Genomic DNA, 54,527 nt, shown 5'->3' on the forward strand with positions numbered 1-54,527 from the left:
ATGCTAGTGCGCGATACGCCATCCATCACAAAAAGGGAGAACAACTTGGGGCACGCAACCGCCGCCTCGCGGCTCGACAACGACTATCAGACCCTGTTCCAGCTGGCGCCCGTGTCGCTCTGGCTGGAAGACTTCAGCGCGGTGCGCCGGGCGTTTGAACAACTGCGAGCCGATGGCGTCACCGACCTGCGCCGCCACCTGCGCGACAACCCCGACGAGGTGGCGCGCTGCTCGGCCCTGATCCGCGTGCTCGATGTGAACCAGCGCACGCTGGACCTGTTCCGCGCCAGCGATCTGGCCGACCTGGTGGCCAACCTCGACAGCGTGTTCCGCGACGACATGTTCGACCAGCATGTGGAGGAACTGGGCCAGCTCTGGGACGGCGGGCAGCATTTTTCCAGCCAGACCGTCAACTACACGCTTGACGGCGAGCGTCTCGACATCCGCCTGGAAGCCACGGTGATGCCCGGCCACGAGGCCGACTGGTCGCGTGTGCTGCTGTCCATCGAGGACATCACGGCGCGGGTGCGCACCGAACGCGACCTGCGCCGCGCCCAGCAATATGCAGTCGGGCTGTTCGAACATTCGCCGGTGTCGCTGTGGGTGGAAGACTTCAGCGCCGTGAAGATGCTGCTGGACGAAGTGCGCGCGGCGGGCATCACGGATTTCCGCACCTTCCTGAACGTGCACCCAGATTTTGTCTCGCGCTGCATGCAGGAAATCCGCGTGCTCGACGTGAACCAGCAGACGCTGACGATGTTCGGCGCGTCAAGCAAGGAAATCCTGCTGTCCCGCCTGGGCGACGTATTCCGCGACGACATGCGCATCCACTTTGCCGAGCAGCTGATCGACCTGTGGCACGAAAAGCTCTGGCAGCAGCGCGAGGTCATCAATTACGCGCTGGACGGCCGCTCTGTGGACGTCTTCATGCAGTGGTCGGTATTCCCGGGCCGCGAGGCCGACTGGGACCAGGTGCTGGTGTCGCTGACCGACATCACCGCGCGCAAGAAGGCCGAGGCCTATGTGGAATTCCTGGGCAAGCACGACGTGCTGACCAAGCTCTACAACCGCGCCTATTACGAGGACGAACTGGCCCGGCTGGGTCGCAAGGGCCCGTGGCCGGTCAGCGTGGTGGCGGTGGACCTGAACGGCCTGAAGGCCATCAACGACCAGTTTGGCCACGGCGACGGCGATGCGCTGCTGCGCCGTACCGGCGAGGTGCTGAAGAAGGCCGTGGGCGAACAGGCGTGCGTGGCGCGCATCGGCGGCGATGAGTTCATGGTGCTGCTGCCGGGTCGCGACGAACGCGGCGCGGCCACAGTGGTCGAACAGATCCAGGAAGTGGTGGGCCTGAACAACCAGTTCTACCCGGGCGCGCGGCTGTCGTTCTCGATAGGCGCGGCCACCTGCACCCAGGGCGACCGGCTCACCGACACGGTCAAGCTGGCCGACCATCGCATGTACGAGGCCAAGCGGGCCCACTACGAGGAACTGGGCAACGAGCGGCGACAGCGTGATTCCGATCCACGCTGACGGCTGAAACCCGAGGACGAAAACCCGAGGACGAAAAAAAACCGGCAGTCACCTGCCGGTTTTTTGCTTGCAGCCCTGCCGCCGGATCAGCGATCCAGCCGGGCCCCGCGCATCAGAGGAACACGATCAGCGCCACGCCGCCGATGATCAGGCCAAACTTGGTCACGTAATACAGGTTCTTGTTCCAGGACTTGAAGCGGCGGCGATACTGGCCGCCCAGCCACACAAAGCGGAACAGCTTGTTGATCGCGCCGGTCTGGTCGTTTTCGTCGTTCGGCGAGCTGGCGGCCGTCATCACCTTGCGGCCCAGCCAGTGGTTGACCGTGGCCGCCCAGCGATAGCGCATCGGGCGCTCGATGTCGCAGAACAGGATCAGGCGATCCGTGTCGCTCTTGTTCTCTGCCCAGTGCAGGTAGGTCTCGTCGAACACCACGCCCTGGCCGTCGCGCCAGCTGTGGCGCTCGCCGTCCACCTCGATGAAGCAGCGGTCGTCGTTGGGCGTGGACAGGCCCAGGTGGTAGCGCAGCGAACCGGCAAACGGGTCGCGGTGCGGGTTGAGCTTGCCGCCCGGCGGCAGTTCGGCAAACATCGCCGCCTTGACCGAAGGCATCTCGCGCAGCAGCGCCACGGTGTTCGGGCACAGCGTTTCGGCCGACGGGTGCTGGGCTTCGTACCACTTGAGGTAGAAGCGCTTCCAGCCGTACTTGAAGAACGAGTTGAAGCCAGCGTCGTCGTTCTTGTCGGCGGCCTTGATCTTGCGCATCGCGATCAGGGCCAGGCCCTCGTCGCGGATCTGCGGCCAGGCGGATCGCAGTTTCTCCAATTCAGGAAAGCGGTCGACACCGATGTACGGCGTGCGCGGCACGCCCGAGAACATGTACATGAAGCAGTTGACCGGTGCCACCAATGCCGAATGGTCGAGCACCTGGCGCATGAACGGCAGCCGTACCTTGCCGCGGAAATGCACATACAGGATGGCACCCACGTAGACGGCGACGATTATCCATTTGATCACCCGAAATCCCCCTCCAGGACAAACCCCGCCCCCGGAGTGACCGAACGGCCGTCGGGAATGGCCTGGGAGCGGAAAACGCGCTATTTTAGCCAAACGGCGACGCTCACGCATCGTGTGATGCATGAGCCTCACCACAGGCCAGCGCGTTCAGGGCTTGCCGCGCGATTGCCGGGCGATACGGTCGATCAGCACGCGCGCATCCTCGGCCTTGCCCTGCAGGGTCAGCAACCGCGCATTGAGCACGATGTTTTCCAGCACCAGCTTGGCCGTGGACGCCCACAGGGTGGCCAGCAGTGCCTCTTGCGACAGACCCGAGGTTTCCAGTTCGGTGGAACGCTCGGCAATGATCTTGCACGCCAGTGCACGCAGCTTCTCGTCATCGAATGGCAGGTTCGCGTAGTCGATGGGATCGGCCTTTTCCACCTCCACCATCAGTTGCAGCAGCAGATCTTCGGTCATCGGCACACTCCTGGGGACTAACGGGTCATACGCGGAAATCGGCGGCCATATCGGCATCGGTACGCGCCTCGAGCCGGCCCGAGCGGCACGCCTTCACAAAAACGTCGTAGTCGCGCTCCACCTGGTCGGCATAGGCATTCGAGTAGGCGATCATCGATTCGGCCATGCGGTCGTTGCTGCCCAGGTAGCCGCTGACCTCGGCCGCCAGCCCGCCGGCCTTGGCATGGGCACGCGCCAGCACCCAGCCGCACACGCGGGCATAGGCGGACAGCACGTTGATGTCCATCAGCTCGATATCGGCCGAGAACTTCATGTCGCGCAACTGCCGGATATAGAAATGGCGGCCAAACGGCCCCTTCGACCAGCCCAGGAAAAGGTCGCTGGCGGCCTGCATCAGACGCTGCCCCTCCACCACGCGGCGTCCCTCGTGCGAGACCGCCGCCGACTTGAAGTAGCGCGCCACCACCGACCGGCTGGCCTCCTTGACCTGCAGGAACAGCGGCTTGCCATGGCTGTCGATCATCAGCTGGATCAGGCAGCGCGTGCCGACGCTGCCCACGCCCACCACCTTGAAGGCCATGTCGTGCAGCTTGAAGTGCGACAGCAGTTCACGCCGGTCACGCGCGAGCGTGGAGACATAGTCGCCAAAACACTTTTCAACGATTTCGCGCGGATTGTCGACAGCCAGCCAATCGTCCTTGGCATTGAACAACGTCTGCGCGCCGCGCACATGGAACACGGCGGGCGGCGCGTCGAGAATGCGCCAGCGGTCACCATCGTGCTCGGACAGCTTGGGCAGCAGCGTCTCGTGCGTGCGCTCGGCGGCGCGCTCCATGGCACGCCGGACGCGTTTCTGGATGTCGGGATCGTCCGTGCTTTCCAGCAGCCGCTCGAACGTGATGCGGTCGTACCAGGTTTCCAGGATGCCCATCTCCGCGTACTCGGCCATGCGCTCGCGGTAGCTGGTCACCACTGTGTGAACCAGGTCGTCGGCAGCCTGCGTGCCGTGGCGCAGATGGCGTGCCGCCACCACGAAGCTCGCGGTCAGACGTTTCAGGTCCCATTCCCACGGGCCCGGGCTGGTTTCATCGAAATCGTTGACATCGAACAGCAGCGCGCGCTCGGGCGTAGCAAATCCGCCAAAGTTCGACAGATGGCAATCGCCGCAGATCTGGTGGATCAATCCCGTATTCGACGTGCCGGCGAGGTCGTGCGCCTGGATGATGGCGCTACCTCGATAGAACGTGAATGGCGACGCGATCATGCGCCCGTAGCGCAAGGGGATCAGACGCTCCACCCGCCCGGCACTGCTTTCCTCCAGCAGGCGAACCGGGTCGCGATCGACGTTGCCGATCAATTCGTGCGTGCGTCGGGGCACCTTCTGACGAAGGGCCTTGCCACGCTCAAGCCGTTCTGCAAGCTCTGCCACGTTTTCCACTCTTGCCTCCACGCCCAGCGGGCCCAGGACAACGTTAGATTTTGTGCAGCATATGCAACCACGCTAAGACAAGTGCAACGGCTTGTCAATTTGACACCGTACATTGTCCAAAATGACGGGCGCGCCACTATGCAGCGCCTTGATCACATGCCACCGTGCTCTCAAAGAAAATCAGACACCGGCCTACAAAACCGTCACAACTATCCGTGTAAGCTGTGGTCTCAATTTCGCATCGCCAACGAGAAGAGCAGCATTCATGACCAAGCGATTTCTTGCTGCCATGCGTCAATACGTGTGGTTCAAGGGGGTAAAGCACCATGTGGTCCAGGGCGTCGAAGCACTGGCCGATCTGCTGAAGTCCCCCTCTGTCGCGGCCCGTGCAGTGGCCGCCATCGTGTCCGAAACCGAACACGGCGTTCAGGTATGGGTATCCTATTTCGGCAAGCCGATGGATCCGCATACCAATTATGTGCTGTGGCCGACCCGCGTGCTCAAGCCCGCCCGACGACGTATCGTCGCGACGCCGCAGTTGCCGCCACGAGGCTAGCCGCGCGCGGCTTCGCCGAACCGTTCGCCCCGGTATTCCGGCAGTATTCCCACCTCAGTGTTTTCGTTGTTCGCCAAGGAGCCGCCATGCCCGAACCGCAACATGATGAAGCACTGGTCAACAGCTTTCTGGAGCGCGTGTCGGCCCTGTCCGTCAGCGCTTTCGATGGCGCCGACGTGAACCAGGAACTGACGCAGGTAATGAACGAAGCGGCGCGCGCCTGCGGCGCCGGCGGCAACCTTGCCGTGCTGACATCCCGGCTCAAGGCCCGCGCTGAAGCCGCGGATCGTGAAGGCCAGCCACAGGTACGCGACACGTTCAATCGCGCCGCGTCGCTGATCAAGGCCTGATTCCTTTCCCCAGACAACGTGCTCCCCGCCGGTCGCATGACCCGCGGGGACGCTACGCGTTTGCAGACGATGCATCGCGGATCGCGCAAAAAGACGAGCGAATGCCGCGCCGCGCCAAATGCGCTGCGAGAAAGCAGAAAGGAAAATGGGAAGAGAAAGCAGGAGGGGAAAAAACAAAAGGGCTACACATCATGTGTAGCCCTTTCGAGTATCTGGTTGCGGGGGCAGGATTTGAACCTGCGACCTTCGGGTTATGAGCCCGACGAGCTGCCAGACTGCTCCACCCCGCGTCTGAAGAAAGAGATTATGCAGCAATCTGGGGCACGTGGCAAGCGTTTTATGCACCAGCAATAAGAAAAGGCCTCTGTGGGTGCTTCGAGGCCTTTGTGCATGATGGGATGGGCCGCGCGTTATTGCAGCGCGAGCCCGCCAGTGAACGCTACGCGATACGTCGCAACGGCTTCACCGTGACACCTTCCAGGCCTTTCACGGCTTGCGACACATAGCGGTTCACGTGATCGAGCGCCTCGAGCTTGGTATCGAACGGCTGACGCGGAAACGGATTGTGACGCGCTATCAGAACTTCACCATCCTCGCGACGAATCACCTCGATCATGATGGCCCACTTATCCTTGGGCAGGACGATCACTTCGTAGACGATCTTTAATCCTTCGTATTCGGGCATGGCGCGCTCCTTGTTTTCTACTGCTGGCGCGCACCGCGGCGCGCCTCAGTTCCAGACTAGGAGCCATCCCCCGATCCACGAATGATCTGGATCAAGTCAAAACCAATGAGGCCTGAATCGGCCTGTGATGCGCCATTGCACGCATCGCAAGGAACTTTGCAGCGATGCTGCCGTGCCTATCGCACCGGACCAATCAGCTTGTCGATCAGCGCGTAGGCTGCGGCAAACGCCGCCACTTCGGCTGCGTGGCGTGTGGCGAAGACGTGTGCGCCGCTGGCAAGCCGCTCGGTGTCGCCTGCGTCGGCGGGGTCCATGCCCTCCTGGGACACGCGCACCTCGTAACCCCAGGTCTGCGTATCGCCCACGCTGCCGGCCACGGCATCGTGTTGCGAGGTCACGAGTACGTATGCGTCCATGCCGCGATAGCCTTCCACGCGCCAGTCGTCCTGTTGCATGTGTTGCCTCCGTGAGTGGCGATCAGGATTGAAGTTGGAGCCAGCCAGCGCGCAGGTGTTCCGGCCGCCCGTGCATACAGCATAGACAGCGAACGAAGCAGCAAGGAAAAGAAGGGAAAAACGAGGGGGTAGGACGGGGGAATGAAAAAAGGGCTTCCGTTTCCGGAAGCCCTTTTCTCGTATAGGTTGGCGCGGCTGGCAGGATTCGAACCCACGACCCCTTGGTTCGTAGCCAAGTACTCTATCCAACTGAGCTACAGCCGCAACCGAGAAATGAGATTATATAGAAGTTTTCAGTTTTGTGAACCCCCTTCACGCATTTTTTTCATCGACGAGGGTCGAGGGGCGCAACTTCCTATAATTGAAGCCTCATGAAGTGATCCGGAACATGAACAAGGCTTTTGTCAAAGAGTCGTCCAACGATGACGACGACGATCTTCCCGAAGGCGCGACACCGCTGCCTGCCGGCACCAAGAACTACATCACTGAGGCCGGCTACACGCGGCTGCGCGACGAGCTGATGCATCTGATCGATGTGGACCGTCCGGACATCGTGCAGATCGTGTCGTGGGCGGCGTCCAATGGCGACCGTTCGGAAAACGGCGACTACCTCTACGGCAAGAAGCGCCTGCGCGAGATCGACCGGCGCATCCGCTTCCTGACACGCCGGCTCGACAAGGCCGAGGTGGTAGACCCATCGCTGCAGGGCGACAACGACCAGATTTTCTTTGGCGCGACGGTCACGTATGCCAACCAGTCAGGCGAAGAGACCACGATCACGATCGTCGGCATGGACGAAGTGGACCTGGACAGCAACCACGTAAGCTGGATTTCACCGATCGCCAAGGCGCTGATCAAGGCGCGCGAAGGCGACACCGTGCCGTTGCGTACGCCGGCCGGCATCGAGCAGATCGATATTCTGGAAGTGAAATACCCGGCGAAGCCCCCGCAGTAACAACGGGACGCAGTATCGTTTTGCTGGCGCCGCTTAACCGTCGTTCCGGTCGCGGAAGATCCGGATCACATCCGGATTGCGGCGTAGCGCGCGCATGACGTTGGCCAGGTGCAGACGGTTTTGCACCTGGATCACGAACTGCATGTACGTGGCTTCCTGGTGGCCGGCCACCTGCTGCTGCTCCATCGCCACGTGGGCCACGTTGGCGTCGGCTGCAGTCAGGTCGGCTGCCACGCGCGCGACGATGCCCTTCACGTTGCGCACCATGACCTTGATCGAGACATCGAAGGCGCGCGTCGTCTTCTTGGCCCACATGACCTCGATCCAGTGCTCGGGGTCCTTGCTGTGCAGGCGCTTGGCGACCTTGCAGTCCTGTACGTGGATCTGCAGGCCTTCGCCCTTGCCCAGATAGCCAACGATCGAGTCGCCCGGGATCGGACGGCAGCACGCCGAGAAGATCATCGACATGCCTTCGTCGCCGGTGATCGGCACCGCCGGGGCTTCCTCGCCCGCGAACGTCTGCACCGCAGCCAGCAGCGCGCTGTCCACGTCGCCGGACAGTTCCTGAAGCAGGATCTCCATGCGCCGCGCCACCACGGCTGGCACGCGCCGGCCCAGCGCCAGGTCGGCGAAGATGTCCTCGCGCACCTTGTTGCCGGTCCACTGGATCATGCGCTCCCACACCGACTGCGGCACCGCCTTCAGTTCGATGCCAAGCTGGCGGGCTGACTGATCCAGCAGGCGTTCGCCCAGCTGGATGGCCTCGTCGAGCTTGGTGGTCTTAAGGTAGTGCCGGATCGCCGCGCGCGCCTTGCCGGTGCGCACGAACGCCAGCCAGGCCGGATTCGGCTTGGAGTACGGCGCCGTCACCACCTCGACGATATCGCCGCTCTTGAGCTCCGTACGCAGGGGCAGCAGCTCGTTGTTGATCTTGACGGCCACGCACTGGTTGCCCAGGTCGCTATGCACGGCGTACGCGAAGTCCAGCGCCGTGGCGCCACGCGGCAGCGCACGGATATGGCCCTTGGGCGTGAACACGTACACGGCATCCGGGAACAGGTCGATCTTGACGTGTTCGAGGAATTCCTGCGAATCGCCAGTCTGGCTCTGGATATCGAGCAGCGACTGCAGCCACTGGTGGGCCTGCTGCTGGATATCGTTGGCATGGTCGGCCTGGTGCTTGTACATCCAGTGCGCAGCCACGCCGGCCTCGGCAATCTGGTGCATGCCACGCGTGCGGATCTGGAACTCCACCGGCGTGCCGAAGGGGCCCACCAGCGTCGTGTGCAGCGACTGGTAGCCGTTGATCTTCGGAATCGCGATGTAGTCCTTGAACTTGCCCGGCATCGGCTTGTACAGGCCGTGCAGCGCGCCCATCGCCATGTAGCAGTGCATCTGCGTTTCCACGACCACACGGAACCCGTAGACATCCAGCACCTGCGAGAACGACAGCTGCTTGTCGTGCATCTTGCGATAGATGCTGTACAACGTCTTCTCGCGGCCCGACAGTTCGGCCACGATGCCCGCGTCGCCCAGAGCGGCCTGCGCCGCCTCCAGGATGCGCCGGACCACCTCGCGGCGGTTGCCGCGCGCGGCCTTGACGGCCTTTTCCAGCGTGGCGTAGCGGAACGGCGAGCCAACCTTGAACGACAGGTCCTGCAGCTCGCGGTAAATCGTGTTGAGACCCAGCCGGTGTGCAATCGGCGCGTAGATCTCCATCGTTTCCAGCGCGATCCGGCGCCGCTTCTCGGGCGGCACGAAATCGAGCGTGCGCATGTTGTGCGTGCGATCGGCCAGCTTGACCAGGATCACCCGCACATCGCGCGCCATCGCCAGCAGCATCTTGCGGAAGCTTTCCGCCTGCGCCTGCTCCCGGCTCTGGAATTCGAGCTTGTCCAGCTTGGTCAGGCCATCGACCAGTTCCGCCACCTTCGGGCCGAACTTCTCGGCCAGCTCGCTCTTGGTAATGCCCTGGTCTTCCATCACGTCGTGCAGCAACGCCGCCATGATGGACTGCACATCGAGCTTCCAGTCTGCGCACAGCTCGGCCACGGCCACGGGGTGCGTGATGTATGGCTCGCCGCTCTGGCGGTACTGCCCCAGGTGCGCCTCGTCCGAGAACTGGAAGGCTTCCCGCACCGCGGCCTGGTCCGCCGGCTTCAGGTAGGCCAGCTTCTCCATCAGCCGCGCGATCGAGATGACCTGCTGCCTTGGCGGTACCGCCGGCTGCGACGTCGGGCCGAAGAAGTGCCGGTATGACTGCGCCAGCACGGCGTCGATGAACAGGTCGCCGCCAGGCGTGGCGGGCACGGTGCCAGCCACCGGTTCGGCTACCAGTTCATTGGCCAGCGCCGCACGCGCCTTGCCCTGCTGGATCGGGGGCACGACGGCACGCTCGCCGACGACGTTGTCGCCGAGCGGATCGGGCAGATTGGGAGCACCGGTACGGGCTGTCACGGGAGGAGGTCCGGGACGCTTACGGCCGGCAGGCGCGGAAGGCGCCGGAGGCAGGGCTGTGGAGACCGGCACGGCACCGGGCAGCGGTGCACCGGGCGCCACAGGCGTGGCGACCGCACCGGCCGGTGCCGGCACGGCGCCAGGACGCCTCGCCGCCGGCAATGCACGCGAAAGCCCGGCCCCGGCGTTGGCCGGGGGAGCAATGGCGGGATCGGTCGGCGACGAAGGCATGGCAGCCCCTGGAATTCAACCGGATGCGCGGCTGGATGCGTACGCACGCGAAGCATGAATGAACCACGGGCCGCCCTGGCAATCAGGTCGGTACCTTCTTCAGCATCTCGATACCCACCTGCCCGGACGCGATTTCACGCAGCGCCACCACGGTGGGCTTGTCCTTGGCCTCGACCTTGGGCGTGTGACCTTGCACGAGCTGACGTGCACGGTAAGTCGCGGCGAGCGCGAGCTCGAAGCGATTCGGGATGTGTTTCAGACAATCTTCGACGGTAATACGCGCCATATCAAATCCACCTTGGGATAGAACCTGTTCGACAGGCCGGTATTTTACAGCACGCCGCCGGAACCTTCCGGCGGCGGGCCTGCAATCAATGAATGCCGAGCTCGATAAACAGCTCGGCGTGACGGGCCTTCTGCGACGAAAAGCGCAAACGGGTCGCGTGAACGACGTTTTGCAGCTGCTTCAGCGCGTCCTCGAACACCTCGTTGATGATCACGTAATCGGACTCCGAAGCATGGGCCATTTCGCTACCGGCGGCGAGCAGGCGGCGCACGATCACATTCGGCTCGTCCTGGCCGCGCTTCTTGAGCCGGTCCTCCAGCGCCGTCAGCGACGGCGGCAGGATAAAGATCTCCATGGCGTTCGAAAAGCGCTGGTGCACCTGCTGGGCGCCCTGCCAGTCGATTTCCAGCAGCACGTCGTTGCCCTGGGCCATCTGCTGCTCGATCCAGACGCGCGAGGTGGCGTAGTAGTTGCCGTGCACCTCGGCCCATTCCAGGAATTCGCCGCGGTCGCGCGCGGCACGGAATTCCTCGATTGTGGTGAAGTGGTACTCGCGGCCGTTCTGCTCGCCCGGACGCGGCTTGCGCGTGGTGTGCGAAATCGACAGGCGGATGGACTTGTCCTGCGCCAGCAGCGCATTGACCAGCGTGGATTTGCCGGCCCCGGACGGTGCCACCACCATGAACAGGTTGCCGGGATAGGCGGTATCGATGGCGGTGTGGGTGGTGTCGCTCATGATCTTATTCGAGGTTTTGAATCTGTTCGCGCATCTGCTCGATCAGGAGCTTGAGCTCCATCGATGCATCGGCGAGTTCCTTGGCCGCGGCCTTCGAGCCCAGTGTATTGGCCTCGCGGTTCAGCTCCTGCATCATGAAATCCAGGCGCTTGCCGACCTGGCCGCCCTTCTTCAGGATATGCCGGGTTTCGTTGAGGTGGGCCTGCAGGCGCGACAGCTCTTCGGCGATATCGATGCGGATGCCGTAGACCGTGGCTTCCTGGCGGATACGCTCGGCCACTTCTTCGCGGCTCATCGACGGCATGCCGTTCGGCGCGGCCAGGTTGAAGGCTTCCTGCAGGCGCTCGGTCAGCTTTTCCTGATGGTGGGCGATCAGCTGGGGGATCATCGGCGTGAGGCGCTCGACGATGGCCAGCATGGCGTCGATACGCTCTTCCAGCGTGGCCTTGAGCGCCGCACCCTCGCGGCTGCGCGCCTCCAGCAGTTGCTTCAGCGCCTCGCGCGCGGCGCCGGTCACGGCCTCGCGCAGGGCTTCCTGGGACAGTTCGGGCTCCACCAGCACGCCGGGCCAGCGCAGGATCTCGCCCATGCGCATGGTGCCGGCGCCGGCGAACGTGCCCGCCACGGTGGTTTCCAGTGCGCGGATCTGGTCCAGCAGCCCCTGGTTCAGTGCCAGCGTGGCGCCGCCGGTGTCGGTGCGCTGCAGGTTGATGCGGCATTCGAGCTTGCCGCGCGACAGCTCGCCCATCAGCATTTCACGCAGTGCCGGCTCGAAGGCGCGGCACTCTTCCGGCGCGCGGAACAACAGGTCGAGAAAACGCGAATTGACAGTGCGGAATTCCACGGAAACCGAAGCCGTGCGGCCGCTGGGTTCGCCCTGGGCGTTGGTCAGCGGAGCCTGGCGGGTAGCCAGGCCATAGCCTGTCATGCTGTGGATCATCGTCGTTAATCTCGCGAAAGAGTCGAAAAATCAGGATTCGGTACGAAAGCCGGGGCCGGCGGCCCGGCCAGCGCGGCCGTACAGGCGGTAAATCGCCCGAAAAATCAATGGGAAAGCGGTGGTCGGAAAGCGCGGAGTTTTGGCAACAGTCCCCGCTAATGATTTCTTTACAAGTGACCGATTAGCCCGGAGAATCCGGGAGCAAATGAGGTCCCGAATCCTATGACAGAGTCCAAGGGCGCCAACCAACCCAAGAGCGCGCCGCTCCCTATCGGCACGCTGCTTGCCAACTACCGTATTGTAAAGAAGTTGGCCAGCGGGGGGTTCAGTTTCGTCTACCTTGCCACCGACGAGACCGGCGCACCGGTTGCCATCAAGGAATACCTGCCGTCCTCGCTGGCCCGCCGCAGCCCCGGCGAGCTGATTCCTGTCGTCCCCGACGAAAACGCCGCCTCCTTCCGCCTGGGCCTGAAGTATTTCTTCGAGGAAGGCCGTTCGCTGGCCCGTATTTCGCACCCGAGCGTGGTTCGCGTGGTGAACTTCTTCCGCGAGAACGCCACGGTCTACATGGTGATGAACTACGAGCTGGGCAAGACACTGCAGGAGCATATCCTGCAGGCCCGGCAGCAAGGCAAGCCGAAGGTGCTGCGCGAGCGTTTCATCCGCAAGGTCTTCCACGACCTGATGAGCGGTCTGCGCGAAGTGCATATTCACAAACTGCTGCACCTGGACATCAAGCCCGGCAACATCTACCTGCGCGAGGACGAATCGCCGATCCTGCTTGATTTCGGGGCCGCCAGGCAGATCCTGACCATGGAAAACGCGCGCTTCCAGCCGATGTACACTCCCGGCTTCGCGGCGCCCGAACTCTATGGCAAGCATTCCGAACTGGGCCCGTGGACCGACATCTACAGCCTGGGGGCCACGTTGTACGCGTGCATGGCCGGCATGCCGCCGCAGGAGGCCAACCAGCGCGAGAAGGAAGACCGCATGGCCGAATCCTTCACGCGGCTGCGCGCCACCTACACCAACGGCCTGGTCGACCTGGTCGAGTGGTGCCTGCGCCTGACGCCGTCCGAACGGCCGCAGAGCGTCTTCCGGCTCCAGAAGGAGTTGCGCGACCAGAGCAATGCGCTGGGCGAACAATCGGCCGCCGCGGCCGCCAGCGCCCCGGTGGCGCCGGCTACCGAGCGTCTCAATGCCACCAGCCGCTTCATGACGCTGCTGCGCCGCCGCGAAGACAGGAACATCGACAAGCCGACCGCCGCAAAGCCCGTTCACGCCGGGGAAACCGGCCGAAGCGGCGACTAACGCACGAACCCGACACGAATTACCGCAATGCGATTCTCCGTCTACCAGGAAAGCCGGAAAGGCGGCCGCCGGATCAACCAGGACCGCATGGGCTACTGCTTCACGCGCGATGCCCTGCTCATGGTGCTGGCCGATGGCCTGGGCGGCCACGCCTTTGGCGAAGTCGCCGCGCAACAGGCGCTGCAGACGCTGGCCCGCCAGTTCCAGTCGCAGGCCCGCCCGTCAATCCGCAACCCTGCCGACTTTCTGCAGGACACGGTCATGCTGGCGCATCGCGAGATCCACCGTTATGCCGAAGCCAACAAGCTGGCCGACGTGCCCCGCACCACGGTGGTCTGCTGCCTGATCCAGAACGGCCAGATCCACTGGGCCCACGCCGGTGACTCGCGCTTCTACCTGATGCGCAAGGCCGCGCTGCTGACGCGCACACGCGATCACTCGAAGATCGAGAACCTGCTTCAGCAGGAACGCGTGCTGCCCTTCGAGGTGGCCAACCATCCGGAGCGCAACAAGCTCTACAACTGCCTGGGTTCGCCCAACCTGCCGCTGATCGACATTGGCGGCCCGGTGCGGCTGGAGCCGGGCGATGTGGCGCTGCTGTGCTCGGACGGCCTGTGGGGCGTGCTGGACGAAAAGGTCATTGTCGACAAGGTGACGCACCTGTCGGTGGTGCATGCCATCCCCGACCTGATCGAACAGGCGCTGGCAAATGCCGGCGAAGGTGCCGACAACACCACAGCCATCGCCATGATGTGGGAAGCCGACGCCACCGTGCCCAACGAGGAAGCGGTGCTGACCGACACGCTGCCGCTGAACGCCTTCACGACGTCGATCCTTGAGCGCACCGGCACCGAGACCGACCTGCTGTCCGAGGAAGAAATCGAACGCTCGATCGCCGAGATCCGGGCGGCGATCGACAAGACGTCGAATCTGATGCGCTGAAGGCACTCGGGGGACACCGTCGGGCGCACGATGCGCCCGGCGGCGTTAGAATCGCGGTCTTATCCGATTCCAACGAAAGATTCCCCATGCGACCCAGCGGACGCGCGGCCGACGTGCTGCGACCCATCAGCCTGACCCGTCACTACACCCGCCATGCCGAAGGCTCGGTATTGAGTGCCTTTGGCGATACCAAGGTGCTGTGCACGGCCAGCGTGCTGCCCAAGGTGCCGCCGCACAAGAAGGGCAGCGGCGAAGGCTGGGTCACCGCCGAATACGGCATGCTGCCGCGCGCCACGCACACGCGTTCGGATCGCGAGGCCGCACGCGGCAAGCAGACCGGCCGCACCCAGGAAATCCAGCGCCTGATCGGCCGCGCCATGCGCTCGGTGTTCGATCTGGCCGCCCTTGGCGAATATACGATCCATCTCGATTGCGACGTGCTGCAGGCTGACGGCGGCACGCGCACGGCCGCCATCACGGGCGCCTTTGTGGCCGCCCACGACGCCATCGGCAAGATGCTGCGCGATGGCCTGATCCAGGCCAGCCCGATCCGCGACTTCGTGGCCGCGGTATCGGTCGGCATGGTCGACGGCGTGCCGGTGCTCGACCTCGACTACGCCGAGGACAGCACCTGCGACACCGACATGAACGTGGTGATGACCGGCAGCGGTGGCTTCGTCGAAGTCCAGGGCACGGCCGAGGGCGCGCCCTTCAGCCGCGCCGACCTCGACGCCATGACGCGCCTGGCCGAAGCCGGCATCGCCGAACTGGTGCGCCACCAGAAGCAGGCGCTTGGCCTCTGATTGCGGAAGGGATTTGACGATGCAACGCCTGGTCCTGGCCTCCAACAATGCCGGCAAGGTGCGCGAATTCAGCGCGCTGCTGTCGCCGCTCGGGTTCAATGTCGTGCCGCAGGGCGAACTTGGCATTCCGGAAGCCGAGGAGCCGTTCGTCACGTTCGTCGAAAACGCGCTGGCCAAGGCACGCCATGCCAGCCGCCTGGCCGGCATGCCGGCGCTGGCCGATGACTCGGGCATCTGCGTCGACGCCCTCGATGGCGCGCCGGGCGTCTATTCGGCGCGCTACGCGCAGATGGTGGGCAAGCCGAAATCCGATGCCGCCAACAACGCGCACCTGATCTCGCAACTGGCCGGCAAACTGAACCGCCACGCCCACTATTACTGCGTGCTGGTGCTGGTGCGCCATGCCGACGATCCGCGCCCGATCATCGCCGAAGGCACGTGGGCGGGCGAAGTCGTCGACGCACCGCGCGGCGCGGGCGGCTTTGGCTACGACCCGCACTTTCTGCTGCCACGGATCGGCAAGACCGCCGCCGAACTGACCGCGGACGAGAAGAACAACATCAGCCATCGCGCGCTGGCCCTGCAAGGGCTGGTGGCACGGCTGCAGGCGGCGAGTCTCAAGGTAGGCGCATGATCCCGATCATCCCCGCCGGCAGCAGCAAGCCGGCCGAAGTGTCGCCGGCCGGCAACCAGCAGCTCTGGCTCAAGCCGGGCCAGATCGCCCTGCCCGGCTCGCCGCCGCTGTCGCTGTATGTCCATATTCCCTGGTGCGTACGCAAGTGCCCGTACTGCGATTTCAATTCGCATGCGGCGCCGGGCAAGAACGACAGCCACGACATCCCCGAAGACATCTACCTCGATGCGCTGCGCGCCGACCTGGAACAGTCGCTGCCGCTGGTATGGGGCCGTCCGGTGCATACGGTGTTCATCGGCGGCGGCACGCCGAGCCTGCTGTCGGCGGCCGGCATGGACCGCCTGCTGTCCGATATCCGCGCCCTGCTGCCGCTGGACGCCGATGCCGAGATCACGATGGAAGCCAATCCCGGCACGTTCGAGGCCGAGCGCTTCGCAAGCTATCGCGCCAGCGGCATCAACCGGCTGTCGATCGGCATCCAGAGCTTCGATGACCGGCACCTGCAGGCGCTGGGCCGCATTCACGGCGAGCGCGAAGCACGGGCGGCGATCGACATCGCGCTGAAGCACTTCGACAACGTCAACCTGGACCTGATGTACGCGCTGCCGGGCCAGACCATCGACGAATGCGTGCGCGACCTGGAGGCGGCGCTGTCCTATGGCACCACGCACCTGTCGCTCTATCACCTGACGCTGGAACCGAACACGCTGTTCGCGAAGTACCCGCCGGCCCTGCCGGACGAGGACATTGCCTACGAGATGCAGGACATCATCGAAGCCCGCACGGCGCAGGCCGGCTTCCGCCACTACGAAACGTCGGCCTATGCCAGGCCCCATCGCGAGGCGAAGCACAATCTCAATTACTGGCGTTTCGGCGATTACCTGGGTATCGGTGCAGGCGCGCACGGCAAGCTGTCGTTCCCGAACCGGATCCTGCGCCAGATGCGCCACAAGCATCCGGCCACGTATATGGAACAGGCCATGGCCGGCAATGCCGTGCAGGAAGCGCGCGAAGTGGGCGCCGATGAACTGCCGTTCGAGTTCATGCTCAACGCGCTGCGGCTGACCGACGGCGTACCGGCGTCAAGCTTTCACGACTACACCGGCCTGCCCTTGCACACCATCAGCAAGCAACTGGCGGCGGCGGAAATGAAAGGCCTGCTCGAAGCAGACCCCACGACGATCAAACCCACTGAACTGGGTCGCCGATTCCTCAATGACCTGCAGGAGATGTTCCTGAACGATTGAGTGCGAAATAGTATTTCGACGAGGCATTTCGACGCAGCCAGCAAAAAAGCGCCACACCCTTAACAGGTGTGGCGCTTTTACTATGTGCTGCGATGACTGGCCGACGCTCAGTATGGGGTCGCCATGTCGTTGGCAACACGAGCGCGGTCACCCACGCGCAGGTTGCCGAGATTGCTCTGCGTGACGGTGGCCACACGGCCATCGTCCAGGCGGACGTTCACGCGATACGCGGTCGAGGTATTGCTGCCGGCGCGCTTCTCGATCTGGTTGCCCGCCACGGCGCCGCCCACGGCACCCACGATCGTGGCGGCGGTCTGTCCGCGCCCGCCGCCGATCTGGTGGCCGAGCAGGCCGCCTGCCGCACCGCCGATCACGGTGCCCAGCAGCCCCGAGCTACCCTGCGTCGACTGGATCGGCTCGATCGATTCCACGCGTCCGGTAAATACCGAACCGGCCGGCGCCTGGTAGCTGTTGGTGCCCGGCTGCTGATAAGCCTGCGGCGGCGGCGCCGTGTTGTAGTTGCCATAGCCGCCGTAGCCCGGCTGCGCGCAACCGGCCAGGCCCGCGGCCAGCGCCAGTGCGCCCAGGCTGCCAAGCGCCAGCCACGCCCTGGATGTGTCCTTGTTGTCCTTGGTGTCCTTTTGTTGTTCCATTGGCAATTCTCCTCTGATGGCTGTTTGAGGCTGTTTGAAAAGGTGAAGCGGCGGGGCGCACGCGCCAGGCATATGCCCGCAAATCGACCTTTCTAGGAACCTTACAGCGCCAACATGGTTCCGCGCTGTCCGACAAACACCGACAATTTCGCCAGTCCATGGCGCATTCCGGCCAACGCAACAATGGACGGCTCAACCATGCCATCCGGCATGCGCAGGATGCGCGGCACACTGTCGGCACACTGTCCGGCTCCGCGACCTTGTATAATGCGCGGCCGGGCATGGCGGATGACACGCCGCAGCGCCCGGTATCCAATCCGAAAGGAAGCGTGGCCGAGTGGTTTAAGGCAGCAGTCTTGAAAACTGCCGATGGGGTGACCCATCCGTGAGTTCGAATCTCACCGCTTCCGCCAAGACAAATGAAAAATGCCGCAGCACCGCTCCGAACTGGAGCCCGTGCTGCGGCATTTTTTGTTGGCAGGCCGCCCAGCAGGCGGCCAGGCCAGTCCAGCGATCAGTCCGACTGATACTTCGGCGAGCGCGGGCCGTACAGGATGCCGTTGGGCTGGCCGGCCGACAGCAGGCGCAGGCTGGCCATTTCGGCCACCTTGTAGGTGGCGTCGAACGCGTGGTTCATGGCTTGCGCGATGGCGGCGCCGATCAGCGCGCCGATCAGGCCACCGCCTGCGTTGCCCGAACTCTCGTTCGTTGCCGTGGCCGAGCCGCTCCACAGTTCGTTGCCCGTCTTCAGGTCCACCAGCTTCGCGCCGGCCGTGACCTTCGTTACGCTGCTCAACACCTGATACTGCGAGCCGTAGCTGCTTACCGTCACGTACAGGGCCGCGTCGGCCCCGAAGATCTCGCGCAGCTTGGGTGTCGGAACCGTGTGGATGTCGCCCGGCGTAGTCAGGCCGTTCTGACGGAACGTCTCGTCGACCAGTGCCACGGGCAGCACGTAGTAGCCAGCCTCGGCCAGCGGCACGGTGGCTTGCGACAGCATGCCGTACGTCGCCTTGACATCGGGCGACTCATTGAGCGGCGGCAGCACCACAATCGAGCGCGGGCGGGCCTGCTTGTAGGCGGAATAGTCGATCTGCTTCTGCGTGGCACAGCCGGCGAACAGCATGACGGCGCCGAGGGTGGCGATATAGGTCAGAATGCGACGCATTATTTCGTGCTCCCTGCGGTAACGTCAGATTTGGTGGCGGCCGTGGTTTCCGGCCTGGCCTGCGGTGCGGCAGCGCCCACTTCCTTGCGCTCGTCGGTCTTCACGTTGCGCAGCAGGAAGTCCATGTACGGCGACGCCTCGGGGAACAGCGTCTTCTCGGTCTGGAATTCCTTGATCATCTGGTCGCCCTTGCCCACGTTCAGGTAGAGCATGCCGAGCTGGGCGTGATAGCCCGGAGGCACTACGCCGCCCTTGGCCTTGATCTTCTCCAGGCCACCTTCGAGCGCGGTGATCTGCGCTTCCTTCGACTCACCCTTGAAGTACTCGTAGACCTGGACCTGATAGCCCTCCCACTGGTACATCGGTTGAGGACCCGCACATCCGGCCAGCAAGCCGGCCGCCGACAAAAACGCCACATTGCGCAGCGTGACCCATTGCTTCATGGTTTTTCTCGCTTCTGTTGGTAAGGATTTACTGCTGACCCGGCTTCCAGGCGCCGCTCTCGATCGCGTTGACCATGTTGTTCACGGCCTCGCGCATGGCCAGGTCCATAACCTTGCCGTTGAGCGTGGAGTCGTAGCTAGCCGTTCCGCCAAAACCGATCACTTCACGGTTCGACAGCTTGTATTCACCAGCGCCCTGCGTGGAGTACACGACTTCCGAGGTGGTGATATTGACGATGTTCAGGTTCACCTTGGCATAGGCCACTTGCTCGCGGCCGCGGCCCAGGATGCCGAACAGCTGCACGTCGCCCACTTCCTTGCGACCAAACTCGGTGATATCGCCGGTCACCACGAAATCGGCACCCTTGAGCTTCTGGGCCTGATTCTTGATGGTGGCTTCGCGCTTGATCTCGTCGAGGTTTTCACGCTCCAGCACGTTGAAGCGGTTGGTCTGCTGCAGGTGGGTCACCAGGCTGGTCTTGGCCTGGCCGCTCAGACGGTCGATGCCGTCCGAGAACACGCCGCGCATGTAGTTGGAGCGGTTGTCAAACTTGCCCACGGCGATGGGCGTGCGCACGCCATTGAACGGGCGGCTCGCGCTTTCCACCTTCTGCACCGGCAGTGCGGTCGACGTTTCGGTCGCGCAACCGGCCAGGCCCATGGCGGCCACGATACCGGCCAGGCAGCAGCTCTTCAGATTCCTCACTTCTATTTCTCCAGGTAGCGTCACAAGTCGGCGAACTTGCCGACTCGGAAAAATGGACCAGCGGCCCAGATACATCAATAGCAAAAGGGCGAAATTTTACTGACGCAAATCAAATCTGTCAGATTTCCGCCAGCAACCATTGAACTGTTGCTACCCAGATCGTTATCGGAAATGTCCTGCGATTGTTTAGGCCGCATGCATCACGCCCCCACTTCAGTTGGGAGCCGGACACCGATCGCCCAGCCGTGACGCCCCAAAAGAAAAACCCCGCCATGCTCAGGCGGGGCCAATATCCAACGACTTCCTTGGAGGGATTCGGTATGGCAAGGCCGCCCGCGGCGGCCAGCGCCATTATTCGGCTGTGATCTTGCCCTGCTCGATCACGGTCTTCCAGCGCTTGAGTTCCTGGTTCTCGAACTCCGCAAACTGTTCCGGCGTATTCGCGACCACTTCGAAGCCCTGCTCGCTGAGCTTCTTCTGCATGCCCGGGTCCTTGAGCGCGCCGACGATGGCGCCGTGCAGGCGGGTCTTCACGTCAGCCGGCAGCCCCTTGGGCGCGGCCACGCCCTGCCACGAATACACGTCCACATCCTTGACGCCGCCCTCAGCCATGGTCGGCACGTTCGGCAGTACCGACGACCGCTTGTCGGACGTCACGGCCAGCGCCTTGAGCTTGCCCGTGCGGATATGCTGCAGCACTGCGTTGATGTTCTGGAACGACACGTCCACCTGGCCTGCCAGCAGGTCGGAGATGGCAGGCGCACCGCCCTTGTAAGGCACATGCAGGCCCTCGGTACCGCTCTTCTGCCAGAACAGCGCGGCCGTCAGATGGTCGGACGAACCGGCACCCGAACTGGCAAACGACACCTTGCCCGGATTCTTCTTCATGTAGGCCACCAGATCCTGCAGCGACTTGGCCGGAAAATTCGGATTCGCCACCAGCACGTTCGGCGCGCGCACGGCCACCGTCAGCAGGTCGAAATCCTTGGCCGGGTCGTACTGGAGGTTCTTCTGCAGGAACGGATTCACCGCAAAAACGCCAATCGAGGCCACCAGCATCGTGTAGCCATCGGCCGGGGCACGCTTGACGAACGTGGCACCGATGGCGCCGGTGGCGCCCGGACGGTTGTCCACCACGAACGGCTGGCCGAGCTTTTCATTGAGCGGCTGAGCCAGCAGGCGCGCAATGGTATCGGTGGACCCACCGGCCGGGAACGGCACCACGACCGAGACCGCGCGTTGCGGCCAGGCCGTGCCCGACGCCACTGCGGCGCCGCTGACCGTGATGCCGGCTGCCAGGGCAACGGCCACGCCGGCCAGGCGGCGCAGCCATGTGGAAGCAAAAGCCGCGCGCGGGGCGGCCGTGAAGGTGTTGACCATGTTGTTGTCTCCTGCTTTGAACGAAAGCTGTGCTGCTTCTCTGAATGTGCGGCGGCCCTGTGCGGTGCCGCCGCGTGCATGCGGCCGATACGTCGATCAGCGCACCATGCAAGGCATCTTGTTGTTGAACTTCCAGTTGGGAATCAGGAACTGCATGGCGATGGCGTCGTCGCGCGCGCCCAGGCCCTTTTCCTGATAGAGGCGGTGGGCGCGCGCCAGCGCGTCCATGTCCAGTTCCACGCCCAGGCCCGGCGTCTTGGGCACCTGCACCAGGCCGCCTTCGATCTTCAGCGGGTTGCGCGTCAGGTGCTCGCCGTCCTGCCAGATCCAGTGCGTGTCGATGGCAGTGACGCGACCCGGCGCGGCAGCAGCCACGTGGGTGAACATCGCCAGCGAGATGTCGAAATGGTTGTTCGAATGCGAGCCCCAGGTCAGGCCCCATTCCGAGCACATCTGCGCCACGCGCACCGAACCCTGCATGGTCCAGAAGTGCGGGTCGGCCAGCGGAATATCCACCGACTGCAGGCGCACCGCATGGCCCATCTGGCGCCAGTCGGTGGCGACCATGTTGGTGGCGGTGGGCAGGCCGGTGGCGGCGCGGAATTCGGCCATGATCTCGCGGCCCGAATAACCGTCCTCGGCACCGCAAGGGTCTTCGGCATAGGCCAGGATGCCGTGCTTGTCGCGGCACAGGCGGATCGCGTCCTTCAGCAGCCAGCCGCCGTTCGGATCCAGCGTGACGCGCGCCTTCGGGAAGCGCTCGTGCAGGGCGATGATCGCTTCCATTTCCTCGTCGCCGCTCAGCACGCCGCCCTTGAGCTTGAAGTCGTTGAAGCCGTAGCGCTCGTAGGCGGCTTCGGCCAGGCGCACCACGCCCTGGGCATCCATCGCCACTTCATTGCGGACGCGGAACCATGCGTTGTCGGCCCCCGGCTCGGTGCGGTAATCGAGCGTGGTCTTCTTGCGGTCGCCCACATAGAACAGGTAGCCCAGCATTTCCACGGCGTCGCGTTGCTGGCCTTCGCCCAGCAGCGCCGCCACGGGCACCTGCAGGTGCTTGCCCAGCAGATCCAGCAGCGCGGCTTCCAGCGCGGTGACGGCGTGAATGGTGATGCGCAGGTCGAACGTCTGCAGGCCGCGGCCACCGGCGTCGCGGCTGGCAAACTGTTCGCGCACCTTGTTGAGGATGGCCAGGTACTGGCCGATGCCCTGACCCACCACCAGCGGGCGGGCATCTTCCAGGGTCTTGCGGATGCTCTCGCCGCCGGGCACCTCGCCCACGCCGGTATTGCCCGCGCTGTCCTTCAGGATCACGATGTTGCGGGTGAAGTAAGGGCCATGTGCGCCGGACAGGTTCATCAGCATGCTGTCGTGGCCCGCCACGGGCACCACGGTCAGTTCGGTCACGACGGGCGCGGCATGCGATTGGCCCACGGCTTGGGAAGTTGCGTTCATGTGGATGGTCTCCGAGTCCTGGTCTCTAGGGCGCCGGGATCGCGCTCCCCTTCATGTGTGCGGAAATGCGCCCTGCTGCCTTCTGCTCATACGCTAATATATTAGCTGACCGATCCGATGGCGCTGTCGTGCTGCCACAACGATTGCACGCCTGCAAGTTCCTGTGCGTTATCGGTCGTCGTATGACTTATGACGCAGTATAATGAGCGCGTACCTGCGCGGTCAACAATGCCGCCGTCAGGGTCATCCCCACAATGGTTCCAACACCTGCCCGCCATGTCCAACGCTTCGATGACTTCGCCCGCTCCCCTGCGCCGCCGCGGCCGCACGCTTGCTGAAGAAGTGGTCGGCAACCTGACCGAGAGCATCCAGCAAGGCCAGCTCAAGCCGGGCGACAAGCTGCCGACCGAATCCGAAATCATGGCCACGCTCGGCGTGAGCCGCACCGTGGTGCGCGAAGCGCTGTCGCGCCTGCAGGCCAGCGGCCTGGTGGAAACGCGCCACGGCATCGGTACCTTCGTGCTGAATCGCCCCATTGAGACCCATTCGCCGTTCCGCATCGATCCGTCGGCAATGGTCACGGCCATGGATGTGCTGGCGATGCTCGAATTCCGCGTGAGCCTGGAAGCCGAGGCCGCCAGCCTGGCCGCCACGCGCCGCAGCGACGAACAGCTGCGTGCCATTCGCCGCGCGCTGGACGACATGAAGCGCAACGCCGGCGAAGGCAGCGACGCGGTAGGTTCTGATTTCGAATTCCACCTGTCGATCGCCCGTGCCACCGGCAACCGCTACTTCACCGACATCATGGGGCACCTGGGCACCATGGTGATCCCGCGCAGCCGGCTGCAGGTGAGCCAGCCCGAGCGCGAGCAATACCTGGAGCGCGTGAACTTCGAGCACGAGAGCATCTTCGATGCGATCGAGCGGCGTGATCCCGAAGCCGCCAAGGCGGCCATGCGCATGCACCTGACCAACAGCCGCGAACGCCTGCGCAAGGCGTCGGCGGCGGCCGGATCCCCGGCCTGAGACCGATGCATCGCCTGACCATTTCCGGCCGGGCGATGCGGTTGCGAGGCGCCCCGCGATGTCATATGATGTCTTACGACGAGTTGCTTGACGACCATTCCGGGGCGAGACGCACTGCTGCAGCAATTTCATGACAGCCACCCTTGGCTGCCTTTGCCTTGCGTGACGGTGTTCTGGCCGTCCTTTCCAAATTTCCCGCAGGACCCAAGATCATGACGATGACTGGCGAAATGCTGATCGGCGCCACCGCCGTTCGCGGCACCGAAACCACCTTTTACGGCATCAATCCGGCCACGGGCGAAAGCCTGGAGCCCGCATACCAGGGCAGCACCGCAGCCGATGTGGATCGTGCCTGCGCACTGGCCGAAGCCGCGTTCGACACCTATCGCGCCACCTCCCCCGAGCAACGCGCCGCGTTCCTGGAATCGATCGCCGCCGGCCTGGAGGCCCTGGGTGACGAACTGATCCAGCGCGCCCATCTGGAAACCGCCCTGCCGATCGCCCGCCTGCAAGGCGAGCGCGGCCGCACGGCTGGTCAGCTGCGCCTGTTCGCACGCGTGCTGCGTGACGGCCGCTGGCAAGACGCCACGCTCGACAGCGCCCTGCCCGAGCGCACCCCGCCGCGCCCCGACCTGCGCATGCAGCGTATCGCCGTGGGTCCGGTGGCCGTGTTCGGCGCCAGCAACTTCCCGCTGGCCTTCTCGGTGGCCGGTGGCGATACCGCCTCGGCACTGGCCGCTGGCTGCCCGGTCGTTGCCAAGGCACACCCGGCGCATCCGGGTACGTCGGAACTGGTGGGTCGTGTGATTCAGAGGGCCGTGGCCGATGCCGGCCTGCCCGAAGGTGTGTTCTCGCTGGTGCAAGGCGTGGGCAACGCCATCGGCACGTCGCTGGTGGCGCATCCGGTGATCCAGGCCGTGGGCTTCACGGGCTCGCGCGCCGGTGGCCTGGCGCTGATGAACGTGGCCAACAGCCGCCCGGTGCCGATCCCCGTCTATGCGGAAATGAGCAGCATCAACCCGGTGTACCTGCTGCCGGAGGCACTGGCTGCACGCGGCGAGCAGATCGCCCGTGACCTGGTTGATTCGCTGGTGATGGGCGTGGGCCAGTTTTGCACGAACCCCGGCCTGCTGCTGGCCATCGAAGGCCCGGCCCTGGAAAAATTCCGCGCCACCGCGCACGCCGCCCTGACTGGCAAGCCGGCCGCTACCATGCTCACGCCGGGCATCCACACCGCCTTCGAGCGCGGCGTGGCGCAACTGTCGGAAATCTCGGGCCTGACCCGCGCCGCCTGCGGCATCGACGCCACGGGCCCGAACCAGGCCCGCCCGGTGTTCTTCGAAACGTCGGCCGACAAGTTCGTGGCCGACCACCGCATGCATGCCGAAGTGTTCGGCCCGTCCACCGTCTTGGTGGTCTGCAAGGATGCCGACGCCCTGGTGGCCGTCACCCGCGTCCTCGAAGGCCAGCTGACCGCGACGGTGCAGGCCGATGCAGGCGACCAGGCCGTGGCCGCGAAGCTGCTGCCCGCCCTGGAACGCAAGGTGGGCCGCATCCTGTTCAACGGCTTCCCGACCGGCGTGGAAGTCTGCTTCGCGATGGTTCACGGCGGCCCGTTCCCGGCCACCTCGGACACGCGCACGACGTCGGTGGGCACCACGGCGCTGGACCGCTTCCTGCGTCCGGTCTGCTATCAGAACTTCCCGGCCGCACTGCTGCCAGAAGCGCTGAAGGACGCCAACCCGCTGAAGCTGTGGCGCCTGAAGGACGGCGAACTCGGCCACGCCTGATCCGCGACTGCCGCCCCAATGAGAAACGGCCACTACGTGGCCGTTTTTTTATGCTTGCGCGGATCAGGTGCTGGCCGCTCAGGCCGCCACGCGATCCTTCTGCGGTGCCGCGACGGGCGCCGGCCCGATGGTTGCCACCGGCGAGCTGACCGGCGGCTGGATCACCGGCGCCGTGCCGCGCGAGCGGCCCGAGCTCAGGTAGTCGGCAATCGATTCCTGCGTGACTTCGCCCAGGTAGACGCCTTCTGCGTCGATCACCGGCAGCCAGCTCGTGTTGTGCTGGTACATGCGCGACAGCACGATCCGCAGGTGCTCGTCGAATGCGGCCGTGGTCGTGAACTGGCGCATCACGTCGGCGCAGTTGCCGCCCCTGGACAGCGCATTGCGCACGTCGCGGCGCGTCACGTAGCCCAGCGCGCGCTGCGAGTCGTCCACCACCGGCAGGTGGCTCACGTCGGCATCGTCCATCACGCCGAAGGCTTCGGCCAGCGTCATGTCGGGGCGGCTGCTCGGCGGCATCGTGGCCGCGTCGCCAGCGCGCACCAGCAGCAGGCGCTTGAGCGTGTTGTCGTGGCCCACGAAGGCCTGCACGAAATCATCGGCCGGATGGGCCAGCAGCGCATCCGGATGATCGAACTGCACCAGCCGGCCGGCACGGAACACGGCCACCTTGTCGCCCAGCTTGATGGCCTCGTCGATATCGTGCGACACCATGATCACGGTCTTGCCCAGCTGGCGCTGCATCTGGAAGAACTCGTTCTGGATGCTTTCGCGGTTGATCGGGTCCACGGCGCCAAACGGCTCGTCCATCAGCAGCACGGGCGCGTCCGCGGCCAGGGCACGGATCACGCCGATACGCTGCTGCTGCCCGCCCGACAGCTCGCGCGGATAGCGCTTGAGCATCTTGTCCGGGTCCAGCTGCACCATGCGGATCAGTTCGCGCGCACGCTCGCGGCACTGCTTCTTGTTCCAGCCCAGCAGGCGCGGCACGACCATGATGTTCTCTTCGATGGTCATGTTCGGGAACAGGCCGATCTGCTGGATCACGTAGCCGATCTTGCGGCGCAGCGTCACGCCGTCGATGCCGGTGGTGTCCTCGCCGTCGATGCGCACGGTGCCCGACGTCGGCTGGATCAGCCGGTTGATCATCTTGAGCGTGGTGGTCTTGCCGCACCCGGACGGCCCCAGGAACACGCAGATCTCGCCGCGCGGCACGGTCATGCTGACCTCGTTCACGGCACGCACTTCGGTGCCGTCTTTCTGCGGGAAGGCCTTGGTGAGTTTGTCGAGTTCAATCATTGTCGGATTCCTTTCGGTGTCAGGGCGCGCTGCAGGCTCTGCAGCGCTACGTCGGCCACGATGGCGAGCAGGCTCACGAGAACGGCACCCACGGCAAGCTTGCTCATGTTGCTCTGGCTGATCGCCTGCAGGATCAGCACGCCCAGGCCACCGGCGCCGATAATGGCGGCAATGGTGGCCACGCCGATGTTCATGACCACTGCCGTGCGCACGCCGCCCAGGATCACGGGCACGGCCAGCGGCAGGTCCACCAGGCGCATGCGCTGCCAGGTGGTCATGCCAATGCCTCGGCCCGCTTCCTGGATGCCGTCATCGACATTGGTCAGCGCGGTGTACGTGTTGCGCATGATCGGCAGCAGCGAGTACAGGAACACGGCCGTCACGGCCGGCACGTAGCCCAGCGCGTGGCCGAAACGCGCGAAGATCGGGATCATCAGCCCGAACAGCGCGATCGACGGCAGGGTCAGCACCACCGTGGCAAGCGCCAGCAACGGCGTAGCCAGGAAACGGTGGCGCGTGATCAGGATGCCCATCGGCACCCCGATGACGATGGCCATGCCCACCGCCGAGCCCACCAGCGCGAGATGCTCGGCGGTCAGCCGCAGCAGCGTCGGCCAGCTATGGTGAAGGTAAGTCAGCAGATCCATGCGGCACTCCTCAGATCAGGCCGTGGCTGCGCAGGAAATCGCCTGCGACCTTGTCCACGGGTTGCTGGTCGATGTCGACCTTGTAGTTCATGTCGGTCATCGCCGCATTGTCGAGCTTGCCCGCCAGCGCATTGAGCAGGCCGGCCAGTTCCGGATGCGCGTCGAGCACCGCCTTGCGGACCACGGGCGCCGCGTTGTACGGCGGGAAGTAGTGCAGGTCGTCCTCCAGCAGCACGAGGTCGAAGCCCTTCACCCGGCCATCGGTGGTGTAGACCAGGCCCAGGTCCACCTGGTTGTTCTTGAGCGCGGTGTAGACCAGGCCCGGATCGAGCTGGATCACATCCTTGCGCGTGAACGGCAGCTTGTACACGCCCTTGAGCGGCCCCAGGCCGTCGGGGCGCGCGGCGAATTCCATATCCACGGCCAGCGGATGCTTCTTGTCCTCGCCCTCGGCGCGCATCTTCTCGGCATAGGCCGACAGCGTGCGGATATTGCCGGCGCGCTCCTTCGGCATGGCGAACGCGTAGGTGTTGTTGACCTGCGAGGCGTCGAGCCAGACCAGCCCCTTGGCCGCGTCCAGTTCCTTCACGCGCCTGTAGCTCTCGGGCCCGTCGAGCTTTTCCTCGACCTTGTTGAACACGATCAGCGCGGTGCCGGTGTAGTCCCACACCACGTCGAGCTGGCCCGATTCCATCGCCCCGCGCATCAGCGTGCTGCCCAGGCCCGACGTCAGCGTCGTGTCGATGCCCTTGGCCTTCAGGTACTGCGTCGTCATCGACGACAGGATCAGCTGTTCGGTGAAGTTCTTGCCACCCACCCGCACCGGGCCCGCGCCTTCCTGCGCGCGCGCCGGTGCCGTGCACAACAGCAGCGCAGCCAGCCCGATGCCGATGACGGTGGCCAGCCAGAACACGCGGCCTTCCGCCAGACGATTCACGGATTTGAATTTCATACGATTCCTCACTGCGCCAGTCCGCGACGACGCAGGTAGACGTGGCCGGCGGCGGCGAACAGCGCGTCCAGCGCCAGGGCCAGCAGCGCGGTGGCGGCGGCACCCAGCAACAGCAACGGCTGGTTGTTCAGGTAGATGCCCGGGAAGATCAGTTCGCCCAGGCTGTTCGCGCCGATCAGGAACGACAGCGGCACGGTGCCCACGTTGATCACCAGGCTGATGCGCACGCCGGCCAGAATCACGGGCAGCGCGTTGGGCAGTTCCACGCGCACCAGGCGCTGGCACGGCGTCATGCCGATGCCGCGCGCGGCTTCCTTGAGCGCCGGCGACACGGTGCGCAGCCCTTCGTAGGTGTTGCGCACGATGGGCAGCAGCGAGGCCAGCCACAGCGCCAGGATCGCCGGACGCTCGCCGATCCCCAGCACGGCCAGCGCCAGCGCCAGCACGGCCAGCGACGGCACGGTATTGCCGATGTTGAACACCTGCATGAGGCGGTCGGCCCAGCGGCGCATGCAGGGGCGGCTCAGCGCAATGCCGGCCGGCACGCCGGTCAGCAGCGCCAGTGCCATCGAGATCGCCACCAGGCGCAGATGGTCGGCCACGTCGTAGAACAGGCGGTCCTGGTACTGGTGGATGACGTCAATGCCGATCCACGCGACCAGTCCGGCCAGCGCAACGGTAACGACGCCCCCCCAGGCCAACGCCCGGATGGTTCGTTTTGACATATTTCCCCTCTCCAACCCCGGCGCGGAAAACCATGCGAAATGCATGAATCACCACATCCCGGATGCGGAAAACAAATGGGCCGGCGGAAATGTCGATGGGGGTGCCCGCCGGGGCCCTGGTTCAGATTGCCTTGCCGCCATGACCGGCACGATTGCCAGCGGACGGACTTTTGGGTGTGGCACCGGCCTGGAGGCCAGCGAAACACCCGATTGATGGGGTCCAGGCATGAAGCCCAAACCCGCAGGAGCGGCGCAACCCTGAGGGGTTGGCCAGTGGCGGCGACTGATGTCGTGTCAAAACGCGCTTTCGGTATGGCGCCGCCGGTCAATCGGCCGTTGCCAGACAACGGATTGCGGGGATTCGGGGCACAGGCCGATCCACAGCAATTATTGGCAACGGATGACAAAGAGACCGCTATTCTACACAACTTCTGCGATCCTGTCATCTTCACCGTTTCCGTCTCCGAAATAACAGGGTTTCGCGGGAAAATTCCGAGCCAGGATTCGTTGCATCCGTGACGCCGATTCCGGCCGACTCGTTCCACCCACGAAACAATCTGTTGCCCGCCGGCCCTCTACCGCTTTATCGCCAAACCCTTAAATTGAGGGGGTAGACACGACGGCCCGACGACATCGCTCCCGGCCGTCCCAACAAGAGATTCGACATGACCACCCGTATCGCCACCGTTCCGGCCACCGCCACGGAAACCGTGCAGCGCTCGCGCACCGTGGATCGCGTGGTTCGCGGCATCGCCACGTCCGACGGGGCCGGCGTCAAGCTGACCCGCGTGCTGACGCAGAACCTGCAACGCCGGCTGGACCCGTTCCTGATGCTCGACGCCTTTGGCACCGACAACAAGGACGACTACATCGGCGGCTTCCCCGATCATCCGCACCGCGGCTTCGAGACCATCACCTACATGCTGGCCGGCCGCATGCGCCACCGCGACAGCGCCGGCCATGAAGGCCTGCTGGAAAACGGCGGCGCGCAGTGGATGGTGGCGGGCTCCGGCGTGGTGCATTCGGAATTGCCCGAGCAGGAAGACGGCCGCATGGAAGGCTTCCAGCTCTGGCTGAACCTGCCGGCGGCGGACAAGATGACCACGCCCTGGTATCGCGACATGCCGGCAGCGGCGATTCCCACCGTGGAACTGCCGTCGGGCGGCACCGTGCGCGTGCTGGCCGGCGCCTCGCATGGCGTGGCCGGCGCCGTGACGCGCCCGGTCACCCAGCCGCTGTACCTGGACGTGCATCTGCCGGCCGGCCAGTCGTTCGCGCAGGCCCTGCCGGCCGGGCATAACGCCTTTGTGTATGTGTATCGCGGCGCCGTGACGATTGGCGACGCCGTGGTGGAAGCTCAGCGCATGGGCGTGCTGGACAATGCCGGCGGGTCCGACGGGGTGGTTGTCACCGCCGGCGAGGACACCCGTTTCCTGCTGATCGCGGGCCAGCCGCTGAACGAGCCCATCGCGCAGTACGGCCCGTTCGTGATGAACACGCAGGACCAGATCTACCAGACCCTGGCCGATTTCCGCGATGGCCGGTTTGCGACGATCCCTGCCAGCGCCGCCTGACACACGCACTGATCCGGGTCAACCCTGACCGCCGCCCTGCCCTGACCGGCAGCGCGGCGGTTTTTCTTTGCGGGTGTGGCCGGCACGCGACTTGCAACCTCCCCGTATCCGTTGTGGGGCACGGCTGGAGGCCCAAAGTGGTCCGCCCGACCCCCACGCACTTATATAATCCACCCAAAATTACGGGCATCACGCATCCATGATGATGACGACCTGCCGCGCGGCGATGCTGCGCCACGCACAGCCGTTGTCACGTGCCTGAACAGAACGTTGCTGCCACAACAATTCGAGCCGCCTTAGTGACATCACAACTACCCCCCAGGCTGGCGCTTGCGCATATCACCAAGCGCTATCCCGGCGTGACCGCCAACGACGACGTCAGCCTGACCGTCGCCCCCGGCGAGATCCACGCCGTCCTTGGCGAAAACGGCGCCGGCAAGTCCACCCTGATGAAGATCATCTTCGGCGCGGTACGTCCCGACGCCGGCGAGATGCACTTCAACGGGGCACCGGTTTCCATCGCCAGCCCGCACGATGCCCGCAACCTGGGCATCGCCATGGTCTTCCAGCATTTCTCGCTGTTCGACACGCTGACCGTGGCCGAGAACATCGCGCTGGGCCTGTCGCCCGCCGATGCCGGCAACATGAAGCAGTTGTCCGAACGCATCCGCGCCACGGCCGAGCGCTACGGCCTGCCGCTGGAGCCGCAGCGGCACGTGCACACGCTGTCCGTGGGCGAGCGCCAGCGCGTGGAAATCGTGCGTGCGCTGCTTGCCAATCCCCAGTTGCTGATCCTCGACGAGCCTACGTCGGTGCTGACGCCGCAGGCCGTGGAAACGCTGTTCGTCACGCTGCGCCAGCTGGCCGCCGAGGGCACCAGCATCCTCTATATCAGCCACAAGCTCGATGAAATCCGTGCGCTGTGCCACCACGCCACCGTGATGCGCATGGGCCGGGTGACCGGCAATTGTGACCCGCGCCAGCAAAGCGCGGCCGAGCTGTCGCGGCTGATGATCGGCGGCGAACCGCCGCGCGAGGCCCGCGTGGCCACCGAACGCGGCGCGGTAAAGCTGTCGGTGCGCAACCTGTCGATGCCGCGCGCGCATCAGTTTGCGACAGAACTGCAACAGATTGCGCTGGACGTGCATGCCGGCGAGATCGTCGGCATTGCTGGCGTGTCGGGCAACGGCCAGCAGGAACTGCTGGCGGCGCTGTCTGGCGAGGATGCGCGCACGGCCGGTGCCGCCATCGACCTGGCCGGCAAGCCCGTGGGCCGGCTCGACGCACGCGGCCGCCGCCGCGCGGGCCTGGCCTTCGTGCCCGAGGAACGGCTCGGCCGTGGCGCGGTGCCGGGCATGAGCCTGGCGTCGAACATCTGGCTGTCGCACCAGACGCCGCCCTATGTGCAGGGCGGCCTGGTGTCGCCCAAGGCGGCCGAAGGCCTGGCGGCCGGCATCATCAACCGCTTCCGCGTCAAGGCGAGCGGTCCCGCCGCGCTGGCGCGCAGCCTGTCCGGCGGCAATCTGCAGAAATTCATCGTCGGCCGCGAGATCGAGGCCGGTCCGAAGGTGCTGATCGTGGCGCAACCCACCTGGGGCGTCGATGTCGGCGCCGCCGCACAGATCCACAACGAGATCCTGTCTCTCAAGGCCGCCGGCTGCGCGGTGCTGGTGGTATCCGAAGAACTCGATGAACTGTTCGCGATCTGCGACCGCCTGCACGTGATCGCCAAGGGCCATCTGTCGCCGTCGATTCCCGTGGAAACCGCCACGCGCGAGCAGGTGGGCCTGTGGATGAGCGGCCTCTGGGAAGGCGGGCCGGCCAGCCGGCAAGGCAACGCCGCCGAGGAGGTGCCGAGCCATGGCTAAAGTGCTATCTCCCATTGTGCTGGCCCCGCGCGGCGTGCCGTCGCGCCCAATGGCCTATGCCTCGCCCGTATTCGCCCTGGTGCTGACGCTGCTGTTTGGCGCGCTGCTGTTCCTGGCGCTGGGCAAGGACCCCGTGGCGGGTCTCAAGGTGTTTCTGGTCGATCCGCTCAAGGACAAGCGCGCGATTGGCGAGGTGCTGCTCAAGACCGTGCCGCTGGTGCTGTGCGCACTTGGGCTGTCGGTCTGCTATCGCGCCAACGTCTGGAATATCGGCGCCGATGGGCAGCTGATTGCCGGCGGCATCCTGGCCGGCGCCACGGTGCTGTGGTTCGACACCCCGGGCTCCACCTGGAGCGGCCCGGCGGTGCTGGTGCTGGCCTCGCTGGCCGGCTGCGTCGGCGGCATGCTCTGGGCATCGCTCACGGCACTGCTGAAGGATCGCTTCAACGCCAACGAGATCCTGGTGTCGCTGATGCTGACCTATATCGCCCAGCAGTTGCTGCTATGGGTGGTCAACGGCCCGCTGAAGGACCCCAACGGCATGAACTTCCCGCAGTCGAAGGTGTTCTCGTCGATGTTCCTGCTGCCCAACCTGCTGCCAGGGTCGCGCCTGCACATGGGCTTTGCCGTGATGCTGGTACTGGTGGTCATCATGACCGTCTTCGTGTTCCGCAGCTTTGCCGGCTACCGCCTGCAGGTGGGTGGCACCGCGCCGCTGGCCGCGCGCTATGCCGGCTTCTCGTCGCGCAGCGCGCTCTGGACGGCGCTGATGATCTCGGGCGCCTTTGCCGGCCTGGCCGGCGCGTTCGAGGTGACCGGCCCGATCGGCCAGCTGCTGCCGTCGATCTCGCCCGGCTATGGCTTTACCGCGATCATCGTGGCCTTCGTGGGCCGGCTGCATCCGGTGGGCGCCGTGTTCGGCGGCATCGTGATGTCGCTGTTCTATATCGGCGGCGAAATGGCGCAATCGCGCCTGGGCCTGCCGTCGGCACTGGGCTGGGTGTTCCAGGGCATGCTGCTGTTCTTCCTGCTGGCCTGCGACACACTGATCGACAACCACCTGCGCTGGCGCGCACGTGCCGCCTGATCCGGAGCTGAGAACAATATGGAACAACTTGCTCCCCTCATCGCCACCGCGATCAACGCCGGCACCCCGCTGCTGCTGGCTGCACTGGGCCTGCTCGTCAACGAGCGCGCCGGCGTGCTGAACCTGGGCGCCGAAGGCATGATGCTGGTGGCTGCCGCGTTCGGCTTCATGGTCGGCTACCAGACGCAATCGCCGCTGCTCGGCTTTGTCGCCGGGGCCGGTGCCGGCATGCTGATGGCGACGCTGTTCTCGTGGCTGGCACTGGTGCTGGCCACCAACCAGGTGGCCACGGGACTGGCGCTGTCGATCTTCGGCACGGGCCTGTCCGCGTTCATGGCGCAGCGCTTTGTCGGCTATGCGATGCCGGCCAGGGCCAGCGCCATTCCGGGGCTGGCCGATATCCCGTTTATCGGCCCGGCGTTCTTCCAGCATCACTGGATGGTCTATTTCAGCCTGCTGCTGTGCTTTGCCATCATGTGGTTCCTGTTCCGCACGCGCGCCGGCCTGACGCTGCGCGCCATCGGAGAATCGCCAGAATCGGCGCACGCGCTGGGCTATCCGGTGCGCTGGATCCGCTTTGGCGCGCTGCTGTTCGGCGGCGCCTGCTGCGGACTGGCGGGGGCCTACCTGTCGCTGGTGTACACGCCGATGTGGGTGGAGAACCTGGTGGCTGGCCGCGGCTGGATCGCGCTGGCGCTGACCACCTTCGCCACCTGGCGGCCGGGACGCGTGCTGGTGGGCGCGTGGCTGTTCGGCGGCGTGACGATCCTGCAGTTCTATCTGCAGGGCATTGGCGTGTCGGTGCCGTCGCAGTTCCTGTCGATGCTGCCGTACGCCGCGACTATCGTCGTGCTGGCCCTGATTTCGCGCAACCCGGCCTGGATCCGCCTGAACATGCCCGCGTCGCTGGGCAAGCCGTTCCGTCCCGGCAGCACCTGAACACCGCTGAACACCTCTGTACCGCATCACCGAAGTCTTAAAAAAACAGCAGTATCCGAAGTACAACCACATCACAGAAGACGTCTTACTAGGAGAGATCGAATGATCGTGACACGCAGGACCACGCTGGCGGCCCTGGCCGCCACCGCCGTGCTGGCCCTGGCCGGCTGCGGCAAGAAGGAAGCCGAGAAGCCGGCCGAGACCGCCGCGCCGGCATCCGCCCCCGCCGCTGCCACCAGCGAACCGCTGAAGGTGGCCTTCGTCTACATCGGGCCGGTGGGCGACGCCGGCTGGACGTACGCGCACGACGCGGGCCGCAAGGCCGTGGAATCCAAGTTCGGCGACAAGGTCAAGACCACGTACGTGGAGAACGTGCCCGAGTCCGCTGCCGACGCCGAGCGCGTGTTCCGCGACCTGGCAAGCCAGGGCAACAAGCTGATCTTCGGCACCACTTTCGGCTACATGGAATCGATGCTGAAGGTCGCCAAGGAATTCCCGGACGTGAAGTTCGAACACGCCACGGGCTTCAAGACCGCCGACAACCTGGCCCAGTACGACGTGCGCACCTATGAAGGCGCGTACCTGGCGGGCGTGGTGGCCGGCAAGATGAGCAAGACCGGCAAGATGGGCGTGGTGGCATCGGTACCGATTCCCGAAGTGATCCGCAACATCGACTCGTTCACGCTGGGCGCCCGCTCGGTGAACCCGAAGGCCACGGTCAAGGTGGTGTGGGTCAACAAGTGGTTCGATCCGGGCAAGGAACGTGAAGCCGCCACGACGCTGATCGGCCAGGGCGTTGACATGCTGATGCAGAACACCGATTCCGCCGCCGTGGTGCAGACCGCGCAGGAGAAAGGCGTGTACGCATTCGGCTGGGACAGCGACATGAGCAAGTTCGGCGAGAAGGCCCACCTGGCGGCATCGGTGATCTCGTGGGGCGTCTACTACAACAAGGTGGTGGAAGACGTGCTCAATAACCAGTGGAAGAACAGCACCATCTGGTGGGGCCTGAAGGAAGGCATGATCGACCTGAAGGGCTTCAACGCCGTGGTGCCGGAAGACGTCAAGGCGCTGGTGGAAGAGCGCAAGAAGGGCATCGTCGACGGCAGCGCGCCGATCTGGAAGGGTCCGATCAAGGACAACGCCGGCAAGGAACAGGTGGCCGGCGGCGCCGTGGCCGACGACGCCTTCCTGCACAACGTCAAGTTCTACGTCGAGGGCGTGGAAGGCAACGTGCCGGGCTGATTGACGCCTGCCGGGCTGTAGCCCGCTCTCCCCTCCTGCCGGTACATCGCCCGGCGGAAGGGGAGAGAAAACAACAGGAACTTGAATCTGCTTTCATCGGCCCAAGCTACTCGTTCATGCCCCGCTGAACGTGTGACCAAGGAGGCCCATCATGTGGAAGCGACTGTCAGCCCTGTGGACGCTGGTACGGCGCGACGGCCGGCTGTTCTGGTTTGCCCTGCGCCACCCCGACGCGCCGCCCTGGCTCAAGCCGGCCGCGTTCGGCCTGCTGTGCTACGCGATCTCGCCGATCGACCTGATCCCCGATTTCATCGCCGGGCTCGGTATCGTGGACGACATGGTGATCATTCCGCTGGCCGTTCACGTGATCCTGAAGCGCCTGCCGCCGCACATCCTGCGCCAGGCGGAAATGCGCGCCACCGCCACCACGGTCAGGCCGCGATGACGCAGGTTCGCGCTGACCCCAGGTCCGTTCAGGCGCCGCCCAAAGAAAAACCGCTGCCGAAGCAGCGGTTTTTTCATTTGCGCGTGACCGAGGCTCAGGACTTCGGCACAAAGCAGTGACGCGCCAGTTCCACCACCATCAACTCGGCCGTCGCCAGGTTGGTGGCGCACGGCACGTTGTGGACGTCGCACGCGCGTACCAGCGCGTTGATGTCCGGTTCGTGCGGCTGCGGGGTCATGGGGTCACGCAGGAAGATGACCGCGGTCACCCTGCCCTCGGCCAGTTGCGCGCCGATCTGCAGGTCGCCGCCCCACGGGCCGGACAGCATGCGGGTCACCTCCAGCCCGGTCTCGGCCGCGATGCGGCCGCCCGTGGTACCTGTGGCAAGCAGGTCGCACCGGGCCAGGAAGTCGCGATGGCGGCCGGCAAAGGCCACGATGTCGTCCTTCTTGTGATCGTGCGCAATCAGCGCGATGCGCGGCCGGGGCTCCTGCACGGTTTCCGACGTGCCCATCAGAACGTCCCCGGGTAGGCGCCGCCGTCCAGCAACACGTTCTGGCCGGTCATGAAGGCCGCCTGCTTGCTGCACAGGAACGCGCAGGTGGCGCCGAACTCGGCCGGCTCGCCAAAGCGGCGGCTAGGGTTGGCGGCCGCGCGGCGCTTCGCCATTTCCTCGATGCTGATACCGGCCTTCTGGGCGCCGCCTTCCATCGTCTTCTTGAGACGGTCGGTGTCGAACGGCCCCGGCAGCAGGTTGTTCACGGTCACGCCGTGCTGCGCCACTTCGCGCGCCAGGCCAGCCACGAAACCGGTCAGGCCCGAGCGGGCACCATTCGACAGGCCCAGCACGTCGATGGGCGCCTTCACGGCGCCGCTGGTGATGTTGACGATGCGGCCCCAGCGGCGCGCGATCATGCCATCGATGGTCGACTTGATCAGTTCGATCGGCGTCAGCATGTTGGCGTCCAGCGCGGCGATCCACTCGTCGCGGCCCCAGTCGCGGAAGTTGCCCGGCGGCGGACCACCGGCGTTGTTCACCAGGATGTCCAGGTCGCCCAGCTTTGCCACGGCGTCCAGGGCCAGCTTGCGGCCTTCAGGCGTGGTGATGTCGGTAGCCACCGCGATCACGCGGCGGCCATAGCGGGCGCGCAGGTCGGCGGCGGCCTTTTCCAGCGCCTCGGCGCCACGCGCCACGATCACTACGTCGACGCCTTCCGCCGCGAGCGCATCGGCACACGCCAGCCCAAGCCCCTTGCTGGCACCGCACACCAGCGCATGCTTACCGCGCAGTCCAAAATCCATGGCTTCTCTCTCCTTCCTTGGTTGGTTCTCTTCGAATCAGGTGTTTCAGGCCTTCCGGCTCGACAGCAGATACATGCCACCCAGCACCAGGCCGCTGCCCGCCAGCTGCACGCCCGTGACCGGCTCGCCCAGCAGCCAGAACGCCAGCGCCAGCGTCGAGACCGGGCCGACCATGCCGGCCTGCGACGCCATCGGCGCGCCGATGCGCGCCACGGCGATCATCGTCAGCGACACCGGCAGCACGGTGCAAAATACCGCGTTGATAACCGACAGCCACAGCACCGGCGCCGGCTGCGCCAGTTCGGCCAGCGGCCGGCCCAGTGCAATGTACTGGATCACGCAGCACAGCGTGGAGACGCACATCGCATAGGCCACCAGCCGCAACGACCCCACCCGCTTGACCAGTTCGCCGCTCAGAATCAGATAAACACCATACGACATCGCGCTTGCCAGTACCAGCGCGCCGCCCAGCCATACCTGGTCGCCACTGACGTCCAGATCGTGCGCGAACACCAGCACGATCCCGGCATAGGCCAGCAGCAGCGAGATCCACTGGCGCGCATGAATATGCCGGCGGAACACCAGCGCCGTGACCAGCAGGACGAATGAAGGCGTCAGGAACAGGATCAGCCGTTCCAGCCCGGCCGTGATGTACTGCAGGCCCAGGAAATCGAGGAAGCTCGACAGGTAGTAGCCGATGAAACCGAGGAACACCACCCGGGCGCGATCGGCCCAGGACAGCGACGGCAGCTTGCGCGCCTGCCACCAGCCGATCGCCATGAACAGCGGCACGGCAAACAGCATGCGCAGCGTGATGACCATCACGGCATCCACGCTGTAGCGGTACATCAGCTTGGCAACGATGGCCTTGGCGGAAAACAGCACGGCGCCGACGGCCGCGGTGGCGAGTCCGACGCGCTGTGCCACAGGCACTTCGGCGGACGGGGAGAGAGACTTCTGGGAAGCAGGCACGGGGACGCGGGAATCTGGACGCCGGGCCGCATGCGCGACAACGCAGACGGCACGGCGGAACCCGCCGATTGTATGTCAAAAGGCGCCAGTGCTCAGGACGCCGATCCGGCGCGCCGGGGCATCCGGCGGCAATGCCTGCTTTCCCATACAATGGCTCGCGCCTGACTACGCACCGTCATGGTGCGCAGCCGGCCTGATAACAACATTCCGGAGACTCCCGAGCCATGTCGTTCCCACGCATTGCCCGCCATCGCACGACCCGCCGCAGCACTATCACCCCGCGCCGCGCATTCCTGTCCGCCACCGTCCGTACCACGCTGTCCGCTTCCGCCCTGCTGCTGGCCGGCGCTGGTGGCGCCCTGGCCGCCGACGCGTTCCCGAGCAAACCCATCCGCTTCGTCGTGCCCTACGCGGCCGGCGGCACCACCGACCTGGTGGCGCGCACCGTCGGCCAGCGCGTGGCCGAGAAGCTGGGCCAGCCGGTGGTGATCGAAAACCGGCCCGGCGCCGGGGGCAATATCGGCATGGAGGCCGTCGCCAAGGCGCCTGCCGATGGCTACACGATCGGCTTTGGCGCCATTTCGACCAATGCGCTGAATCCCCACATCTACAAGCACGTGCCGTTCGATCCGCGCCGCGACTTCACGGCCATCAGCCTGCTGGGCACCTCGACCATCGTGCTGGAAGTGGGCAACGACCTGCCCGTGAAGACCGTGCCGGAACTGATCGCCTATGCCAAGGCGCATCCGGGGCTGACCTATGCCACGGCCGGCACCGGCACGTCGATGCACCTGGCCGGCGCGATGTTCTCGCAGATGACGCAGACCGGCCTGGTCCATGTGCCTTACAAGGGCAGCAGCCCGGCCATCAACGACATGCTGGGCGGCCATATCCAGGTGATGTTCGACAACCTGCCCGCGTCGCTGCCGCATATCCAGACTGGCAAGCTTCGCGCGCTGGCCGTGGCGGGCAAGACGCGCTCGCCGTCGCTGCCCAATGTGCCGACGCTGGCCGAGGCCGGCCTGCCCGGCTACGCCGTGGAGCCGTGGTTCGGCGTGTACGGGCCGGCCAACCTGCCCGCGCCGGTGACCCAGGCACTCAACGCGGCCTTCGTCGAAGCGCTGGCCCGCCCGGACGTGCGCGACAAGCTGGCCCAGGCCGGCTTCAACCCGAAGGGATCGAGCGCCGCCGAACTGCAGACGCTGACGCAAAGCGAGTACGACCGGTTCGGAAAGGTCGCAAAATCGGCGGCGATCACGGTGGACTGACCGGCCGCCCGGCTCGCTCGGCCCGGCGCGCATCCATTACAATCGCGCTGCATCGGGCCCTCTCGCCTCAGGGAGGGCCCCTACCGTATTCGCCGAGCCCGCCATGAAACAGGATCCCCGCTTTCCCAATCTCTTCATCCTCGATCACCCGTTGATCCAGCACAAGCTGTCGCACATGCGCGACAAGGAAACGTCGACGCGCACGTTCCGCGAACTGCTGCGCGAGATCACGCTGCTGATGGGCTACGAGATCACGCGCAACCTGCCGCTGACCACGCGCCGCATCGACACCCCGCTGGTGGAACTGGACGCTCCCGTCATTGCCGGCAAGAAGCTGACGATCGTGCCCGTGCTGCGCGCCGGCGTGGGCATGAGCGACGGCCTGGTGGAGCTGATTCCGTCGGCCCGTATCGGCCACATTGGCGTGTATCGCGACGAGCAGCACCGCCCGGTGGAATACCTGGTGCGCCTGCCGGACCTGGAAGACCGCTCGTTCATCCTGTGCGATCCGATGGTCGCCACCGGCTACTCGGCCGCACATGCGGTGGACGTGCTCAGGCGCCGTGGCGTGCCGGAGGATGCCATCACGTTCGTGGCGCTGGTGGCCGCGCCGGAAGGCGTCGAAGTGTTCCAGCAGGCGCATCCGGGCGTGAAGCTGTTCGTGGCGTCGCTGGACAGCCACCTGGACGAGCATGCCTACATCGTGCCGGGGCTGGGCGACGCGGGCGACCGCCTGTTCGGCACCAAGAACTGATGTCGATCCGGCGTCGATCCGACGTCGGCTGGCGCAGGTTGACCCCGGGGCGCTTGATGCGCCTCAATATTCATGGGGGCGGGCTGATCCAGACTGGTATGCCGCCTACGGCATATTCCAAGCAAGGAGCCACCCCATGGAAGCACTGAAGATCCTGACATCCACGGCCACCGGCCTGGCGAGCCTGGCCGTCATCGCATTCATCATCGGCATGGCGGCCTTCTACGCCTGCCTGTTCGCCCGCAAGGCGCGCGAGGATGCGGAAGCCGCACGACGCGGTGCCGACTGAGCCGACCGCAGCATCAAGCAAAACGCCCGGGTACTTGCCCGGGCGTTTTACCTTTGCTTCCGGCCCGGCGATCACTTTTTCTTGCCGCCGCCCAGCAGGCTGCCCAGCACGCCGCGAATCAGTTCTCGCCCGACCTGTGACCCCACCGTACGCGCCGCCGACTTCGCCACCGATTCCAGGATCGAGTCGCCGCGCCCGGTCTTGCCCGTGCCGCGCGTCAGCGAGCCCCAGACTTCGCCAACCCAGCCGCCCTCTTCCTGCGCTGGAGCGCCTGGCTGCGCGCCGGGCTTGGACGGGACCCTCGTATCGGCCGGCGCGCCGTTGGTGGTCTGCGCCACCCCGCCACGCAGCTTTTCGTAGGCCGACTCGCGGTCGATGGTCTGCTCGTAGGTGCCCGCCACCAGCGAACTGGCGATCAGCGCGCGTCGTTCGTCATCGGTGACCGGGCCGATCCGGCTGCCCGGCGCCAGCACCCAGGCGCGTTCGGTCACGCCCGGCGTGCCCTTGGCATCCAGGCACGACACCAGCGCCTCGCCCACGCCCAGTTCGCCGACCACCTGCTCCAGGTCCAGCTTCGGATTGGCCCGCATGGTCGTGGCCGCCACCTTGACGGCCTTCTGGTCGCGCGGCGTGAAGGCGCGCAGCGCGTGCTGCACGCGGTTGCCAAGCTGGCCCAGCACGGTGTCGGGGATATCCACGGGGTTCTGCGTCACGAAGTACACACCCACGCCCTTGGAACGCACCAGCCGCACCACCTGCTCGATCTTGTCCAGCAGTGCCTTGGGGGCGTCGTTGAACAGCAGGTGCGCCTCGTCGAAGAAGAACACGAGCTTGGGCTTGTCGAGATCGCCTGCCTCGGGCAGCTTTTCGAACAATTCCGATAGCAGCCAGAGCAGGAAGGTGGCATAGAGTCGCGGCGCGTTCATCAGCTTGTCGGCCGCCAGGATATTGACCACCCCCTGGCCCTTCTCGGTCTGGATGAAGTCGTCCAGGTTCAGCATCGGCTCGCCGAAGAACTTGTCGGCGCCCTGCGATTCCAGCGCCACCAGGCCGCGCTGGATGGCGCCGATCGACGCTGACGAGATATTGCCGTACTCGGTGGTGAACTGGCTCGCGTTGTCCCCCACGTACTGCAGCATCGCGCGCAGGTCCTTGGCATCGAGCAGCAGCAGGCCGCCGGCATCGGCAATCCGGAACACCAGGTTCAGCACGCCCTGCTGGGTATCGTTCAGCTCCAGCATGCGCGACAGCAGCAGCGGGCCCATATGCGACACCGTGGCGCGCACCGGATGGCCCTTTTCGCCAAAGACGTCCCAGAGCGTGGTCGGGCAGCTGCCCCAGACCGGCTCGGGCAGGCCGTGTTCCGCCAGGCGGGCCTTGAGCTTGTCCGACGGCTGGCCCGGCTGGGAAATGCCGGTCAAGTCACCTTTGACATCGGCCATGAACACCGGCACGCCCAGTCGCGAGAAGCCCTGGGCCAGCGTCTGCAGCGTGACGGTCTTGCCGGTACCGGTGGCGCCGGTGATCAGGCCGTGCCGGTTGCCCATCTCGGGCAGCAGCACCAGTTCGTGGTCGGCGTTCTTGGCGATGAGGATGGGATCGGCCATGGCGGGGTCTCGTCAGTCGGCGGTCGGGGCAGGAAACAGGTGCAGATCAGGTGCGGATCGGGTGCGGGCGGGGCGAACAACCCATACATGGCACTGCGGGTCGGCAGGGGCGCGTGATAAAATCCTGCGCTGATTATAGCCAGCAGATTGGCACATCAATCACATGGCGTGGCCGCCGGATCGGCAGGATTCGTCCCAGAGACCCATCCGGAACCGGCCCCGCCGGCGCAATGCCGCCGGGTTCCAACACCACACGACACGTTTTCCGCTTCGGAGAGAAACATGGCCGGTCATTCCAAATGGGCCAACATCAAACACAAGAAAGCTGCCGCTGACGCCAAGCGCGGCAAGATCTGGACACGCCTGATCAAGGAAATCACCGTGGCCGCCAAGCTCGGCGGCGGTGACATCGATTCGAACCCGCGCCTGCGCCTGGCCATGGAAAAGGCCATGGACGCCAACATGCCCAAGGACAACATCCAGCGCGCGATCCAGCGTGGCGTGGGTGGCCTGGAAGGCGCCAATTACGAAGAAATCCGCTACGAGGGCTACGGCCTGGCCGGCGCCGCGATCATCGTCGACTGCCTGACCGACAACCGCACCCGTACCGTGGCCGAAGTACGCCACGCGTTCTCGAAGCACGGCGGCAACATGGGCACCGAGGGTTCGGTGGCGTTCATGTTCACGCACTGCGGCCAGTTCCTGTTCTCGCCGGAAACGCCCGAGGACAAGCTGATGGATGCGGCGCTCGAAGCTGGCGCCGACGACGTGGCGACCAACGACGACGGGTCGATCGAAGTCACCTGCCCGCCCAACGATTTCGGCGCGGTCAAGGCTGCGCTGGAAGCGGCCGGCTTCAAGGCCGAACTGGCCGACGTGGTGATGAAGCCGCAGAACGAGATCAGCTTTACCGGCGACGACGCCGTCAAGATGCAGAAGCTGCTGGACGCGCTGGAAAACCTGGACGACGTACAGGAAGTCTTCACCAACGCGGTGATCGAGGAATAAGTCCTCGCGCCGCGCCCCACGGCGGCAGCCCGGATCACGATCCAGCTGCCGCTTTTCGCATGCGTTTCTTTTCTGGCAGTGGATCATGAAAGTTTTGGTTGTCGGTTCCGGTGGGCGTGAGCACGCACTGGCCTGGAAATTGGCCCAGTCGCCCAAGGTGCAGGTCGTCTACGTGGCGCCGGGCAACGGCGGCACGGCGCTCGACAAGCGCCTGCAGAACGTGCCGCTGACCGATCCCGAAGTGCTGGCCGCCTTTGTGGAACGTGAAGGCGTGGCCTTCACCGTGGTGGGTCCCGAGGCGCCGCTGGCCGCCGGGATCGTCGACGTGTTCCGCGCCCGTGGCCTGCGCATCTTCGGCCCGACCAGGGCTGCCGCGCAGCTCGAGTCGTCGAAGGACTTCGCCAAGGCGTTCATGCATCGCCACGGCATCCCGACCGCCTTCTACAAGACGTTCTCGGACGCCGCCGGCGCCCACGCCTATATCGACGCGCAGGGCGCGCCGATCGTGATCAAGGCCGACGGCCTGGCCGCAGGCAAGGGCGTGGTGGTGGCGATGACGCTGGAAGAAGCACACGGCGCCGTGGACATGATGCTGGCCGACAACAAGCTTGGCGACGCCGGCGCCCGCGTGGTGATCGAGGAATTCCTGGAAGGCGAGGAAGCCAGCTTCATCGTCATGGTGGACGGCAAGAACGTGCTGGCCCTGGCGACCAGCCAGGACCACAAGCGCCTGCTGGACGCCGACGCCGGCCCCAACACGGGCGGCATGGGCGCCTATTCGCCGGCCCCGGTGGTGACGCCGGCCCTGCATGCGCGCGCGCTGCGCGAGATCATCCTGCCGACCGTGCGTGGCATGGAAAAAGACGGCATCCCGTTCACGGGCTTCCTGTACGCGGGCCTGATGATCGACAAGGACGGCAACCCGAAGACGCTGGAATTCAACTGCCGCATGGGCGATCCGGAAACGCAGCCGATCATGGCGCGCCTGAAGACCGACCTGGTCGACGTGATGGAAGCCGCCGTCGACGGCAAGCTGGACCAGATCGAACTGGACTGGGACCGCCGCACCGCGCTGGGCGTGGTCATGGCCGCCTACGACTACCCGGAAAACCCGCGAAAGGGCGATGTCATCACCGGCATCCCCGCCGAGACCGACGATGCCGTGACGTTCCACGCGGGCACCACGCTGCAGGACGGCACGCTGCGCACGTCCGGCGGCCGCGTGCTGTGCGTGGTCGGCCTGGCGGACACGGTCAAGGCCGCGCAGAAGAACGCCTACGCGGCCGTGGAGCAGATCCGTTTCGACGGCATGCAGTTCCGCACCGACATCGGCTACCGCGCCATCAAGCGCTGATCCGGCCCAATATGGCCTGACACGGCCGGCACCGCACCGATTCGCCCCGCACCCCGTGGGGCGAATCCTGCCGGTACAATCGTGACACCGCGATGACGGCCGGCACCGCCCGGCCGTCTTTGCACCGGCCACCCTCACCCGCCCATCATGATCGATTCCCAGGCAGTCCGTGACTATCTGCTCGGCCTGCAAGACCGCATCACCGACGCCGTTGCCGCCATCGACGGCCAGGCGTTCCTGACTGACAGCTGGGAGAAACCGCCCACCGAACGCCTGCGCGGCAGCGGCCGCACGCGCATCCTGGAGGGCGGTGCGGTGATGGAACGGGCTGGCGTAGGCTTCTCGCACGTGCGCGGCGACACGCTGCCGCCGTCGGCCAGCGCCAACCGGCCCGAACTGGCCGGGCGCAGCTTCGAGGCCATGGGGGTGTCGCTGGTGTTCCATCCGCGCAACCCGCATGTGCCCACCGTGCATATGAATGTGCGCTGCTTTATCGCCGTGAAGCCCGATGCCGAGCCGGTCTGGTGGTTTGGCGGCGGCATGGACCTGACGCCCTACTACGGCAACACCGACGACTGCGCGCACTTCCACCGCACCTGCAAGGCATCGCTGGCACCGTTCGGTGACGACCTGTACCCGCGCTTCAAGCAGTGGTGCGACGAATATTTCTTCCTGAAGCACCGGGGCGAGGCGCGCGGCATTGGCGGCATTTTCTTCGACGATTTCGCCGCGCCGGGCTTCGACCAGAGCTTTGCGATGATGCGCTCGGTGGGCGATGCCTTCCTGGACGCCTACCTGCCGATCCTGAACGCGCGCAAGGACACGCCCTATGGCGAACGCGAGCGCGACTTCCAGGCGTATCGCCGCGGCCGCTACGTCGAATTCAACCTGGTGTTCGATCGCGGCACGCTGTTCGGCCTGCAGTCGGGTGGCCGCGCGGAGTCGATCCTGATGTCGATGCCGCCGCAGGTGACCTGGCGCTACGACTGGCAGCCCGAACCGGGCACCCCGGAAGCGGCGCTCTATACCGATTTCCTGCCAGCGCGCGCGTGGGCCTGAACCGATGACCGAAGCCCCGCAAGCCTCCGTTCGCATTGACGACCCGCAGCGCCCGTACCGCCTGGGTATCCTGGGCGGCACTTTCGACCCGCCGCATCGCGGCCATGTCGCGCTGGCCCAGCTCTGTATCGACCACCTGGACCTGGACGAACTGGTCTGGATCCCGACCGGCCATTCGTGGCAGAAAGGCGACCATGTGACCCCGGCCGCCGACCGCTTCGCGATGACCGAACTGGCCGCCGCGTCGCTGGTGCCGGGCCGCGCCAAGGTACGTGTAAGTCGCATGGAAGTGGACCGCGACGGCCCGAGCTATACCATCGACACCGTGCGTCACCTGCGCGACACATACGGCCCGCATACGTCGATGTCGTGGCTGATGGGCGCCGACCAGTTGCTGCGGCTGCACACATGGCACGGCTGGGAAGCGCTGTTCGAACAGGTGCACCTGTGCATCGCCACGCGGCCGGGCTTTCACCTGGACGAACTTGGCGGGCCGGTGCTTGCCGCGCTGCAGGAACGCCTTGCGGACACGCACCTGATACAATGCTCGCCCTCCGGACATATGTGGATTGACCAGACGCTGGCCGTCGACCTGTCGTCCACCGGCCTGCGCGAGCACCTGGCCGAAGGCCTGTTGCCGGACCAGACGGATGACCGACTGCCAGCCGGCGTGGCACACTACATCGCGCGTCACGGGTTGTACCGACACCCCTCGCCCGACGCGCCCCTACCCGAATGAAGCTGAACAAGAAAGACACCATGGATATTCGTAAACTGCAGCGCGCGATCGTCGACGGGCTCGAGGATGTGAAGGCGCAGGACATCAAGGTGTTCGACACCACTCACCTGACCGAACTGTTCGACCGGGTGGTGATCGCCAGCGGCAATTCGAACCGCCAGACCAAGGCGCTGGCGGCGTCGGTACGGGAAACGGTCAAGGACGCCGGCGGCCATATCGTGGCCGTGGAAGGTCTGGAGACCGGCGAATGGGTGCTGGTGGACTGCGGCGACGCCGTGGTGCACATCCTGCAGCCCCAGTTGCGCCTGTACTACAACCTCGAGGAAATCTGGGGCGACAAGCCGGTTCGCGTGAAGCTGACCGCTGCCAAGGGCCTGGCCAAGGCCAGCGAGCCGATGGACGACGACGAGGATGCCGAGCCGGCACCGCGCGTGCGCCGTGCGTCGAACCTGCGCCCGGCGCTGGCCCGCCTGCCCGAAGGCATGAAGGAGCCGTCGCCGCCGATGGGCCACGAGGACACCGATCCGGACGCCATCGCCACGATCCGCAAGCCGGTCCGCAAGACCAGCAGCACCGGCACGGCCGCCAAGGCTCCGGCGCGCAAGACGTCGACCGGCACCGCCGCGAAGACACCGGCGCGCAAGACGGCCGCCGGCACGGCCACCAAGGCCCCGGCACGCAAGACGGCCGCCACCAAGACCGCAGCTGCCAAGACCGCCGCGCCGCGCAAGCGCGCCACGCGCTCGGCCTGAGCGCGAGCGGTTGATCGGTCCTGAAGGGTTCACCACCGGGCATCGCACATGCAACTCGTGATCGTGGCCGTCGGCCACAAGATGCCCGCGTGGATCGAATCCGGCTTTGCCGAGTACACCAAGCGGATGCCGCCCGAACTGCGCATCGAGCTTCGCGAAGTCAAGCCGGAGGCGCGTTCGTCCAGCAACAATGCCGCCACGGTGATGCAGCGCGAAGCGGCGCGCATCGAGGCCGTGCTGGGTTCGCTGTCGAAGCAGTTGCGCATCGTCGCCCTCGACGAGCGCGGCAAGGACTGGACCACCGTGCAGCTGGCCGACCAGCTGACCGGCTGGCAGCGCGAAGGCGGCGACGTCGCCTTCCTGATCGGCGGCGCAGACGGACTCGATCCCGCGCTCAAGGCGCGCGCCCAGACACTGGTGCGCCTGTCCAGCCTGACCCTGCCGCACGGCATGGTGCGTGTGCTGCTGGCAGAACAGCTCTACCGGGCCTGGTCGGTCACGCAGAACCATCCGTACCATCGCGCCTGAATATCGGCACCTGAATTTCGGCGACGGTGTTCTCCTGTCTCCCGCGCGCGGTAGCGGGGCGCAACAATTCCTCCGTCTCCGCCCACGAGTACAATCGCCGCAATCCTGTTTTACGCGTCGAATCTCGTGAACGCCATCCTCTACCTTGCCTCCCAAAGCCCGCGCCGCCGTGAGCTGCTGACCCAGCTTGGCGTGCAGTACGAACTGCTGCTGGCCGATGCCGGCGAAGACGCCGAGGCGCTCGAAGCCGTACAGCCCGGGGAGTCGCCCGACGCCTATGTGCAGCGCGTCTGCGCGCTCAAGGCCGACGCCGCACTGCAGCGCCGCGTGCGGCGCGGCCTGCCCGACGCGCCCGTCCTGACCTCCGATACCACCGTTTGCCGCGGCGGCGACATCCTCGGCAAGCCGGCCGACGCCGCCGATGCAGCGCGCATGCTGGCCACGCTCTCTGGCACCACGCACCGCGTGCTGACGGCGGTGACCGTGGCGTCGGCGCTGGGCCAGCGCCATGCGCTGTCGATCTCCCACGTCACATTCCGCGCCATGAGCGCGGCCGAAATCGACCGCTACGTAGCCAGCGGCGAACCGCTCGGCAAGGCCGGCGCCTATGGCATCCAGGGGCGCGCGGCGGAGTTCGTGGAGCGGATCGACGGTAGCTATTCGGGTATCATGGGCCTGCCCTTGTTCGAGACGGCGGCGCTGCTGCGCGAGGCGGGTCTGCGCTTCTGACCCCGCCCCCTCCACCGCATCCGACCAGGGCATGAAGGGGTCAGATGCCCGGTCTCCCCGGGCGACAACAACAAGCGCCGGCAGACCGGCGACGGCATCCATGGCTATGACCGAAGACATCCTCGTCAATATCACGCCGCAAGAAACCCGCGTGGCCATCGTGCAGCAGGCGGCCGTGCAGGAACTGCACGTCGAACGCACGCTCACGCGCGGGCTGGTCGGCAACATCTACCTGGGCAAGGTCGTGCGCGTGCTGCCGGGCATGCAGTCGGCATTCATCGATGTGGGCCTGGAGCGCGCGGCGTTCCTGCACGTGGCCGACATCTGGCATCCGCGCGACGGCGACAAGAACGGCCACCTGGCTATCGAGAAGACCCTGTTCGAGGGCCAGGCGCTGATGGTGCAGGTCATCAAGGACCCGATCGGCACCAAGGGCGCGCGGCTGTCCACGCAGGTCAGCATCGCGGGCCGCACGCTGGTGTACCTGCCGCAGGATCCGCATATCGGCATCTCGCAGCGTATTGAAGGCGAAGTCGACCGCGAGGCGCTGCGTTCGCGCGTGCAGGGCCTGGTGCCGGCCGACGAGCGCGGCGGGTTCATCGTGCGGACCATCGCCGAGGAAGCCAGCAACGAAGAGCTGAGCAACGACATCGCCTACCTGCGCAAGATCTGGGCGTCGATCCGGCTGAACGCCACCACGCTCCCGGCGCCGAGCCTGCTGTACCAGGACCTGAACCTGGCCCAGCGCGTGCTGCGTGACTTCATCAACGACGCCACGGGCGTGATCCAGGTGGACTCGCGCGAGAACTTCGTGAAGCTCGTGGAGTTCGCGCAGGAATACACGCCGGCGGTGCTGTCGCGCCTGTCGCACTACACCGGCGAGCGCCCGATCTTCGACCTGTTCAATATCGACGCCGAGATCGAGAAGGCCCTGTCGCGCCGCGTGGACCTGAAGTCCGGCGGCTACCTGATGATCGACCAGACCGAGGCGATGACGACGATCGACGTCAACACCGGCGGCTATGTCGGGGCGCGCAACTTCGACGACACGATCTTCAAGACCAATCTAGAAGCCGCACACACCATCGCGCGCCAGCTGCGCCTGCGCAACCTGGGCGGCATCATCATCATCGACTTCATCGACATGGAGAACCTGGAGCACCGCGACGCGGTGCTCTCGGAGCTGAAGCGCGCGCTGTCGCGCGACCGCACGCGCATCACCGTGAACGGGTTCTCGCAGCTGGGCCTGGTGGAGATGACGCGCAAACGCACGCGCGAATCACTGGCGCATGTGCTGTGCGAGCAATGCCCGGTCTGCACCGGCAAGGGCCAGGTCAAGACCGCGCGCACGGTCTGCTACGACGTGCTGCGCGAGATCATGCGCGAGTCGCGCCAGTTCAATCCCCGCGAATTCCGCATCCTGGCGTCGCAGGAAGTGATCGACCTGTTCCTCGAAGAGGAAAGCCAGCACATGGCCATGCTGGGCGACTTCATCGGCAAGCCGATTTCGCTGCAGGTGGAATCGACGTTCCACCAGGAACAGTACGACATCATCCTGATGTAAGGCCGTCCCGACGGCTGTCCGCCCCGGCTGCCGCATTGCAGCAGCCGGTGGCAGCCATGGGCCATGAAATCGATTTCATGGCCCGTCCGGGCAACCTGCCCGCCTCCCGCGCCTGCCCGGCGTCCCATCGCGCACCCGCCCTCGCGCATCGGAAAGCCTCTGCCTAAAGTCATCGTTCTGTCATCCCGCCTCGCCAGAATGCGCAAGTCATTCAAGCAAGGGAGTCGACATGACGCATGCAATTGAAGTCCGCGGCCTGAGCAAGTCGTTCCGCGCGGATCGCAAGGCGCTTGACGACGTCACGCTGCACATCGCCCCCGGCGAGATGGTTGCCCTGCTGGGCGCCTCGGGTTCGGGCAAGTCGACGCTGCTGCGCCACGTGGCCGGCTTTGTCGCTGGCGACACCGGTTCGGGCGAGATTCTCGTCAATGGCCGCACGGTGCAGCGTAACGGTCGTCTGGCGCGCGATGTCCGCAAGGTGCGCGCAGAGATTGGTTTCGTGTTTCAGCAGTTCAACCTGGTGGGCCGCCTGCCGGTGATCACCAACGTGCTGGTCGGCATGCTGACCCGCGTGCCCAAGTGGCGCAGCCTGATCCGCTATTTCAAGGCGGAAGAAGTCCAGACCGGCCTCGATGCCTTGGCCCAGGTTGGTATAGACGACTATGCGTTTCAGCGCGCCTCGACGCTGTCGGGCGGGCAGCAGCAGCGTGCCGCCATTGCCCGCACGCTGGTGCAGAACGCACGCGTGATCCTGGCCGACGAGCCGATCGCGTCGCTCGATCCGGAGTCGTCGCGCCGCGTGATGTCGTTGCTGGCCCAGATCAACCGGACCCGCAAGGTGGCCGTGGTGGTGTCGCTGCATCAGGTGGACGTGGCCATGCGCTACTGCCCGCGCGTGGTGGCGCTGCGCAACGGCAAGGTGGTCTACGACGGCCCGTCCGCTGCGCTGACGCCGAAGATGCTGCGCGACCTGTACGGCACCGAGGCCGACGAACTGCTGCACGACAGCGTCCCCGACGAGCCGGCGCCAGCCGAAGGCGTGCCTGTCCCGGCCATGGTCAGGATGGACCTCGCCACCGCCTGATCGCATCTTTTCGAATTACCCAGACCGCGTTTCCCATCTGTCTTTCCAAACGGAGTTTTCGATGCTTCGCAGAACTTTCCTCGCCGTGGTGGCCTCGGGTGTCGTGGCGCTGCCCGCCTTTGCCCAGGACGCCAAGACCCTGAACATCGGCTTTATCTCGACGGAATCGTCGTCGAACCTGAAGAACGCCTGGCAACCGGTGATCGACGACCTGAGCAAGGCCCTGGGCGTGCAGGTCAAGCCGTTCTTCGCCTCCGACTACGCCGGCATCATCGAAGGCATGCGCTTCAACAAGGTGCAGATCGCCTGGTTCGGCAACAAGTCGGCCATGGAAGCCGTGGACCGCGCCAGTGGCGAAGTCTTCGCATCGGTGATCGACAAGGACGGCAACCCGGGCTACTGGTCGCTGCTGATCGTGCGCAAGGACAGCGACCTGAAGTCGGTCGAGGACGTGATCAAGCGCGGCCGCGACCTGTCGTACGGCGCTGGCGATCCGAACTCGACGTCGGGCACGGCCGTGCCGGGCTACTACCTGTGGGCCGCCAACAAGGTGGAACCGAAGACGCTGTTCAAGGCGGTGCGCATCAGCAACCACGAAACCAACCTGCTGTCGGTGCTGAACAAGCAGGTGGACGTGGCCGTGAACAACACCGAGAACTTCGAGCGTTATCGCATCAACACGGGCAAGAACGCCTATGACGAAGTGCGCGTGCTGTGGAAGTCGCCGCTGATCCCGGCCGATCCGCTCGTGTACCGCAAGGACCTGTCGCCCGAGATGAAGAAGAAGATCCAGACCTTCTTCGTCAACTACGGCAAGGGCGCCAACGCTGCGCGCGAGAAGGAAACGCTGGCCGCGCTGACGTACCAGGGCTTCCGCCCGTCGAGCGATGCCCAGCTGGTGCCGATCCGCCAGATCGAGCTGGCCAAGGAAAAGGCCAAGATCGAGACCGACACCACGCTGGCCGCCGCCGACAAGGAGAAGAAGCTGGCCGACGTGACGCGTCGCCTGGCCGACCTCGACAAGGCTGCCGCCACCACGCAGCAGTAAGCCGTACCGGAGACCGGCGAGGCCCGTGCGGGCGTTGCCGGTCTTCACCGTTTCAAAGCCTTCAATTCCGGATTGCCCCATGACCGCCACCGCCAAGCCTGGCCTGCCCCCTTCGCCCCAAAGTACCGTTCGGCCGCCACGCACGTCCCTGTCCGTGATGCTGGTCTGGGCCGTGCTGCTGGCCATGCTCGCCATGTCGTGGCAAGGCGCCGACATGCGCCCGATGGACCTGCTGCGCGATTCCGGCAACATGGCAAAGTTTGCCGCCGATTTCTTTCCGCCCAACTTCCGCGACTGGCAGACCTACCTCGAAGAGATGCTGGTGACTGTGCAGATCGCGCTGTGGGGCACCGCGCTGGCCGTGCTGCTGGCCGTGCCGCTGGGCCTGCTGTGCTCGGCCAACATCGTGCCGATGTGGGTGTACCAGCCCGCCCGCCGCGTGATGGACGCCTGCCGCGCCATCAACGAAATGGTGTTTGCGATGCTGTTCATCGTGGCCGTGGGCCTGGGCCCGTTCGCCGGCGTGCTTGCCATCTGGATCCACACCATGGGTGTGCTGGCAAAGCTGTTCGCCGAAGCCGTCGAGGCCATCGACCCGCGCCCCGTGGAAGGCGTGCGAGCGACCGGCGCCGGCCCGATCGAGGAGATCGTCTATGGCGTGATCCCGCAGGTGCTGCCGCTGTGGCTGTCGTTCGCGCTCTATCGCTTCGAATCGAATGTGCGCTCGGCTTCGGTGGTGGGCATTGTCGGCGCTGGCGGCATCGGCACCGTGCTGTGGGAGATCATCCGCAGCTTCCAGTACGCGCAGACCTGCGCCGTGATGATCATCATCATCCTGTTCGTGGTCGCCATCGACATGATGTCGGCGCAGATCCGCAAGGTGCTGGTATGACTTCCCCGGCCACCCTGACCCTGCCGCGCATCGCCACGCTGTTCGAGAACCACGGCATGGCCTATTACGGCGGCGAGGCCATCAGCCAGACCGCCCACGCGCTGCAGTGCGCGCAACTGGCCGAGCAGGCCGGCGAGGACCACGCACTGATCGTCGCCGCCCTGCTGCACGATGTGGGCCATCTGATGCTGGCGGAAAGCAGCACCACCGACATGCGTCACCAGGAGGCCGCCGCCGATGCGCTGGCGGGCCTGTTCGACACCGCCGTGACCGAGCCGATCCGCCTGCACGTGGCCGCCAAGCGCTACCTGTGCGCCATCGATCCGGCCTACTTCGACACGCTGTCGCCGACCTCGGTCCACAGCCTGCAGCTGCAGGGCGGTGTCTACGACAACGGCCAGGCCGAAGCCTTCGCCGCAAAGCCCCACGCGCTGGAAGCGGTGCGCCTGCGCCGGTACGACGACCTGGCGAAGGTGGTCGACCTGCCCACGCCGCCGCTGGCGCACTATCTGGACATGGCAGCACGTTTTGTGCGCCACGCTTGATGCGCGCGATGCCTGACGCCTGGCGCGTCAGGGATTGAAACGCTTGCCTCCCCCCCGCCCCGCTCCCGCCATGCGGGAGCGGGGAGAAAACCCTGGGAATATCAAACGCTATCTGTTTGCTCCCCTCTCCCGCCACGCGGGAGAGGGGCTGGGGGAGAGGGCAAGCCGGTCAGCCAGTGACCAGGCTCGCAAAGGCGTCAGCCGAATCCTTCAGTTCACCGCTATTGTCGATCTCGACCAGGCGGCAGCCAGCCGGCACATCGAAGGGCTGCTTCGCCCGTTCCAGCCGCTTTGCAATCGCCGCTTCGGTTTCGCGGCCACGATTGCGCAGGCGCACGGCCAGCACATCAGGTTTCACGCGCACATGCACGGCGCAGAGCTTCGGATAGCGCGCTGCCGCATCGGGCAGGTATTCGCGCGATCCATTGACGATCACCTTCAGGCCTTGCGCCAGCCACTGCTCGATCTCCACGCCAATGCCGTAGTGCAGGCCGTGGCTCTGCCAATGCATGGCAAGGCAGCCCAGGTCCACACGGCGCGTGAATTCATCGGCGGTCAGGGCCACCGAGGCCTCGTTGGCGTCGGCGGCGCGCGTGATATAGCGGTG

At 65.4% G+C, this 54,527-nt stretch carries 57 protein-coding genes and 3 tRNA genes (1 of these 60 running past the window's edge); 34 read left to right on the plus strand and 26 right to left on the minus strand.

The genetic code is table 11. The features are described 5' to 3' along the window. Entirely contained in the window at nucleotides 1–1,533 is a 1,533-nt protein-coding gene (locus A9J21_RS20715) for a GGDEF domain-containing protein (protein WP_066739044.1), read from the plus strand. Nucleotides 1,534–1,645: 112 nt separating this feature from the next. Here the strand turns inward: A9J21_RS20715 and lpxO are convergent, their stop codons facing one another. The 3 genes from lpxO to A9J21_RS20730 all read right to left on the minus strand — a co-directional run bounded on the left by lpxO (nucleotide 1,646) and on the right by A9J21_RS20730 (nucleotide 4,445). Next, entirely contained in the window at nucleotides 1,646–2,548 is a 903-nt protein-coding gene (lpxO, locus tag A9J21_RS20720; protein ID WP_066739045.1) for a lipid A hydroxylase LpxO, read from the minus strand. Nucleotides 2,549–2,695: 147 nt separating this feature from the next. Further along, on the minus strand, nucleotides 2,696–3,007 hold the full coding sequence (locus tag A9J21_RS20725) for a hypothetical protein (RefSeq protein WP_066739046.1): 312 nt from the start codon (nucleotides 3,005–3,007) through the stop codon (nucleotides 2,696–2,698). 25 nt (nucleotides 3,008–3,032) lie between these two features. Continuing rightward, nucleotides 3,033–4,445: a DUF2252 domain-containing protein gene (locus A9J21_RS20730; protein WP_066739047.1), complete on the minus strand. Its 1,413-nt coding sequence runs from the start codon at nucleotides 4,443–4,445 to the stop codon at nucleotides 3,033–3,035. A gap of 256 nt (nucleotides 4,446–4,701) precedes the next feature. On the opposite strand from A9J21_RS20730, the gene A9J21_RS20735 reads away from it, so the two are divergent. Together A9J21_RS20735 and A9J21_RS20740 are read left to right on the plus strand one after the other, a co-directional pair. After that, nucleotides 4,702–4,992, plus strand: coding sequence for a hypothetical protein (locus tag A9J21_RS20735; RefSeq protein ID WP_066739048.1), 291 nt, complete (start codon nucleotides 4,702–4,704; stop codon nucleotides 4,990–4,992). 86 nt (nucleotides 4,993–5,078) lie between these two features. Further along, complete coding sequence (locus A9J21_RS20740; protein WP_066739049.1) at nucleotides 5,079–5,342, plus strand: hypothetical protein; 264 nt, start codon at nucleotides 5,079–5,081, stop codon at nucleotides 5,340–5,342. Nucleotides 5,343–5,555: 213 nt separating this feature from the next. Here A9J21_RS20740 and A9J21_RS20745 read toward each other — a convergent pair. The 4 genes from A9J21_RS20745 to A9J21_RS20760 all read right to left on the minus strand — a co-directional run bounded on the left by A9J21_RS20745 (nucleotide 5,556) and on the right by A9J21_RS20760 (nucleotide 6,746). Beyond that, a tRNA-Met gene (locus tag A9J21_RS20745) sits at nucleotides 5,556–5,632 on the minus strand. A gap of 149 nt (nucleotides 5,633–5,781) precedes the next feature. Next, on the minus strand, nucleotides 5,782–6,027 hold the full coding sequence (locus tag A9J21_RS20750) for a hypothetical protein (protein WP_066739050.1): 246 nt from the start codon (nucleotides 6,025–6,027) through the stop codon (nucleotides 5,782–5,784). A 176-nt stretch (nucleotides 6,028–6,203) separates the two neighbouring features. Then, nucleotides 6,204–6,482, minus strand: coding sequence for a hypothetical protein (locus A9J21_RS20755; RefSeq protein ID WP_066739051.1), 279 nt, complete (start codon nucleotides 6,480–6,482; stop codon nucleotides 6,204–6,206). 187 nt (nucleotides 6,483–6,669) lie between these two features. Next, a tRNA-Arg gene (locus tag A9J21_RS20760) sits at nucleotides 6,670–6,746 on the minus strand. Between the two features lie 124 nt (nucleotides 6,747–6,870). On the opposite strand from A9J21_RS20760, the gene greB reads away from it, so the two are divergent. Further along, a complete protein-coding gene (gene greB / locus A9J21_RS20765) occupies nucleotides 6,871–7,437 on the plus strand; it encodes a transcription elongation factor GreB (protein ID WP_066739052.1) in 567 nt (188 codons plus the stop codon). A gap of 33 nt (nucleotides 7,438–7,470) precedes the next feature. Here the strand turns inward: greB and A9J21_RS20770 are convergent, their stop codons facing one another. The 4 genes from A9J21_RS20770 to A9J21_RS20785 form a co-directional block, all read right to left on the minus strand. Then, the gene (locus A9J21_RS20770) at nucleotides 7,471–9,894 is read right to left on the minus strand and encodes a bifunctional (p)ppGpp synthetase/guanosine-3',5'-bis(diphosphate) 3'-pyrophosphohydrolase (RefSeq protein WP_066739053.1); all 2,424 of its coding nucleotides are present in this window, start codon (nucleotides 9,892–9,894) and stop codon (nucleotides 7,471–7,473) included. Nucleotides 9,895–10,207: 313 nt separating this feature from the next. Beyond that, nucleotides 10,208–10,411: a DNA-directed RNA polymerase subunit omega gene (gene rpoZ, locus A9J21_RS20775; RefSeq protein ID WP_006578656.1), complete on the minus strand. Its 204-nt coding sequence runs from the start codon at nucleotides 10,409–10,411 to the stop codon at nucleotides 10,208–10,210. Nucleotides 10,412–10,496: 85 nt separating this feature from the next. Further along, complete coding sequence (gene gmk, locus A9J21_RS20780; RefSeq protein ID WP_066739054.1) at nucleotides 10,497–11,147, minus strand: guanylate kinase; 651 nt, start codon at nucleotides 11,145–11,147, stop codon at nucleotides 10,497–10,499. Nucleotides 11,148–11,151: 4 nt separating this feature from the next. Continuing rightward, nucleotides 11,152–12,087 carry a YicC/YloC family endoribonuclease gene (locus A9J21_RS20785; protein WP_066739055.1) on the minus strand — a complete coding sequence of 312 codons (936 nt, stop codon included), beginning with the start codon at nucleotides 12,085–12,087 and terminating at the stop codon, nucleotides 11,152–11,154. A gap of 222 nt (nucleotides 12,088–12,309) precedes the next feature. Here A9J21_RS20785 and A9J21_RS20790 point away from each other — a divergent pair, with 222 nt between their 5' ends. From A9J21_RS20790 to hemW, 5 genes are all read left to right on the plus strand, one after another. Next, nucleotides 12,310–13,398 carry a serine/threonine-protein kinase gene (locus A9J21_RS20790; RefSeq protein WP_066739056.1) on the plus strand — a complete coding sequence of 363 codons (1,089 nt, stop codon included), beginning with the start codon at nucleotides 12,310–12,312 and terminating at the stop codon, nucleotides 13,396–13,398. A 27-nt stretch (nucleotides 13,399–13,425) separates the two neighbouring features. Beyond that, on the plus strand, nucleotides 13,426–14,340 hold the full coding sequence (locus A9J21_RS20795) for a PP2C family serine/threonine-protein phosphatase (RefSeq protein WP_066739057.1): 915 nt from the start codon (nucleotides 13,426–13,428) through the stop codon (nucleotides 14,338–14,340). Between the two features lie 86 nt (nucleotides 14,341–14,426). Beyond that, nucleotides 14,427–15,143, plus strand: a complete 717-nt coding sequence (gene rph / locus A9J21_RS20800) for a ribonuclease PH (RefSeq protein ID WP_066739058.1) — start codon at nucleotides 14,427–14,429, stop codon at nucleotides 15,141–15,143. Between the two features lie 19 nt (nucleotides 15,144–15,162). Continuing rightward, nucleotides 15,163–15,777, plus strand: coding sequence for an RdgB/HAM1 family non-canonical purine NTP pyrophosphatase (gene rdgB / locus A9J21_RS20805; protein WP_066739059.1), 615 nt, complete (start codon nucleotides 15,163–15,165; stop codon nucleotides 15,775–15,777). Then, nucleotides 15,774–17,024, plus strand: a complete 1,251-nt coding sequence (gene hemW, locus A9J21_RS20810) for a radical SAM family heme chaperone HemW (protein WP_066739060.1) — start codon at nucleotides 15,774–15,776, stop codon at nucleotides 17,022–17,024. The genes rdgB and hemW overlap by 4 nt, the downstream gene beginning before the upstream one ends. A gap of 107 nt (nucleotides 17,025–17,131) precedes the next feature. Here hemW and A9J21_RS20815 read toward each other — a convergent pair whose 3' ends face one another. Continuing rightward, entirely contained in the window at nucleotides 17,132–17,677 is a 546-nt protein-coding gene (locus A9J21_RS20815) for a glycine zipper 2TM domain-containing protein (RefSeq protein WP_066739061.1), read from the minus strand. A gap of 323 nt (nucleotides 17,678–18,000) precedes the next feature. On the opposite strand from A9J21_RS20815, the gene A9J21_RS20820 reads away from it, so the two are divergent. Then, a tRNA-Ser gene (locus tag A9J21_RS20820) sits at nucleotides 18,001–18,090 on the plus strand. Between the two features lie 101 nt (nucleotides 18,091–18,191). Here A9J21_RS20820 and A9J21_RS20825 read toward each other — a convergent pair. The 5 genes from A9J21_RS20825 to gudD form a co-directional block, all read right to left on the minus strand. Next, a complete protein-coding gene (locus A9J21_RS20825) occupies nucleotides 18,192–18,848 on the minus strand; it encodes a DUF799 domain-containing protein (protein ID WP_066739062.1) in 657 nt (218 codons plus the stop codon). Then, nucleotides 18,845–19,288, minus strand: coding sequence for a DUF4810 domain-containing protein (locus A9J21_RS20830; protein ID WP_066739063.1), 444 nt, complete (start codon nucleotides 19,286–19,288; stop codon nucleotides 18,845–18,847). Before A9J21_RS20830 ends, A9J21_RS20825 begins: the two co-directional genes overlap by 4 nt. 28 nt (nucleotides 19,289–19,316) lie before the next feature. Next, a complete protein-coding gene (locus A9J21_RS20835) occupies nucleotides 19,317–19,949 on the minus strand; it encodes a CsgG/HfaB family protein (protein WP_066739064.1) in 633 nt (210 codons plus the stop codon). Between the two features lie 396 nt (nucleotides 19,950–20,345). Then, entirely contained in the window at nucleotides 20,346–21,374 is a 1,029-nt protein-coding gene (locus tag A9J21_RS20840; protein ID WP_082926538.1) for a tripartite tricarboxylate transporter substrate binding protein, read from the minus strand. Between the two features lie 96 nt (nucleotides 21,375–21,470). After that, nucleotides 21,471–22,829 carry a glucarate dehydratase gene (gudD, locus tag A9J21_RS20845; RefSeq protein WP_066739065.1) on the minus strand — a complete coding sequence of 453 codons (1,359 nt, stop codon included), beginning with the start codon at nucleotides 22,827–22,829 and terminating at the stop codon, nucleotides 21,471–21,473. A 276-nt stretch (nucleotides 22,830–23,105) separates the two neighbouring features. Between gudD and A9J21_RS20850 the strand changes: the two genes are divergently transcribed. Then, nucleotides 23,106–23,855 carry a FadR/GntR family transcriptional regulator gene (locus A9J21_RS20850; protein ID WP_066739066.1) on the plus strand — a complete coding sequence of 250 codons (750 nt, stop codon included), beginning with the start codon at nucleotides 23,106–23,108 and terminating at the stop codon, nucleotides 23,853–23,855. Nucleotides 23,856–24,067: 212 nt separating this feature from the next. Continuing rightward, a complete protein-coding gene (locus tag A9J21_RS20855) occupies nucleotides 24,068–25,645 on the plus strand; it encodes an aldehyde dehydrogenase (NADP(+)) (RefSeq protein WP_066739067.1) in 1,578 nt (525 codons plus the stop codon). 78 nt (nucleotides 25,646–25,723) lie between these two features. Here A9J21_RS20855 and A9J21_RS20860 read toward each other — a convergent pair whose 3' ends face one another. Genes A9J21_RS20860 through A9J21_RS20875 form a run of 4 tightly spaced genes read right to left on the minus strand, consistent with a single transcriptional unit; the run spans nucleotide 25,724 to nucleotide 29,268 of the window. Then, nucleotides 25,724–26,944 carry a betaine/proline/choline family ABC transporter ATP-binding protein gene (locus tag A9J21_RS20860; RefSeq protein ID WP_066739068.1) on the minus strand — a complete coding sequence of 407 codons (1,221 nt, stop codon included), beginning with the start codon at nucleotides 26,942–26,944 and terminating at the stop codon, nucleotides 25,724–25,726. Then, complete coding sequence (locus tag A9J21_RS20865) at nucleotides 26,941–27,591, minus strand: ABC transporter permease (RefSeq protein ID WP_066739069.1); 651 nt, start codon at nucleotides 27,589–27,591, stop codon at nucleotides 26,941–26,943. The genes A9J21_RS20860 and A9J21_RS20865 overlap by 4 nt, the downstream gene beginning before the upstream one ends. Nucleotides 27,592–27,601: 10 nt before the next feature. Beyond that, nucleotides 27,602–28,543, minus strand: coding sequence for a glycine betaine ABC transporter substrate-binding protein (locus tag A9J21_RS20870; protein ID WP_066739070.1), 942 nt, complete (start codon nucleotides 28,541–28,543; stop codon nucleotides 27,602–27,604). Nucleotides 28,544–28,551: 8 nt separating this feature from the next. Further along, entirely contained in the window at nucleotides 28,552–29,268 is a 717-nt protein-coding gene (locus tag A9J21_RS20875; RefSeq protein ID WP_066739071.1) for an ABC transporter permease, read from the minus strand. Nucleotides 29,269–29,559: 291 nt separating this feature from the next. Between A9J21_RS20875 and A9J21_RS31670 the strand changes: the two genes are divergently transcribed. The 7 genes from A9J21_RS31670 to A9J21_RS20905 all read left to right on the plus strand — a co-directional run bounded on the left by A9J21_RS31670 (nucleotide 29,560) and on the right by A9J21_RS20905 (nucleotide 36,426). After that, the gene (locus A9J21_RS31670; protein WP_156546049.1) at nucleotides 29,560–29,787 is read left to right on the plus strand and encodes a hypothetical protein; all 228 of its coding nucleotides are present in this window, start codon (nucleotides 29,560–29,562) and stop codon (nucleotides 29,785–29,787) included. A gap of 146 nt (nucleotides 29,788–29,933) precedes the next feature. After that, on the plus strand, nucleotides 29,934–30,842 hold the full coding sequence (locus A9J21_RS20880) for a pirin family protein (RefSeq protein WP_066739072.1): 909 nt from the start codon (nucleotides 29,934–29,936) through the stop codon (nucleotides 30,840–30,842). Between the two features lie 299 nt (nucleotides 30,843–31,141). Further along, nucleotides 31,142–32,710, plus strand: coding sequence for an ABC transporter ATP-binding protein (locus A9J21_RS20885; protein WP_066739073.1), 1,569 nt, complete (start codon nucleotides 31,142–31,144; stop codon nucleotides 32,708–32,710). Beyond that, nucleotides 32,703–33,797, plus strand: a complete 1,095-nt coding sequence (locus A9J21_RS20890) for an ABC transporter permease (RefSeq protein WP_066739074.1) — start codon at nucleotides 32,703–32,705, stop codon at nucleotides 33,795–33,797. Before A9J21_RS20885 ends, A9J21_RS20890 begins: the two co-directional genes overlap by 8 nt. Before the next feature lie 18 nt (nucleotides 33,798–33,815). After that, entirely contained in the window at nucleotides 33,816–34,736 is a 921-nt protein-coding gene (locus tag A9J21_RS20895) for an ABC transporter permease (RefSeq protein WP_066739075.1), read from the plus strand. Nucleotides 34,737–34,838: 102 nt separating this feature from the next. Further along, nucleotides 34,839–35,981, plus strand: a complete 1,143-nt coding sequence (locus A9J21_RS20900) for a BMP family ABC transporter substrate-binding protein (protein WP_066739076.1) — start codon at nucleotides 34,839–34,841, stop codon at nucleotides 35,979–35,981. 151 nt (nucleotides 35,982–36,132) lie between these two features. Next, entirely contained in the window at nucleotides 36,133–36,426 is a 294-nt protein-coding gene (locus A9J21_RS20905) for a YkvA family protein (RefSeq protein WP_066739077.1), read from the plus strand. Nucleotides 36,427–36,520: 94 nt separating this feature from the next. On the opposite strand, the gene A9J21_RS20910 is transcribed toward A9J21_RS20905, so the two are convergent. From A9J21_RS20910 to A9J21_RS20920, 3 genes are read right to left on the minus strand one after another with little or no spacing between them, the layout of a single operon-like run. Then, nucleotides 36,521–36,940 (minus strand): methylglyoxal synthase, encoded by a 420-nt coding sequence (locus A9J21_RS20910; protein WP_066739078.1) that lies wholly within the window; start codon nucleotides 36,938–36,940, stop codon nucleotides 36,521–36,523. Beyond that, nucleotides 36,940–37,728: an SDR family oxidoreductase gene (locus tag A9J21_RS20915; protein ID WP_066739079.1), complete on the minus strand. Its 789-nt coding sequence runs from the start codon at nucleotides 37,726–37,728 to the stop codon at nucleotides 36,940–36,942. The genes A9J21_RS20910 and A9J21_RS20915 overlap by 1 nt, the downstream gene beginning before the upstream one ends. Nucleotides 37,729–37,773: 45 nt before the next feature. Then, a complete protein-coding gene (locus A9J21_RS20920; protein ID WP_066739080.1) occupies nucleotides 37,774–38,661 on the minus strand; it encodes a DMT family transporter in 888 nt (295 codons plus the stop codon). A 263-nt stretch (nucleotides 38,662–38,924) separates the two neighbouring features. Here A9J21_RS20920 and A9J21_RS20925 point away from each other — a divergent pair, with 263 nt between their 5' ends. The 3 genes from A9J21_RS20925 to A9J21_RS20935 all read left to right on the plus strand — a co-directional run bounded on the left by A9J21_RS20925 (nucleotide 38,925) and on the right by A9J21_RS20935 (nucleotide 41,011). Next, a complete protein-coding gene (locus tag A9J21_RS20925; protein WP_231906994.1) occupies nucleotides 38,925–39,968 on the plus strand; it encodes a tripartite tricarboxylate transporter substrate binding protein in 1,044 nt (347 codons plus the stop codon). 103 nt (nucleotides 39,969–40,071) lie between these two features. After that, nucleotides 40,072–40,722 (plus strand): uracil phosphoribosyltransferase, encoded by a 651-nt coding sequence (gene upp, locus A9J21_RS20930; protein ID WP_066739081.1) that lies wholly within the window; start codon nucleotides 40,072–40,074, stop codon nucleotides 40,720–40,722. A 136-nt stretch (nucleotides 40,723–40,858) separates the two neighbouring features. Further along, nucleotides 40,859–41,011, plus strand: a complete 153-nt coding sequence (locus A9J21_RS20935; RefSeq protein WP_066739082.1) for a DUF3149 domain-containing protein — start codon at nucleotides 40,859–40,861, stop codon at nucleotides 41,009–41,011. Nucleotides 41,012–41,082: 71 nt separating this feature from the next. Here A9J21_RS20935 and A9J21_RS20940 read toward each other — a convergent pair whose 3' ends face one another. After that, complete coding sequence (locus tag A9J21_RS20940; RefSeq protein WP_066739083.1) at nucleotides 41,083–42,618, minus strand: helicase HerA-like C-terminal domain-containing protein; 1,536 nt, start codon at nucleotides 42,616–42,618, stop codon at nucleotides 41,083–41,085. Between the two features lie 282 nt (nucleotides 42,619–42,900). On the opposite strand from A9J21_RS20940, the gene A9J21_RS20945 reads away from it, so the two are divergent. The 12 genes from A9J21_RS20945 to A9J21_RS21000 all read left to right on the plus strand — a co-directional run bounded on the left by A9J21_RS20945 (nucleotide 42,901) and on the right by A9J21_RS21000 (nucleotide 53,920). Continuing rightward, nucleotides 42,901–43,626 (plus strand): YebC/PmpR family DNA-binding transcriptional regulator, encoded by a 726-nt coding sequence (locus A9J21_RS20945; protein WP_066739084.1) that lies wholly within the window; start codon nucleotides 42,901–42,903, stop codon nucleotides 43,624–43,626. Nucleotides 43,627–43,711: 85 nt separating this feature from the next. After that, nucleotides 43,712–44,980 carry a phosphoribosylamine--glycine ligase gene (gene purD / locus A9J21_RS20950; protein WP_066739085.1) on the plus strand — a complete coding sequence of 423 codons (1,269 nt, stop codon included), beginning with the start codon at nucleotides 43,712–43,714 and terminating at the stop codon, nucleotides 44,978–44,980. 147 nt (nucleotides 44,981–45,127) lie between these two features. Further along, on the plus strand, nucleotides 45,128–46,039 hold the full coding sequence (hemF, locus tag A9J21_RS20955; protein WP_066739086.1) for an oxygen-dependent coproporphyrinogen oxidase: 912 nt from the start codon (nucleotides 45,128–45,130) through the stop codon (nucleotides 46,037–46,039). A gap of 4 nt (nucleotides 46,040–46,043) precedes the next feature. Then, complete coding sequence (locus tag A9J21_RS20960; protein ID WP_066739087.1) at nucleotides 46,044–46,778, plus strand: nicotinate-nucleotide adenylyltransferase; 735 nt, start codon at nucleotides 46,044–46,046, stop codon at nucleotides 46,776–46,778. A 20-nt stretch (nucleotides 46,779–46,798) separates the two neighbouring features. Continuing rightward, complete coding sequence (gene rsfS / locus A9J21_RS20965) at nucleotides 46,799–47,530, plus strand: ribosome silencing factor (protein ID WP_197497539.1); 732 nt, start codon at nucleotides 46,799–46,801, stop codon at nucleotides 47,528–47,530. A gap of 48 nt (nucleotides 47,531–47,578) precedes the next feature. Continuing rightward, nucleotides 47,579–48,058 (plus strand): 23S rRNA (pseudouridine(1915)-N(3))-methyltransferase RlmH, encoded by a 480-nt coding sequence (gene rlmH / locus A9J21_RS20970; protein ID WP_066739089.1) that lies wholly within the window; start codon nucleotides 47,579–47,581, stop codon nucleotides 48,056–48,058. 126 nt (nucleotides 48,059–48,184) lie between these two features. Continuing rightward, a complete protein-coding gene (locus A9J21_RS20975) occupies nucleotides 48,185–48,787 on the plus strand; it encodes a nucleoside triphosphate pyrophosphatase (RefSeq protein WP_066739090.1) in 603 nt (200 codons plus the stop codon). Between the two features lie 106 nt (nucleotides 48,788–48,893). Then, nucleotides 48,894–50,351, plus strand: a complete 1,458-nt coding sequence (rng, locus tag A9J21_RS20980; protein ID WP_066739091.1) for a ribonuclease G — start codon at nucleotides 48,894–48,896, stop codon at nucleotides 50,349–50,351. A gap of 229 nt (nucleotides 50,352–50,580) precedes the next feature. Next, nucleotides 50,581–51,435, plus strand: coding sequence for a phosphonate ABC transporter ATP-binding protein (gene phnC, locus A9J21_RS20985; protein WP_066739092.1), 855 nt, complete (start codon nucleotides 50,581–50,583; stop codon nucleotides 51,433–51,435). 61 nt (nucleotides 51,436–51,496) lie between these two features. Then, complete coding sequence (phnD, locus tag A9J21_RS20990; RefSeq protein ID WP_066739093.1) at nucleotides 51,497–52,483, plus strand: phosphonate ABC transporter substrate-binding protein; 987 nt, start codon at nucleotides 51,497–51,499, stop codon at nucleotides 52,481–52,483. Between the two features lie 79 nt (nucleotides 52,484–52,562). Beyond that, the gene (phnE, locus tag A9J21_RS20995; RefSeq protein ID WP_066739094.1) at nucleotides 52,563–53,375 is read left to right on the plus strand and encodes a phosphonate ABC transporter, permease protein PhnE; all 813 of its coding nucleotides are present in this window, start codon (nucleotides 52,563–52,565) and stop codon (nucleotides 53,373–53,375) included. After that, complete coding sequence (locus A9J21_RS21000; RefSeq protein WP_066739095.1) at nucleotides 53,372–53,920, plus strand: phosphonate degradation HD-domain oxygenase; 549 nt, start codon at nucleotides 53,372–53,374, stop codon at nucleotides 53,918–53,920. Before phnE ends, A9J21_RS21000 begins: the two co-directional genes overlap by 4 nt. A 169-nt stretch (nucleotides 53,921–54,089) precedes the next feature. Here the strand turns inward: A9J21_RS21000 and phnN are convergent, their stop codons facing one another. Then, nucleotides 54,090–54,527: the 3' portion of a phosphonate metabolism protein/1,5-bisphosphokinase (PRPP-forming) PhnN gene (gene phnN, locus A9J21_RS21005; protein ID WP_066739096.1), read on the minus strand. 129 nt of this gene lie beyond the right edge of the window; 438 of the gene's 567 nt are visible here — the last part of the coding sequence; its start codon lies off the right edge, out of view; it ends in the stop codon at nucleotides 54,090–54,092.

This window comes from Cupriavidus sp. D384, from assembly GCF_001652915.1.
Taxonomy (GTDB): domain Bacteria; phylum Pseudomonadota; class Gammaproteobacteria; order Burkholderiales; family Burkholderiaceae; genus Cupriavidus.

What these genes read in the sequence shown, in the direction of transcription:
- hemF (WP_066739086.1), top strand. Translation starts at nt 45,128, where the DNA reads ATGATCGATTCCCAGGCAGTCCGTGACTATCTGCTCGGCCTGCAAGAC.
- A9J21_RS20890 (WP_066739074.1), top strand. Translation starts at nt 32,703, where the DNA reads ATGGCTAAAGTGCTATCTCCCATTGTGCTGGCCCCGCGCGGCGTGCCG.
- A9J21_RS20850 (WP_066739066.1), top strand. Translation starts at nt 23,106, where the DNA reads ATGTCCAACGCTTCGATGACTTCGCCCGCTCCCCTGCGCCGCCGCGGC.
- gudD (WP_066739065.1), bottom strand. Translation starts at nt 22,829, where the DNA reads ATGAACGCAACTTCCCAAGCCGTGGGCCAATCGCATGCCGCGCCCGTC.
- rsfS (WP_197497539.1), top strand. Translation starts at nt 46,799, where the DNA reads ATGGATATTCGTAAACTGCAGCGCGCGATCGTCGACGGGCTCGAGGAT.
- A9J21_RS20740 (WP_066739049.1), top strand. Translation starts at nt 5,079, where the DNA reads ATGCCCGAACCGCAACATGATGAAGCACTGGTCAACAGCTTTCTGGAG.
- A9J21_RS20905 (WP_066739077.1), top strand. Translation starts at nt 36,133, where the DNA reads ATGTGGAAGCGACTGTCAGCCCTGTGGACGCTGGTACGGCGCGACGGC.
- rph (WP_066739058.1), top strand. Translation starts at nt 14,427, where the DNA reads ATGCGACCCAGCGGACGCGCGGCCGACGTGCTGCGACCCATCAGCCTG.
- A9J21_RS20880 (WP_066739072.1), top strand. Translation starts at nt 29,934, where the DNA reads ATGACCACCCGTATCGCCACCGTTCCGGCCACCGCCACGGAAACCGTG.
- A9J21_RS20855 (WP_066739067.1), top strand. Translation starts at nt 24,068, where the DNA reads ATGACGATGACTGGCGAAATGCTGATCGGCGCCACCGCCGTTCGCGGC.
- A9J21_RS20865 (WP_066739069.1), bottom strand. Translation starts at nt 27,591, where the DNA reads ATGGATCTGCTGACTTACCTTCACCATAGCTGGCCGACGCTGCTGCGG.
- A9J21_RS21000 (WP_066739095.1), top strand. Translation starts at nt 53,372, where the DNA reads ATGACTTCCCCGGCCACCCTGACCCTGCCGCGCATCGCCACGCTGTTC.
- phnE (WP_066739094.1), top strand. Translation starts at nt 52,563, where the DNA reads ATGACCGCCACCGCCAAGCCTGGCCTGCCCCCTTCGCCCCAAAGTACC.
- rdgB (WP_066739059.1), top strand. Translation starts at nt 15,163, where the DNA reads ATGCAACGCCTGGTCCTGGCCTCCAACAATGCCGGCAAGGTGCGCGAA.
- A9J21_RS20895 (WP_066739075.1), top strand. Translation starts at nt 33,816, where the DNA reads ATGGAACAACTTGCTCCCCTCATCGCCACCGCGATCAACGCCGGCACC.
- A9J21_RS20960 (WP_066739087.1), top strand. Translation starts at nt 46,044, where the DNA reads ATGACCGAAGCCCCGCAAGCCTCCGTTCGCATTGACGACCCGCAGCGC.
- A9J21_RS20915 (WP_066739079.1), bottom strand. Translation starts at nt 37,728, where the DNA reads ATGGATTTTGGACTGCGCGGTAAGCATGCGCTGGTGTGCGGTGCCAGC.
- gmk (WP_066739054.1), bottom strand. Translation starts at nt 11,147, where the DNA reads ATGAGCGACACCACCCACACCGCCATCGATACCGCCTATCCCGGCAAC.
- A9J21_RS20835 (WP_066739064.1), bottom strand. Translation starts at nt 19,949, where the DNA reads ATGGGCCTGGCCGGTTGCGCGACCGAAACGTCGACCGCACTGCCGGTG.
- A9J21_RS20755 (WP_066739051.1), bottom strand. Translation starts at nt 6,482, where the DNA reads ATGCAACAGGACGACTGGCGCGTGGAAGGCTATCGCGGCATGGACGCA.
- A9J21_RS20815 (WP_066739061.1), bottom strand. Translation starts at nt 17,677, where the DNA reads ATGGAACAACAAAAGGACACCAAGGACAACAAGGACACATCCAGGGCG.
- A9J21_RS20945 (WP_066739084.1), top strand. Translation starts at nt 42,901, where the DNA reads ATGGCCGGTCATTCCAAATGGGCCAACATCAAACACAAGAAAGCTGCC.
- phnC (WP_066739092.1), top strand. Translation starts at nt 50,581, where the DNA reads ATGACGCATGCAATTGAAGTCCGCGGCCTGAGCAAGTCGTTCCGCGCG.
- rpoZ (WP_006578656.1), bottom strand. Translation starts at nt 10,411, where the DNA reads ATGGCGCGTATTACCGTCGAAGATTGTCTGAAACACATCCCGAATCGC.
- A9J21_RS20935 (WP_066739082.1), top strand. Translation starts at nt 40,859, where the DNA reads ATGGAAGCACTGAAGATCCTGACATCCACGGCCACCGGCCTGGCGAGC.
- A9J21_RS20750 (WP_066739050.1), bottom strand. Translation starts at nt 6,027, where the DNA reads ATGCCCGAATACGAAGGATTAAAGATCGTCTACGAAGTGATCGTCCTG.
- A9J21_RS20725 (WP_066739046.1), bottom strand. Translation starts at nt 3,007, where the DNA reads ATGACCGAAGATCTGCTGCTGCAACTGATGGTGGAGGTGGAAAAGGCC.
- A9J21_RS20735 (WP_066739048.1), top strand. Translation starts at nt 4,702, where the DNA reads ATGACCAAGCGATTTCTTGCTGCCATGCGTCAATACGTGTGGTTCAAG.
- A9J21_RS20900 (WP_066739076.1), top strand. Translation starts at nt 34,839, where the DNA reads ATGATCGTGACACGCAGGACCACGCTGGCGGCCCTGGCCGCCACCGCC.
- A9J21_RS20785 (WP_066739055.1), bottom strand. Translation starts at nt 12,087, where the DNA reads ATGATCCACAGCATGACAGGCTATGGCCTGGCTACCCGCCAGGCTCCG.
- A9J21_RS20940 (WP_066739083.1), bottom strand. Translation starts at nt 42,618, where the DNA reads ATGGCCGATCCCATCCTCATCGCCAAGAACGCCGACCACGAACTGGTG.
- A9J21_RS20715 (WP_066739044.1), top strand. Translation starts at nt 1, where the DNA reads ATGCTAGTGCGCGATACGCCATCCATCACAAAAAGGGAGAACAACTTG.
- A9J21_RS20790 (WP_066739056.1), top strand. Translation starts at nt 12,310, where the DNA reads ATGACAGAGTCCAAGGGCGCCAACCAACCCAAGAGCGCGCCGCTCCCT.
- A9J21_RS20925 (WP_231906994.1), top strand. Translation starts at nt 38,925, where the DNA reads ATGTCGTTCCCACGCATTGCCCGCCATCGCACGACCCGCCGCAGCACT.
- purD (WP_066739085.1), top strand. Translation starts at nt 43,712, where the DNA reads ATGAAAGTTTTGGTTGTCGGTTCCGGTGGGCGTGAGCACGCACTGGCC.
- hemW (WP_066739060.1), top strand. Translation starts at nt 15,774, where the DNA reads ATGATCCCGATCATCCCCGCCGGCAGCAGCAAGCCGGCCGAAGTGTCG.
- A9J21_RS20875 (WP_066739071.1), bottom strand. Translation starts at nt 29,268, where the DNA reads ATGTCAAAACGAACCATCCGGGCGTTGGCCTGGGGGGGCGTCGTTACC.
- phnD (WP_066739093.1), top strand. Translation starts at nt 51,497, where the DNA reads ATGCTTCGCAGAACTTTCCTCGCCGTGGTGGCCTCGGGTGTCGTGGCG.
- rlmH (WP_066739089.1), top strand. Translation starts at nt 47,579, where the DNA reads ATGCAACTCGTGATCGTGGCCGTCGGCCACAAGATGCCCGCGTGGATC.
- A9J21_RS20910 (WP_066739078.1), bottom strand. Translation starts at nt 36,940, where the DNA reads ATGGGCACGTCGGAAACCGTGCAGGAGCCCCGGCCGCGCATCGCGCTG.
- A9J21_RS20860 (WP_066739068.1), bottom strand. Translation starts at nt 26,944, where the DNA reads ATGATTGAACTCGACAAACTCACCAAGGCCTTCCCGCAGAAAGACGGC.
- upp (WP_066739081.1), top strand. Translation starts at nt 40,072, where the DNA reads ATGAAACAGGATCCCCGCTTTCCCAATCTCTTCATCCTCGATCACCCG.
- A9J21_RS20870 (WP_066739070.1), bottom strand. Translation starts at nt 28,543, where the DNA reads ATGAAATTCAAATCCGTGAATCGTCTGGCGGAAGGCCGCGTGTTCTGG.
- rng (WP_066739091.1), top strand. Translation starts at nt 48,894, where the DNA reads ATGACCGAAGACATCCTCGTCAATATCACGCCGCAAGAAACCCGCGTG.
- greB (WP_066739052.1), top strand. Translation starts at nt 6,871, where the DNA reads ATGAACAAGGCTTTTGTCAAAGAGTCGTCCAACGATGACGACGACGAT.
- A9J21_RS20795 (WP_066739057.1), top strand. Translation starts at nt 13,426, where the DNA reads ATGCGATTCTCCGTCTACCAGGAAAGCCGGAAAGGCGGCCGCCGGATC.
- A9J21_RS20840 (WP_082926538.1), bottom strand. Translation starts at nt 21,374, where the DNA reads ATGGTCAACACCTTCACGGCCGCCCCGCGCGCGGCTTTTGCTTCCACA.
- A9J21_RS20830 (WP_066739063.1), bottom strand. Translation starts at nt 19,288, where the DNA reads ATGAAGCAATGGGTCACGCTGCGCAATGTGGCGTTTTTGTCGGCGGCC.